This window comes from Streptomyces sp. NPDC059861 (genome assembly GCF_042731435.1).
In the GTDB taxonomy this organism is placed as follows: Bacteria; Actinomycetota; Actinomycetes; order Streptomycetales; family Streptomycetaceae; genus Streptomyces.
The window spans coordinates 3,539-58,047 of sequence record NZ_JBHWJQ010000023.1 but is presented as its reverse complement, the minus strand read 5'-3'; the positions used below and the strand labels follow the sequence as shown (position 1 = coordinate 58,047).

At 72.3% G+C, this 54,509-nt stretch carries 57 protein-coding genes and 5 tRNA genes (1 of these 62 cut by a window edge); 40 read left to right on the top strand and 22 right to left on the bottom strand.

Annotation, left to right across the window (positions count from 1 at the left end):
- The 3 genes from ACFV6X_RS21110 to ACFV6X_RS21100 form a co-directional block, all read left to right on the top strand.
- Positions 1–142, top strand: the end of a protein-coding gene (locus tag ACFV6X_RS21110) for a PP2C family protein-serine/threonine phosphatase (RefSeq protein WP_385385641.1). Its footprint begins 869 nt before the window's first position; 142 of the gene's 1,011 nt are visible here — the last part of the coding sequence; its start codon lies beyond the left edge, outside the window; the stop codon is at positions 140–142.
- Between the two features lie 212 nt (positions 143–354).
- Positions 355–1,695 carry a transcriptional regulator gene (locus ACFV6X_RS21105; protein ID WP_385385640.1) on the top strand — a complete coding sequence of 447 codons (1,341 nt, stop codon included), beginning with the start codon at positions 355–357 and terminating at the stop codon, positions 1,693–1,695.
- Positions 1,696–1,765: 70 nt separating this feature from the next.
- Positions 1,766–2,311 carry an NUDIX hydrolase gene (locus tag ACFV6X_RS21100; RefSeq protein WP_385385639.1) on the top strand — a complete coding sequence of 182 codons (546 nt, stop codon included), beginning with the start codon at positions 1,766–1,768 and terminating at the stop codon, positions 2,309–2,311.
- 1 nt (position 2,312) lies between these two features.
- Here ACFV6X_RS21100 and ACFV6X_RS21095 read toward each other — a convergent pair whose 3' ends face one another.
- Both ACFV6X_RS21095 and ACFV6X_RS21090 read right to left on the bottom strand, forming a co-directional pair.
- On the bottom strand, positions 2,313–2,570 hold the full coding sequence (locus ACFV6X_RS21095; RefSeq protein ID WP_385385637.1) for a hypothetical protein: 258 nt from the start codon (positions 2,568–2,570) through the stop codon (positions 2,313–2,315).
- 193 nt (positions 2,571–2,763) lie between these two features.
- Positions 2,764–3,624 (bottom strand): 3-hydroxybutyryl-CoA dehydrogenase, encoded by an 861-nt coding sequence (locus ACFV6X_RS21090; RefSeq protein ID WP_365451341.1) that lies wholly within the window; start codon positions 3,622–3,624, stop codon positions 2,764–2,766.
- Positions 3,625–3,786: 162 nt separating this feature from the next.
- Here ACFV6X_RS21090 and ACFV6X_RS21085 point away from each other — a divergent pair, with 162 nt between their 5' ends.
- Positions 3,787–5,010 (top strand): glycoside hydrolase family 10 protein, encoded by a 1,224-nt coding sequence (locus tag ACFV6X_RS21085; protein WP_385385635.1) that lies wholly within the window; start codon positions 3,787–3,789, stop codon positions 5,008–5,010.
- A 1-nt stretch (position 5,011) separates the two neighbouring features.
- Here the strand turns inward: ACFV6X_RS21085 and ACFV6X_RS21080 are convergent, their stop codons facing one another.
- The gene (locus ACFV6X_RS21080) at positions 5,012–5,212 is read right to left on the bottom strand and encodes a DUF1918 domain-containing protein (RefSeq protein WP_365451345.1); all 201 of its coding nucleotides are present in this window, start codon (positions 5,210–5,212) and stop codon (positions 5,012–5,014) included.
- A gap of 89 nt (positions 5,213–5,301) precedes the next feature.
- The gene (locus ACFV6X_RS21075; RefSeq protein WP_385385633.1) at positions 5,302–6,216 is read right to left on the bottom strand and encodes a DMT family transporter; all 915 of its coding nucleotides are present in this window, start codon (positions 6,214–6,216) and stop codon (positions 5,302–5,304) included.
- Here ACFV6X_RS21075 and ACFV6X_RS21070 point away from each other — a divergent pair.
- From ACFV6X_RS21070 to ACFV6X_RS21055, 4 genes are all read left to right on the top strand, one after another.
- On the top strand, positions 6,215–7,735 hold the full coding sequence (locus ACFV6X_RS21070; protein ID WP_385385631.1) for a PLP-dependent aminotransferase family protein: 1,521 nt from the start codon (positions 6,215–6,217) through the stop codon (positions 7,733–7,735). The genes ACFV6X_RS21075 and ACFV6X_RS21070 overlap by 2 nt on opposite strands.
- A gap of 31 nt (positions 7,736–7,766) precedes the next feature.
- Entirely contained in the window at positions 7,767–8,156 is a 390-nt protein-coding gene (locus tag ACFV6X_RS21065; RefSeq protein WP_385385629.1) for a DoxX family protein, read from the top strand.
- Positions 8,157–8,213: 57 nt separating this feature from the next.
- Positions 8,214–8,651, top strand: a complete 438-nt coding sequence (locus ACFV6X_RS21060) for a GNAT family N-acetyltransferase (protein WP_385385628.1) — start codon at positions 8,214–8,216, stop codon at positions 8,649–8,651.
- Positions 8,652–8,766: 115 nt separating this feature from the next.
- Entirely contained in the window at positions 8,767–9,360 is a 594-nt protein-coding gene (locus tag ACFV6X_RS21055) for a histidine phosphatase family protein (protein ID WP_385385626.1), read from the top strand.
- On the opposite strand, the gene ACFV6X_RS21050 is transcribed toward ACFV6X_RS21055, so the two are convergent.
- A complete protein-coding gene (locus ACFV6X_RS21050; protein ID WP_385385624.1) occupies positions 9,342–9,785 on the bottom strand; it encodes a DUF6314 family protein in 444 nt (147 codons plus the stop codon). The two genes, ACFV6X_RS21055 and ACFV6X_RS21050, sit on opposite strands and share 19 nt — an antisense overlap.
- Positions 9,786–10,064: 279 nt before the next feature.
- On the opposite strand from ACFV6X_RS21050, the gene argC reads away from it, so the two are divergent.
- The 5 genes from argC to ACFV6X_RS21025 all read left to right on the top strand — a co-directional run bounded on the left by argC (position 10,065) and on the right by ACFV6X_RS21025 (position 14,987).
- Complete coding sequence (argC, locus tag ACFV6X_RS21045) at positions 10,065–11,093, top strand: N-acetyl-gamma-glutamyl-phosphate reductase (protein ID WP_385385622.1); 1,029 nt, start codon at positions 10,065–10,067, stop codon at positions 11,091–11,093.
- A gap of 88 nt (positions 11,094–11,181) precedes the next feature.
- A complete protein-coding gene (gene argJ, locus ACFV6X_RS21040; RefSeq protein WP_385385620.1) occupies positions 11,182–12,333 on the top strand; it encodes a bifunctional glutamate N-acetyltransferase/amino-acid acetyltransferase ArgJ in 1,152 nt (383 codons plus the stop codon).
- Entirely contained in the window at positions 12,330–13,238 is a 909-nt protein-coding gene (gene argB / locus ACFV6X_RS21035) for an acetylglutamate kinase (RefSeq protein ID WP_365451361.1), read from the top strand. The genes argJ and argB overlap by 4 nt, the downstream gene beginning before the upstream one ends.
- Positions 13,235–14,434, top strand: a complete 1,200-nt coding sequence (locus ACFV6X_RS21030) for an acetylornithine transaminase (protein ID WP_385385618.1) — start codon at positions 13,235–13,237, stop codon at positions 14,432–14,434. The genes argB and ACFV6X_RS21030 overlap by 4 nt, the downstream gene beginning before the upstream one ends.
- Before the next feature lie 7 nt (positions 14,435–14,441).
- Positions 14,442–14,987, top strand: a complete 546-nt coding sequence (locus ACFV6X_RS21025) for an arginine repressor (RefSeq protein WP_385385616.1) — start codon at positions 14,442–14,444, stop codon at positions 14,985–14,987.
- Here ACFV6X_RS21025 and ACFV6X_RS21020 read toward each other — a convergent pair.
- On the bottom strand, positions 14,917–15,402 hold the full coding sequence (locus ACFV6X_RS21020) for a helix-turn-helix domain-containing protein (RefSeq protein WP_385385614.1): 486 nt from the start codon (positions 15,400–15,402) through the stop codon (positions 14,917–14,919). The genes ACFV6X_RS21025 and ACFV6X_RS21020 overlap by 71 nt on opposite strands.
- A 74-nt stretch (positions 15,403–15,476) precedes the next feature.
- Between ACFV6X_RS21020 and ACFV6X_RS21015 the strand changes: the two genes are divergently transcribed.
- A complete protein-coding gene (locus ACFV6X_RS21015) occupies positions 15,477–16,313 on the top strand; it encodes a class I SAM-dependent methyltransferase (protein WP_385385612.1) in 837 nt (278 codons plus the stop codon).
- A gap of 93 nt (positions 16,314–16,406) precedes the next feature.
- Here the strand turns inward: ACFV6X_RS21015 and ACFV6X_RS21010 are convergent, their stop codons facing one another.
- The 5 genes from ACFV6X_RS21010 to ACFV6X_RS20990 all read right to left on the bottom strand — a co-directional run bounded on the left by ACFV6X_RS21010 (position 16,407) and on the right by ACFV6X_RS20990 (position 20,857).
- Entirely contained in the window at positions 16,407–17,207 is an 801-nt protein-coding gene (locus ACFV6X_RS21010; protein ID WP_385385610.1) for an FAD:protein FMN transferase, read from the bottom strand.
- Positions 17,200–17,964 (bottom strand): FMN-binding protein, encoded by a 765-nt coding sequence (locus ACFV6X_RS21005; RefSeq protein ID WP_385385608.1) that lies wholly within the window; start codon positions 17,962–17,964, stop codon positions 17,200–17,202. The genes ACFV6X_RS21010 and ACFV6X_RS21005 overlap by 8 nt, the downstream gene beginning before the upstream one ends.
- Positions 17,965–17,992: 28 nt before the next feature.
- On the bottom strand, positions 17,993–19,375 hold the full coding sequence (locus ACFV6X_RS21000; RefSeq protein ID WP_385385606.1) for a ferric reductase-like transmembrane domain-containing protein: 1,383 nt from the start codon (positions 19,373–19,375) through the stop codon (positions 17,993–17,995).
- 79 nt (positions 19,376–19,454) lie between these two features.
- Complete coding sequence (locus ACFV6X_RS20995) at positions 19,455–20,156, bottom strand: L,D-transpeptidase (RefSeq protein ID WP_385385604.1); 702 nt, start codon at positions 20,154–20,156, stop codon at positions 19,455–19,457.
- Positions 20,157–20,254: 98 nt separating this feature from the next.
- Positions 20,255–20,857 carry a pyridoxamine 5'-phosphate oxidase family protein gene (locus tag ACFV6X_RS20990; RefSeq protein WP_385385602.1) on the bottom strand — a complete coding sequence of 201 codons (603 nt, stop codon included), beginning with the start codon at positions 20,855–20,857 and terminating at the stop codon, positions 20,255–20,257.
- Between the two features lie 373 nt (positions 20,858–21,230).
- Between ACFV6X_RS20990 and ACFV6X_RS20985 the strand changes: the two genes are divergently transcribed.
- From ACFV6X_RS20985 to ACFV6X_RS20965, 5 genes are all read left to right on the top strand, one after another.
- The gene (locus ACFV6X_RS20985; protein ID WP_385385600.1) at positions 21,231–22,424 is read left to right on the top strand and encodes an argininosuccinate synthase; all 1,194 of its coding nucleotides are present in this window, start codon (positions 21,231–21,233) and stop codon (positions 22,422–22,424) included.
- A gap of 138 nt (positions 22,425–22,562) precedes the next feature.
- Positions 22,563–23,993: an argininosuccinate lyase gene (argH, locus tag ACFV6X_RS20980; RefSeq protein WP_385385598.1), complete on the top strand. Its 1,431-nt coding sequence runs from the start codon at positions 22,563–22,565 to the stop codon at positions 23,991–23,993.
- Positions 23,994–24,080: 87 nt separating this feature from the next.
- Positions 24,081–25,052 (top strand): aldo/keto reductase, encoded by a 972-nt coding sequence (locus ACFV6X_RS20975; protein WP_385385596.1) that lies wholly within the window; start codon positions 24,081–24,083, stop codon positions 25,050–25,052.
- Between the two features lie 96 nt (positions 25,053–25,148).
- A complete protein-coding gene (locus tag ACFV6X_RS20970; protein WP_385385595.1) occupies positions 25,149–25,700 on the top strand; it encodes a TetR/AcrR family transcriptional regulator in 552 nt (183 codons plus the stop codon).
- Positions 25,697–27,220 (top strand): MFS transporter, encoded by a 1,524-nt coding sequence (locus ACFV6X_RS20965; RefSeq protein ID WP_385385593.1) that lies wholly within the window; start codon positions 25,697–25,699, stop codon positions 27,218–27,220. The genes ACFV6X_RS20970 and ACFV6X_RS20965 overlap by 4 nt, the downstream gene beginning before the upstream one ends.
- A 279-nt stretch (positions 27,221–27,499) precedes the next feature.
- Here the strand turns inward: ACFV6X_RS20965 and ACFV6X_RS20960 are convergent, their stop codons facing one another.
- On the bottom strand, positions 27,500–28,174 hold the full coding sequence (locus ACFV6X_RS20960; RefSeq protein ID WP_385385591.1) for a lysophospholipid acyltransferase family protein: 675 nt from the start codon (positions 28,172–28,174) through the stop codon (positions 27,500–27,502).
- A gap of 379 nt (positions 28,175–28,553) precedes the next feature.
- On the opposite strand from ACFV6X_RS20960, the gene ACFV6X_RS20955 reads away from it, so the two are divergent.
- The 3 genes from ACFV6X_RS20955 (at position 28,554) to ACFV6X_RS20945 (ending at position 30,844) form a co-directional block, all read left to right on the top strand.
- Positions 28,554–29,720: a glycerophosphodiester phosphodiesterase gene (locus ACFV6X_RS20955; protein WP_385385589.1), complete on the top strand. Its 1,167-nt coding sequence runs from the start codon at positions 28,554–28,556 to the stop codon at positions 29,718–29,720.
- Positions 29,721–29,795: 75 nt separating this feature from the next.
- Positions 29,796–30,302: a sigma-70 family RNA polymerase sigma factor gene (locus ACFV6X_RS20950; protein WP_385385587.1), complete on the top strand. Its 507-nt coding sequence runs from the start codon at positions 29,796–29,798 to the stop codon at positions 30,300–30,302.
- A 44-nt stretch (positions 30,303–30,346) separates the two neighbouring features.
- Entirely contained in the window at positions 30,347–30,844 is a 498-nt protein-coding gene (locus ACFV6X_RS20945; protein WP_385385585.1) for a GNAT family N-acetyltransferase, read from the top strand.
- A gap of 12 nt (positions 30,845–30,856) precedes the next feature.
- Here ACFV6X_RS20945 and ACFV6X_RS20940 read toward each other — a convergent pair whose 3' ends face one another.
- Together ACFV6X_RS20940 and ACFV6X_RS20935 are read right to left on the bottom strand one after the other, a co-directional pair.
- Positions 30,857–31,285, bottom strand: coding sequence for a hypothetical protein (locus ACFV6X_RS20940; RefSeq protein ID WP_385385583.1), 429 nt, complete (start codon positions 31,283–31,285; stop codon positions 30,857–30,859).
- On the bottom strand, positions 31,266–31,625 hold the full coding sequence (locus ACFV6X_RS20935; RefSeq protein WP_365451399.1) for a hypothetical protein: 360 nt from the start codon (positions 31,623–31,625) through the stop codon (positions 31,266–31,268). Before ACFV6X_RS20935 ends, ACFV6X_RS20940 begins: the two co-directional genes overlap by 20 nt.
- Before the next feature lie 69 nt (positions 31,626–31,694).
- Between ACFV6X_RS20935 and ACFV6X_RS20930 the strand changes: the two genes are divergently transcribed.
- The 9 genes from ACFV6X_RS20930 (at position 31,695) to ACFV6X_RS20890 (ending at position 43,830) form a co-directional block, all read left to right on the top strand.
- Complete coding sequence (locus tag ACFV6X_RS20930) at positions 31,695–32,345, top strand: HAD family hydrolase (protein WP_385385581.1); 651 nt, start codon at positions 31,695–31,697, stop codon at positions 32,343–32,345.
- 320 nt (positions 32,346–32,665) lie between these two features.
- Entirely contained in the window at positions 32,666–33,718 is a 1,053-nt protein-coding gene (locus ACFV6X_RS20925; protein WP_385385579.1) for a methionine ABC transporter ATP-binding protein, read from the top strand.
- A complete protein-coding gene (locus ACFV6X_RS20920) occupies positions 33,715–34,452 on the top strand; it encodes a methionine ABC transporter permease (protein ID WP_385385577.1) in 738 nt (245 codons plus the stop codon). Before ACFV6X_RS20925 ends, ACFV6X_RS20920 begins: the two co-directional genes overlap by 4 nt.
- Positions 34,453–34,515: 63 nt before the next feature.
- Complete coding sequence (locus ACFV6X_RS20915; RefSeq protein ID WP_385385575.1) at positions 34,516–35,343, top strand: MetQ/NlpA family ABC transporter substrate-binding protein; 828 nt, start codon at positions 34,516–34,518, stop codon at positions 35,341–35,343.
- Between the two features lie 137 nt (positions 35,344–35,480).
- Positions 35,481–36,119 carry a GNAT family N-acetyltransferase gene (locus ACFV6X_RS20910; protein WP_385385573.1) on the top strand — a complete coding sequence of 213 codons (639 nt, stop codon included), beginning with the start codon at positions 35,481–35,483 and terminating at the stop codon, positions 36,117–36,119.
- A gap of 115 nt (positions 36,120–36,234) precedes the next feature.
- Positions 36,235–37,446, top strand: coding sequence for a precorrin-6y C5,15-methyltransferase (decarboxylating) subunit CbiE (cbiE, locus tag ACFV6X_RS20905; RefSeq protein WP_385385571.1), 1,212 nt, complete (start codon positions 36,235–36,237; stop codon positions 37,444–37,446).
- Positions 37,447–37,792: 346 nt separating this feature from the next.
- The gene (cobT, locus tag ACFV6X_RS20900; RefSeq protein WP_385385569.1) at positions 37,793–41,569 is read left to right on the top strand and encodes a nicotinate-nucleotide--dimethylbenzimidazole phosphoribosyltransferase; all 3,777 of its coding nucleotides are present in this window, start codon (positions 37,793–37,795) and stop codon (positions 41,567–41,569) included.
- Between the two features lie 146 nt (positions 41,570–41,715).
- Positions 41,716–42,957 (top strand): uroporphyrinogen-III C-methyltransferase, encoded by a 1,242-nt coding sequence (gene cobA / locus ACFV6X_RS20895; protein ID WP_385385567.1) that lies wholly within the window; start codon positions 41,716–41,718, stop codon positions 42,955–42,957.
- A gap of 54 nt (positions 42,958–43,011) precedes the next feature.
- Positions 43,012–43,830: a TrmH family RNA methyltransferase gene (locus ACFV6X_RS20890; protein ID WP_385385566.1), complete on the top strand. Its 819-nt coding sequence runs from the start codon at positions 43,012–43,014 to the stop codon at positions 43,828–43,830.
- 106 nt (positions 43,831–43,936) lie between these two features.
- On the opposite strand, the gene ACFV6X_RS20885 is transcribed toward ACFV6X_RS20890, so the two are convergent.
- Entirely contained in the window at positions 43,937–45,361 is a 1,425-nt protein-coding gene (locus ACFV6X_RS20885; protein ID WP_385385721.1) for a protein kinase, read from the bottom strand.
- 196 nt (positions 45,362–45,557) lie between these two features.
- Here ACFV6X_RS20885 and ACFV6X_RS20880 point away from each other — a divergent pair, with 196 nt between their 5' ends.
- The 4 genes from ACFV6X_RS20880 to ACFV6X_RS20865 all read left to right on the top strand — a co-directional run bounded on the left by ACFV6X_RS20880 (position 45,558) and on the right by ACFV6X_RS20865 (position 48,317).
- Positions 45,558–45,833 carry a hypothetical protein gene (locus tag ACFV6X_RS20880; protein WP_385385564.1) on the top strand — a complete coding sequence of 92 codons (276 nt, stop codon included), beginning with the start codon at positions 45,558–45,560 and terminating at the stop codon, positions 45,831–45,833.
- Positions 45,834–46,029: 196 nt separating this feature from the next.
- Positions 46,030–46,236, top strand: a complete 207-nt coding sequence (locus ACFV6X_RS20875; protein ID WP_189699657.1) for a hypothetical protein — start codon at positions 46,030–46,032, stop codon at positions 46,234–46,236.
- A 777-nt stretch (positions 46,237–47,013) separates the two neighbouring features.
- A complete protein-coding gene (locus ACFV6X_RS20870; protein ID WP_385385562.1) occupies positions 47,014–47,949 on the top strand; it encodes a phosphotransferase family protein in 936 nt (311 codons plus the stop codon).
- Between the two features lie 80 nt (positions 47,950–48,029).
- The gene (locus ACFV6X_RS20865; protein WP_385385560.1) at positions 48,030–48,317 is read left to right on the top strand and encodes a zf-TFIIB domain-containing protein; all 288 of its coding nucleotides are present in this window, start codon (positions 48,030–48,032) and stop codon (positions 48,315–48,317) included.
- Between the two features lie 58 nt (positions 48,318–48,375).
- Here ACFV6X_RS20865 and ACFV6X_RS20860 read toward each other — a convergent pair.
- The 5 genes from ACFV6X_RS20860 to ACFV6X_RS20840 all read right to left on the bottom strand — a co-directional run bounded on the left by ACFV6X_RS20860 (position 48,376) and on the right by ACFV6X_RS20840 (position 48,849).
- Positions 48,376–48,447, bottom strand: a tRNA-Val gene (locus ACFV6X_RS20860).
- 46 nt (positions 48,448–48,493) lie between these two features.
- A tRNA-Val gene (locus ACFV6X_RS20855) sits at positions 48,494–48,565 on the bottom strand.
- 26 nt (positions 48,566–48,591) lie between these two features.
- Positions 48,592–48,663: transfer RNA gene (locus ACFV6X_RS20850), tRNA-Val, on the bottom strand.
- A gap of 1 nt (position 48,664) precedes the next feature.
- Positions 48,665–48,738: transfer RNA gene (locus ACFV6X_RS20845), tRNA-Cys, on the bottom strand.
- A gap of 38 nt (positions 48,739–48,776) precedes the next feature.
- Positions 48,777–48,849 (bottom strand) — tRNA-Gly (locus tag ACFV6X_RS20840).
- A 178-nt stretch (positions 48,850–49,027) separates the two neighbouring features.
- Here ACFV6X_RS20840 and ACFV6X_RS20835 point away from each other — a divergent pair.
- From ACFV6X_RS20835 to ACFV6X_RS20825, 3 genes are all read left to right on the top strand, one after another.
- Complete coding sequence (locus ACFV6X_RS20835) at positions 49,028–50,068, top strand: chorismate-binding protein (protein WP_365448964.1); 1,041 nt, start codon at positions 49,028–49,030, stop codon at positions 50,066–50,068.
- An 82-nt stretch (positions 50,069–50,150) separates the two neighbouring features.
- Positions 50,151–50,972: an aminotransferase class IV gene (locus tag ACFV6X_RS20830; RefSeq protein WP_385385558.1), complete on the top strand. Its 822-nt coding sequence runs from the start codon at positions 50,151–50,153 to the stop codon at positions 50,970–50,972.
- Positions 50,973–51,025: 53 nt separating this feature from the next.
- Positions 51,026–51,850 (top strand): GNAT family N-acetyltransferase, encoded by an 825-nt coding sequence (locus ACFV6X_RS20825; RefSeq protein WP_385385556.1) that lies wholly within the window; start codon positions 51,026–51,028, stop codon positions 51,848–51,850.
- Positions 51,851–51,862: 12 nt separating this feature from the next.
- On the opposite strand, the gene ACFV6X_RS20820 is transcribed toward ACFV6X_RS20825, so the two are convergent.
- Entirely contained in the window at positions 51,863–52,381 is a 519-nt protein-coding gene (locus ACFV6X_RS20820; protein WP_385385554.1) for a DsbA family protein, read from the bottom strand.
- Between the two features lie 273 nt (positions 52,382–52,654).
- On the opposite strand from ACFV6X_RS20820, the gene ACFV6X_RS20815 reads away from it, so the two are divergent.
- Together ACFV6X_RS20815 and ACFV6X_RS20810 are read left to right on the top strand one after the other, a co-directional pair.
- A complete protein-coding gene (locus ACFV6X_RS20815) occupies positions 52,655–53,101 on the top strand; it encodes a hypothetical protein (RefSeq protein WP_385385552.1) in 447 nt (148 codons plus the stop codon).
- Positions 53,102–53,262: 161 nt separating this feature from the next.
- The gene (locus ACFV6X_RS20810) at positions 53,263–53,415 is read left to right on the top strand and encodes a hypothetical protein (RefSeq protein ID WP_189699665.1); all 153 of its coding nucleotides are present in this window, start codon (positions 53,263–53,265) and stop codon (positions 53,413–53,415) included.
- A gap of 96 nt (positions 53,416–53,511) precedes the next feature.
- Here the strand turns inward: ACFV6X_RS20810 and ACFV6X_RS20805 are convergent, their stop codons facing one another.
- Positions 53,512–54,072 carry a CGNR zinc finger domain-containing protein gene (locus ACFV6X_RS20805; RefSeq protein ID WP_385385550.1) on the bottom strand — a complete coding sequence of 187 codons (561 nt, stop codon included), beginning with the start codon at positions 54,070–54,072 and terminating at the stop codon, positions 53,512–53,514.
- Positions 54,073–54,509: the final 437 nt, after the last annotated feature.

Below are 54,509 nucleotides of genomic sequence, written 5' to 3'. Positions count from 1 at the left end.
GTTACGGCATACGAGCGGCAACCTTCCCGACGATGTGGCCCTCCTGATACTCCGCAACGAACGCGAACTCCCACGCCCTTCAGGAGCGCGGGGAACCGCGCGACCGGCCACGACGCACGCCCAGCCGACAACGCACCGCTAGCCCACGGGCACCTGCGCAGCCCCCGGCAGGGCCGCCGCACTGTACGAGGGGGAGCCGGCGGCCCGGCCGGCCTCTTTCGAGGCAATTCAGTCAACCGGTTGGAAACTCTCCGCGACAGTGCGCGCACGCTGCGGATGCGCGCACTCCGTTCACACCCCGTGTGAAGCCGGATTCACTACGCTGTCGGCACCGAGCCACCCGGGGGGCCTCCCATGCAGCCCAACACTCTGCTCGACGCGATCCTGGACGAGGCGGGGGTCTCGCACGCCGGTCTCGCGGCCCATGTGAACCAGGCCGGCCGCGCCCGCGGGCTCGCGCTCCGCTACGAACACACCGCCGTGGCCCGCTGGTTGAAGGGCCAGCGGCCGCGCGGTCAGGTGCCCGACCTGATCTGCGAGGTGCTCGCCGCCCGGCTGCACCGCCCGGTCACCCTCGACGACATCGGCCTCGGTGTCCCGGGCCAGGAGGCGATCCCGCACGCCACCTCGCTGTCCGGGTTCGTCGAGCGGGCCACCGCCCTGTGGCGCTCGGACGAACAGCAGCGGCCGCACGTCCTCGGCGCACCGGCGGTGACCGGGACGCCCGCGGTGATGCCGGTGTGGGAGTGGGAGAACCCTCCCGAGGACGTGGACGTCTCCCGCGGCGGCCGGCACCGGGTCACCCCAGCCGACCTCGACATGCTGCGCGCCGCCCGCGCCCACTACGAGCAGCTCTACCGCAAGGCCGGTGGCATAGCGACCCGCGCCCGGATCGTCGGCTTCCTCAACGCCGAGGCGGCGCCGCTGCTGCGGGGCGGCTACACCGACGCCACCGGCCGCCAACTCCACCGGGCCACGGGCGGGTTGGTGGCGATCGCCGGGATCTGCGCGTACGACTCCGACGCGCACGGGCTCGCCCAGCGCTACTTCCACCAGGCGCTGCGGCTCGCCAAGGCCAGTGGTGACCGAGGGCTCGGCGCGTATGTGATCGCGCTGCTGGTCAACCAGTCGCTGTTCATGCGGGAGCACCGCCAGGCCGTCGCGTTCGCCGAGGCCGCGCTGCGCGCCGCCGGCAAGCAGATCACCCCCGCCCTCGCCTCCGATCTGTACGCGATGCAGGCGAAGGCGTACGCGCACCTCGGCGACGGCACGAGCGCCCTGTCCTGCATCCGGCGGGCCGAGCAGGCCGCCGAACGTATCCGGCGCGGCCACGAACCCGACGAGACGGGCTATGTCCAGCCGGGCCTGGTCAACGTCCAGGTGGCGGAGGCGCTGCTCAGCCTCGGTGAGCTGGCCGCCGCCGGGGAGCACGCCGCTGCCGCCGTGGACACCCCGGCGCACGACCGGGGCCGCGTGCACCGGCTCGCCATGCTCAGCACGGTCGAGCTGCGTCAGGGCAACGCCGAGAAGGCGGTGGCCACCGCGGTGCAGATGGCGGAGCAGGCCCGCGGCATGGAGTCCCAGCGGCTGCGCGACAGACTCCGGGCGGTGCGCGAGCATCTGGCGCGCAGCGGTGGCGCGGGCACGGCCGAGGCCGCCGAACTCATCGACGGGGCCTTGCGTGTACCGCTGTAGGCGTTGCTGATACCTGCTGCGGACTCCCTGCTGCGATATTGCCACTTACTCGATGGAAGGTGGCAGAACCGTGCAGTGGACGAAACAGAACGAACAAACTGTCTATGAAAACCGCTGGTTCAGCGTCAACCTCGCGGATGTGGAGCTGCCGGACGGCCGGCACCTCGACCACTTCCTGATACGGATGCGGCCGGTCGCCGTGGCCACGGTGGTGAACGCGGCGAACGAGGTCCTGCTCCTGTGGCGCCACCGCTTCATCACCGACAGCTGGGGGTGGGAACTCGCCGCCGGCGTCGTCGAGGACGGCGAGGACATCGCGCGGGCGGCCGCCCGGGAGCTGGAGGAGGAGACCGGCTGGCGGCCGGGACCTCTGCGGCACCTGATGAGCGTGGAGCCGTCCAACGGACTCACCGACGCCCGGCACCACATCTACTGGGCGGACGAAAGTGAGTACGTCGGGCACCCGGTGGACGACTTCGAGTCGGACCGCAGGGAGTGGGTCCCCCTCAAGGTCGTCCCCGACCTGGTCGCCCGCGGCGAGGTCCCGGCCGCCAACATGGCGGCCGCGCTGCTGTTGCTGCACCATCTCCGGCTGGGCCAGGACACCTTGCCCTGATCTACCGTCCCAGCGCCTGCCAGAGGGACACGACCAGGGCGCCCACGGCCGTGACGGCCGCGACCGACGGCAGCGGCCAGCGGGCGTGTTCCAGGGTGACGAGCCGGGTGTTCACCTCGTCCAGTTCCTTGGTCGTCTCCTCGGTGCGGTGACTGAGCAACGCCAGCCCGCCCTCGACCCGTGCGTACGCCACGTCTAGTCGGCGCCGTAACTCTGCGAGTTCACCGTGGACGACGGAATGCTCCGGATCGGCGGTCACGAACCGCTCCTTTCCGTAGTCGAATCACATCCTTTGCATGCGCACCACGAGTCAACTCGCCTGGTGGGCGCGTGGGGAGCGTGTGCGCGGGGCATATGCGTGCCCGGCGTGCACACGGTGTGTGAATGCCGCGGGCCCGGCACCGGAAGACCGGAGCCGGGCCCGCGCTTGGCCGAAAACCTACCGACTGTAATCAGCCGTACGTGTAGAAGCCGGAACCGCTCTTGCGGCCCAGCCGGCCCGCGTCGACCATCCGCTGGAGCAGCGGGGGAGCGGCGTACAGCGGTTCCTTGTACTCCTCGTACATGCTCTGCGCCACCGAGGCCACCGTGTCCAGGCCGATGAGGTCGGACAGCTTCAGCGGGCCCATCGGGTGGGCGCAGCCCATCTCCATGCCGTTGTCGATGTCCTCGCGGCTGGCGATGCCCGACTCGAACATCCGGATCGCGGAGAGCAGGTAGGGGATCAGCAGCGCGTTGACCACGAAGCCGGATCGGTCCTGGGCGCGGATGCTGTGCTTGCCGAGGGTCTTCTCGGTGAACAGCTGGGCGCGGCCGAGCGTGCCCTCGGAGGTGGTCAGCGCCGGGATCAGCTCGACCAGCTGCTGCACCGGGGCCGGGTTGAAGAAGTGGATGCCGATGACCTGGTCGGGGCGCGAGGTGGCGACCGCCAGCTTCACCAGCGGGATGGAGGAGGTGTTCGACGCGAGGATGGCGTCCGGACGGGTCACCACCTGGTCGAGCACCTGGAAGATCTCGGTCTTGACCTGCTCGTTCTCGACGACGGCCTCGATCACCAGGTCGCGGTCGGCGAACTCGCCGAGGTCGGTGGTGAAGCTCAGGCGCGCCTGCGTGGCGTCCCGCTCCTCCTCGCTGATCTTGCCGCGCTCGGCCGCCTTGGACAGGGAGTTGAACAGCCGGGTACGGCCGATCTCCAGGGCCTCGCCGGTGGTCTCGGCGACCTTCACGTCCAGTCCGGCGCGGGCGCACACCTCGGCGATGCCCGCTCCCATCTGGCCGCAGCCCACCACTCCGACGCGCTCGATGTCGGTCACATCGTCCCCTTCGCTGACTCGGCAGGTCCGCCCGGTTCGGTGCCTGCTCCGTTCGTGCACGTTACCCGTAAGTATCGATGATCGATCGCACGGGTGGGGGCATGCTGTGCCGCGGAGACGATCCGTGACCGAGTTCATGCGCAGAGTACAGGGGTGTTTTCCATGGGACGGCTGTCACGCCGGGCGTTCGCGCTGGCCGCACTGTCGACGCTGGCCACGGCGGGCGACGCGGGGGCGGCCTCCGCGCGGCGGCCCCGCGCCACCACCGAGATGCGGGGCGTGTGGCTGGCCACCGTGGGCAACCGCGACTGGCCCTCGCGCACCGGCCTGTCCGCCGCCGTGCAGCGCGCCGAGCTGCTCGCCCACCTGGACGCGGCGGCGCGGCGGCGGCTGAACACCGTGATCCTCCAGGTGCGGCCGACGGCCGACGCGCTGTGGCCGTCGCCGCACGAGCCGTGGTCGCAATACCTCACCGGTACCCAGGGCCGCGACCCCGGCTGGGACCCGCTCGGCACCGCCGTCGCCGAGGCGCACGCCCGGGGGCTGGAGCTGCACGCCTGGTTCAACCCGCTGCGGATCGCGACGCACACCGACCCCAGCCGCCTCGTCGCCTCCCACCCGGCCCGGCGGCACCCCGACTGGGTGGTGCGCTACGGGGGGAAGCTCTACTACAACCCGGGACTGCCGCAGGTCCGGACGTTCGTGCGGGACGCGATGCTGGACGCGGTGGCGCGCTACCCGGTCGACGCCGTCCACTTCGACGATTACTTCTACCCGTACCCGGTCGCCGGCCAGACCTTCGACGACGACGACGCCTACGACGCCCACGGCGGTGCCTTCCCGAGCCGCGCCGCCTGGCGGCGCGACAACATCGACCGGCTGGTGCGCGACACCGCCACCCGCATCGAGCAGATCCGCCCCGGCACCCGGTTCGGGATCAGCCCGTTCGGGGTGTGGCGCAACGCCTCCACAGACCCGCGCGGCTCGGACACGCGGGCGCTGCAGTCCTACGACGACGTGTATGCGGACACCCGCAAGTGGGTCCGGGAGAACTGGATCGACTACATCTGCCCGCAGCTGTACTGGCACATGGGCAACGCCGCCGCCGACTACGCCAAGCTCGTCCCCTGGTGGGCGCAGGTGGCGCGGGGCACCAAGACGCAGCTGTACGTGGGGGAGGCGCTGTACAAGGCGGGTGACCAGGCCCAGCCGGCGGGCTGGCAGGACCCGGCGGAGCTGTCCCGGCACCTGACGTACGCCCGCGACCATCCGGAGGTGCGCGGGCACGTCTACTTCGCGGCCCGGGAGGTGGCACAGGACACCCACGGGGCCATGGCGCGGGTGGTCGCCGACCACTACCGGCAGCAGGCGGCGCCCCCGCGCTGAATCACCGCCCGGTGGTGGTTTCCCTGTGCCGGATCTCGGTGTCGGGTCCCGGTGAGCACAGCCCCTCGTGCCCGTCCTGGAAGCGGACGCGGTACGGGGGTTCGCCCTTCTGGCCCAGCACTTCGACGATCTCGCCGACCTTGTCGTGCTGTCCGACCACCCTGCCGTGCTGGACAAGCTGGTCGCCCACGATTGCGCGCATCTGGGGCCTCCTCACGATGTGCGGGAGCAGCGGTCCTCGACGTTGAGTCTACGGCGGACAGCCCCGGCCGGTACCGGTGCGAACGCCGCTCAGCCTCGCGCCCGTTGCGTGACGGCGATGCAGACGAGCACGGCCGCGGCCGTCAAGGGGGCGGCCACGGTCAGCTGCTCGCCCAGCAGCAGCACCGACCACACCAGTGTGAGCAGCGGCTGGGCCAACTGCAACTGGCTGGCCTTGGGGATGCCGATGGCCGCCATGCCCCGGTACCAGACGACCAGACCCAGGAACTGCGAGCCCGCCGCGACCCACAGCACGCCGGCCACGCTGTGGAAGGTGAGCTGTACGGGCTCGAACGACAGGGCCGCCACGGCGGCCGGCACGGTGAGCGGCAGGCACAGTGCCAGCGCCCAGCCGATCACCTGCCAGCCCGGCATGACCCGCGCCAGCCGCCCGCCCTCGGTGTAGCCGGCCGCGCACACCAGCAGGGCCGCGAAGAGATAGATGTCGGCGGTAGACAGGGCGCCGCCGCTCTGCTGGACCGTGAACGCGAGCACCGCGGCCGCGCCCGCGAGCGCCGCCACCCAGAAGGTGCGGGACGGGCGGGTGCCCACGCGCAGGGCGGACATCAGCGCGGTCGTCAGCGGCAGCAGGCCCACGACGACGGCGGCGTGCGCGGTGGTCGACGTCTGCAGGGCGAGCGTGGTGAGCAGCGGGAAGCCGACGACCACCCCGCCGGCGACGACCGCGAGGCCCGCCCAGTGCCGCCGGGCGGGCAGCGGAACACGCAGGCTCAGCAGACACACCCCCGCGATCAGCGCCGCGAGCACGCTCCGCACGGCGACCAGCGACCAGGGGCCGAAGCCTTCCAGGCCCCACGCGGTGGCCGGGAAGGTGAGGGAGAAGGCGGTGACGCCGAGGGCGGCCTGGAGGGTGCCGAGAGAGGCCTTCGGCCGGCCGTTCACCGCTATCCGGCTCGGTGCGATAGCGCTACTCTGTGTCTTCATGCAACAGAGTAGCAGCGTCGGTGACCTGGCCAACCAGCTGCGACGGGAACTCAACCACTACTCTCCCGGTGGAAAGCTCCCGTCCAGCCGGGCACTCGTGGAGCGGTTCCGGGTGAGCCCGGTGACCGTCTCCCGGGCCCTCGCTCAGCTCGCCGCCGAGGGGCTGGTCGTCACCCGGCCGGGCGCCGGTGCCTTCCGGGCCCGGCCACGCTCCGGGGACGCTCCCTTGGGCGACACCTCGTGGCAGGAGGTCGCGCTCAGCGCGGACGCCGCCGCGGAACTCGTACCGCGCACCGTGGACGCCTCCGGGGTCACCGTCTCGCTCGCCGTGCCGCCGCCGGGGGTGATCGAGTTCAACGGCGGCTATCTGCATCCCTCGCTCCAGCCGGAGAAGGCCATGGCGGCGGCGCTGTCCCGTGCGGGCCGGCGGCCGGGCGTGTGGGGGCGGCCGCCGCTGGACGGGCTGCCGGAGCTGCGCGAGTGGTTCGCGCGGAGCATCGGCGACACGGTCACCGCCGCCGAGGTGCTGATCACGTCGGGCGGTCAGTCGGCGCTCACGACGGCCCTGCGTGCCCTGGCCCCGCCCGGCGCCCCGGTCCTCGTGGAGTCGCCGACGTACCCGGGCATGCTGGCGATCGCCCGGGCGGCGGGCCTGCGCCCCGTGCCCGTGCCGGTGGACGCGGACGGCGTGAAGCCGGCGCTGCTCGCCGACGCGTTCCGGGCCACCGGGGCCCGGGTCTTCATCTGCCAGCCGCTCTTCCAGAACCCCACCGGCGCGGTGCTCGCCCCGCAACGGCGCGGGGAGGTGCTGCGCATCGCGCGGGACGCCGGGGCGTTCGTGGTCGAGGACGACTTCGTGCGGCGGCTGGTGCACGCGGACGCCGGGCCGCTGCCGCGTCCGCTGGCCGCCGACGACCCCGACGGTGTGGTCGTGCACGTCTACTCGCTCACGAAGGTGACCTCGCCGAGCTTCCGGGTCGGCGCCCTGGTGGCACGCGGGCCCGTGCTGGAGCGGCTGCGGGCCATCCAGGTGGTCGACACGTTCTTCGTGCCCAGGCCCCTGCAGGAGGCGGCTCTGGAGCTCGTCGGCTCGCCCGCCTGGCCCCGCCATCTGCGCACGGTCTCGACGGAGCTGAAGGCCCGCCGGGACGCGATGACGGCGGCGCTCGCCCTGCACGTGCCCGAGCTGGTGCTCCCGCACATCCCCTCGGGCGGCTACCAGCTCTGGCTCCGCCTTCCCGACGGCACCGACGAGTCCGCGTTCACGGCGGCCGCTCTCCGCGCCGGGGTGGCCCTCGCCCCCGGCCGCCCCTACTTCAGCGCCGAACCCCCGGCGAGCCACGTCCGCCTCAGCTTCGCGGCGGTGGCGGGGGTGGGGGAGGTCACGGAAGGGGTGCGGCGGTTGCGGGCGGCCTGCGAAGAGATCCTCCAGCTCTGCCCGGAGGGATCCGCCAGGCATCTCCGGCGTGTCCCCCGGGTCATGGGGAAGGGTGGACACACGGAGCCTACCGTCCAGTAACATCGCCGCCACGTCATCCCTAGGAGGCACCGTGGCCCGGTCAAAGCGTTCGCCCCTGTTGCTCGCCGGCGTGCTGGCGACCGCCGGAGTGGCGCATTTCGTCGCCCCGCGACAGTTCGACGCGATCGTGCCCCGGGTGATCCCGGGCTCGCCGCGGGCGTGGACGTACGCGAGCGGCGCCGTGGAACTCGCCCTGGCGGCCGGGCTGGCCCTGCCCCGGACCCGGCGGGCCACCGCGCGGGCCGCGACGGCGTTCTTCGTCGGAGTCTTCCCCGCGAACGTCCAGATGGCGGTGGACTGGCGCCACCGGCCCGCACCGCTGCGGAACGCGGCCTACGCGCGACTGCCGCTCCAGGTCCCGCTGGTGCTGTGGGCGCGGAGCGTCGCCCGCGACGGGCGCTCCGGCACGTCCGGCTCCTGAGGGGCGGCCGCCGAAAACCCCTCGACCTCCGCTCCCGCCACCTGCGAGCCTCCCGGCATGAATGCTGTGCCGAACCTCGCAGAGGGATACGAGTTGTCCGCCGACACCGCGCGCATCGACGCCGAGCGGGTGCACCGCTGGCTGTCGGGTGACGCCTACTGGGCGATCGGGCGAGCGCGCGAGACGCAGGACGGGGCCATCGCCGGGTCGCTCAACTTCGGCGTGTACGAGACCGTTTGCAGGGATCAGGTCGCCTATGCGCGAGTCATCACCGATCGGGCCACCTTCGCCTGGCTCTGTGACGTGTACGTCGATCCGTCGGTGCGCGGCAAGGGCATCGGTACGGCGCTCGTCGCAGCCGTGCGGGAGCACCTGCGGGAGTACGGCGTGCGCCGCGTGCTGCTGGCGACGCAGGACGCGCACGGCGTGTACGAGAAGGTCGGTTTCGCGCCATTGGAGCGGCCACAGGAGTGGATGGCGCTGTATTTCGATTGAGTTGTCCGACTGATCCCGCGCTTCCGGCGCCGCGGGGGGAGCTGTTTCGCGGCGCCTCCATAACCCCCGGGTAACGCCTCTTGACCTGCCCACTCTCCGGGCGCACGATCCCCGCATGGCACTTCGGGTCACGTTCGTCGCCGCAGCGCGCAGCGCCCCGCTGCTCGCGGAACGTTTCGAGGACGACCGGCCGCTGGACCAGGCGGGCTGGGACGAGGTGCAGCGCGTCGCCCGCGATCTGATGCCGCTCGCGGCGGCCGAGCTGCGCTACTGCTCGCCCACACCCCGCAGCCGGTCCACCGGTGACGCCCTCGGGTACGCCCCGCTGGCGCAGCTCGCCCTGCGCGACTGCGACATGGGGCGGTGGCGCGGGCTCACGCTGGGGGAGGCGATGGCCCGGGAGCCGGAGGCGGTGGACGCCTGGCTCGCCGACCCCCGCTCCACACCGCATGGCGGTGAGGCACTGCTGACGTTCATCGGGCGCGTCGGCCACTGGCTGGACACCCGGCCCCTGGAGGACGGCGGCCGGATCGTCGCCGTGGCCGAGCCCTCGGTGATCCGCGCGGCCCTGGTGTACGCGTTGAAGGTGCCGCCCTCGACGTACTGGAGCATCGACGTCTGCTCCCTGTCCACGACCACGGTCACGGGCCGCGCGGGGCGCTGGAACCTGCGACTGGAGAGCAGCCCGGCTCAGCCCACGCGCGTGTAGTCCGTCGTCAGCACCAGGTCCTTCGCCGGGCCACGCACCCGCCACACCGACCGCCAGCGGTCCCCGTCCCGGACGGTGAATTCGCCCCGGTACAGATCGGCCGAGCACGGGTGGTCGGCGACGTACGAGCCGGTGGTCAGGTCGAGGTCGTGGAAGGGACGGCCGTCGGCGAAGCGGACGTCCGCCGTCCCGTGCCTCGCTCCGGGCAGGTAGCGCAGCGTCCGCTCGGCCGGCCGGGCCACGCCCCGCCAGACGAAGGTGCCGGCCTCCTCGTGCAGCAGACCGCCGCCCTCCAGGGGCCCGAAAGCCGTCGTGCCGTCGAAGTGCCCCTCGTCCCCGCTCGCGAGATCCCGCACCGACCGTCGGACCTGCCAGTGCCCGGCCAGATACGCCAGCACCTCCGGCACCGGCCAGAACTCGCCCATCCCACCCCTCTTCCGTCCCGTCCGTCCTCGCGCGGGCCTTTGAGGCGCCTGCGCACCCTTCCCATCCTGCCGTTCGAAGGGGGTACGCGGCGCGGCGGGGGAGGGCGGGGCCGGGTGGCGGTGATCCCGCGCTTTTCCAAAGGTTCGGCCGGGCGCCCCCTGGCCGTCACCGGTAGCGGGGGAGGTGGCTGGATCGTGCGGTCCGATGGCGTGGCCCGGGACTGGGATTGCATAAACGTGCAGCGAAACGTATAGTCATGCCATTGAGGAGGAGGGTCCATGACGGTACGTGCGGCAGTGGCCGGAGCGAGCGGATACGCGGGCGGAGAGCTGTTGCGTCTGCTCCTGGCGCACCCCGAGATCGAGATCGGCGCCCTGACCGGCCACACGAACGCCGGCCAGCGGCTGGGCGCGCTCCAGCCGCATCTGCCGCCGTTGGCCGACCGGGTGCTGAGCGAGACGTCGGCCGAGGCGCTCGCGGGCCACGACGTGGTGTTCCTCGCGCTGCCGCACGGGCAGTCCGCCGCTGTCGCCGAGCAACTCGGCCCGGCGGTGCTCGTCGTCGACATGGGCGCCGACTTCCGGCTCAAGGACGCCGGTGACTGGGAGAGGTTCTACGGCTCCCCGCACGCCGGCACCTGGCCCTACGGCCTCCCCGAACTGCCGGGTGCCCGCGCCGCGCTGGAGGGGTCCAAGCGCATCGCGGTGCCCGGTTGCTACCCGACGGCCGTCTCCCTCGCGCTGTTCCCGGCGTACGGCGCGGGTCTCGCCGAGCCCGAGGCCGTGATCGTCGCCGCGTCCGGCACCTCCGGCGCGGGCAAGGCGCCCAAGCCGCATCTGCTCGGCTCCGAGGTCATGGGCTCCATGTCCCCGTACGGCGTCGGGGGCGGCCACCGGCACACCCCAGAGATGATCCAGAACCTCAGCGCGGCGGCCGGCGAGCGGGTCTCCGTCTCCTTCACGCCGACCCTGGCCCCGATGCCGCGCGGGATCCTCGCCACGTGCACCGCCGCCGCGAAGGCGGGCGTCACCGCCGAGTCGGTCCGCGCCGCCTACGAGAAGGCCTTCGCCGACGAGTCCTTCGTCCGTCTGCTGCCCGAGGGCCAGTGGCCCGCCACGGCGTCCGTCCACGCTTCCAACGCCGTTCAGGTGCAGGTCGCGTACGACGAGGCCGCCGGCCGGATCATCGCGATCAGCGCCATCGACAACCTTACCAAGGGCACCGCGGGCGGTGCCGTCCAGAGCATGAACCTCGCCCTCGGACTCCCCGAGGCGCTGGGCCTTTCCACGATCGGAGTCGCACCGTGAGCGACGCACGCGCAGCCGCGGGGCTGCAGACGACGACCATGGCCGCACCGGTGCGCCGCACGGGCGGAGTAGCGAACGAGGAGTCGCAGTGAGTGTCACGGCAGCCAAGGGATTCACGGCGGCCGGTGTCGCCGCCGGGATCAAGGAGAACGGCAACCCGGACCTGGCCCTCGTGGTCAACGACGGGCCCCGCCGCGCCGCCGCGGGCGTCTTCACCTCCAACCGCGTCAAGGCCGCGCCCGTGCTCTGGTCCGAGCAGGTCCTCAAGAGCGGCCAGGTGTCCGCCGTCGTCCTCAACTCCGGTGGCGCCAACGCCTGTACCGGCCCGAAGGGCTTCCAGGACACGCACGCCACCGCCGAGAAGGCCGCCGAGGTGCTCGGCAGGGGCGCGATCGAGGTGGCCGTCTGCTCCACCGGCCTCATCGGTGTACTGCTCCCGATGGACAAGCTGCTCCCCGGCGTCGAGACGGCCGCCGCCCAGCTCTCCGAGCACGGTGGTGAGAAGGCCGCCATCGCCATCAAGACCACCGACACGGTCCACAAGACCTCCGTCGTCACCAAGGACCGCTGGACCGTCGGCGGCATGGCCAAGGGCGCGGGCATGCTCGCCCCGGGCCTCGCCACCATGCTCGTCGTCCTCACGACGGACGCCGACCTGGACAGCGCGACCCTCGACAAGGCGCTGCGCGCCGCCACCCGGGTCACCTTCGACCGCGTCGACTCTGACGGCTGCATGTCGACCAACGACACCGTCCTGCTGCTCGCCTCGGGCGCGTCCGGGGTCACCCCGGACCACGAGGAGTTCGCCGATGCCGTACGGCAGGTCTGCGACGACCTCGGGCAGCAGCTGATCCGCGACGCCGAGGGCGCCAGCAAGGACATCAAGGTCGAGGTGATCAACGCGGCGGCGGAGGACGACGCCGTCGAGGTGGGCCGCTCGATCGCCCGCAACAACCTCCTCAAGTGCGCGATCCACGGCGAGGACCCCAACTGGGGCCGCGTCCTGTCCGCGATCGGCACCACGTCCGCCGCGTTCGAGCCCGACCGGCTGAACGTCGCCATCAACGGCGTCTGGGTCTGCAAGAACGGCGGTGTCGGCGAGGACCGCGAGAAGGTGGACATGCGCTACCGCGAGGTGCACATCGTCGCCGACCTCGCCGCCGGATCCGAGACCGCCACGATCTGGACCAACGACCTCACCGCCGACTACGTCCACGAGAACAGCGCCTACTCCTCATGACCACGACGCGTAAACACACCGCGCTGCCCAAGGCGCAGATCCTCATCGAGGCACTGCCCTGGCTGACCCGGCACCACGGCAGGACGGTCGTCATCAAGTTCGGCGGCAACGCCATGGTGAACGAGGACCTGAAGGCCGCCTTCGCCCAGGACGTAGTCTTCCTGCGGCACGCAGGCCTGAAGCCGGTCGTCGTGCACGGCGGTGGCCCGCAGATCAGCGCCGCCCTCGACCGGCACGGCATCGTCAGCGAGTTCAAGGCGGGCCTGCGGGTCACCACCGAGGACGCCATGGACGTCGTGCGCATGGTGCTGGCCGGTCAGGTGCAGCGCGAGCTGGTCGGCCTGCTCAACCAGCACGGGCCGCTCGCCGTCGGCATCACCGGCGAGGACGCCCACACCATGACCGCCACCAAGCACCAGCCCCGGATCGACGGCGAGCTCGTCGACATCGGGCGGGTCGGCGAGATCACCGAGATCGACACGGGCGCGATCGAGGCACTGCTCGCCGACGGCCGGATCCCGGTCGTGTCGTCGATCGCCCGCTCCCAGGACGACGGACATGTCTACAACGTCAATGCTGATACGGCGGCTGCGGCACTCGCTGCTGCGCTGGGCGCCGAGACCCTCATGGTCCTCACCGACGTCGAGGGCCTCTACGAGGACTGGCCCCACAGCGACGAGGTGATCAGCCGCCTCACCGCCTCCCAGCTGGAGAAACTCCTGCCGGAGCTGTCGTCCGGCATGGTGCCGAAGATGGAGGGCTGTCTGCACGCCGTGCGCAACGGCGTCACGACCGCCCGCGTCATCGACGGCCGGGTCCAGCACTCGATCCTGCTGGAGATCTTCACCGACGAGGGCATCGGCACGATGGTCGTGCCGGACGCGCAAGAGGGGGATGCCGTATGAGTGCCAACCAGGAACTGACCGCGCGGTGGCAGGACGCGCTCATGAACAACTACGGCACCCCGCGACTGCCGCTGGTACGCGGCGCGGGCGCGCGGCTGTGGGACGCCGACGGCAAGGAGTACGTCGACTTCGTCGGCGGCATCGCGGTCAACGCGCTCGGGCACGCGCACCCCGCGGTCGTCGAGGCGGTCAGCAAGCAGATCGCGTCCCTCGGGCACGTCTCCAACCTCTTCGTCGCCGAGCCGCCCGTCGCGCTCGCCGAGCGGCTCCTCCAGCTGTTCGGCCGGGACGGCAAGGTCTACTTCTGCAACTCCGGCGCCGAGGCCAACGAGGGCGCCTTCAAGATCGGCAGGCTGACCGGCCGGACCCACATGGTCGCCACCGAGGGTGGCTTCCACGGCCGCACCATGGGCGCCCTCGCGCTCACCGGCCAGCCCGCCAAGCAGACGCCGTTCCTGCCGCTGCCCGGTGACGTCACGCACGTCCCGTACGGCGACGCGCAGGCGCTGGCCGCCGCGGTCACCGAGGAGACGGCGCTGGTCGTCATCGAGCCGGTGCAGGGCGAGAACGGCGTCGTGGTCCCGCCCGCCGGCTATCTGAAGGCGGCCCGCGCGATCACGGCCGCGACCGGCTCGCTGCTGGTGCTCGACGAGGTGCAGACCGGCGTCGGGCGGACCGGACACTGGTTCGAGTACCAGGCCCACGAGGGCGTCCTGCCGGACGTCGTCACGCTCGCGAAGGGTCTCGGCGGCGGCCTGCCGCTGGGCGCCACGGTGGCGTTCGGGCGGGCTGCCGAGCTGCTCCAGCCCGGTCACCACGGCACGACCTTCGGCGGCAACCCCGTCGCCTGCGCGGCCGGACTCGCCGTGCTCGACACCATCGAGAACGAGTCACTGCTGGAGAACGTCAAGCGGCAGAGCGAGAGGTTGCGGGAAGGAATCGAGTCCCTGAACCATGGATTGATCGACCATGTCCGGGGTGCGGGCCTCCTCCTGGGTATCGTGCTCACCAAGCCGCTCGCGCCGCAGGTCCAGCAGGCGGCCCAGGACGCCGGTCTCCTGGTGAACGCGCCCGCCCCCGATGTCGTACGGCTCATGCCGCCGCTGAACCTCGGCGACGACGAGGTGGAGGCGCTGCTCCGGGCGCTGTCCGGTGTCCTCGACGCAAGTCACGGGGACGGACGAGCCGGAGAATGAGACGACGATGAGCCAGGCGCAGGAAAACGGGCACGCGGGAGTCAACGGGCCTGCGGTGCCGCAGACCCGCACCGCACGCCATCGCCGGATCGTGGACATCCTCAACCGGCAACCGGTCCGCTCGCAGAGCCAGCTGGCGAAGCTGCTGGCCGACGACGGGCTGACCGTCACTCAGGCGACGCTCTCCCGCGACCTGGACGAGCTGAACGCGGTGAAGATCCGCAACACCGACGGCGACCTGATCTACGCGGTGCCCAGCGAGGGCGGCTTCCGCACGCCCCGCGCGCCGTTGGGAGGGTCGGCGAAGGAGGAGCGGATGCGGCGGCTCTCCCAGGAACTGCTCATCTCCGCGGAGGCCTCCGCCAACCTCGTGGTCCTGCGCACCCCGCCGGGCGCGGCCCAGTTCCTCGCCTCGGCGATCGACCAGGCAGAGCTGCACGACATCCTGGGCACGATCGCCGGTGACGACACGCTGCTGCTGATCAGCCGTCAGCCGGACGGCGGGCAGGCGCTCGCCGACCATCTGCTGCGGCTGGCCCAGAACGGCCACTGAGCCCGCCCTCCGGCGCGCTCATGGCACCCGACTCCGCCGCCCGCAGCAGGCGGCGGAAGGTCGGGCACTCCATATGGCTCGGCGCGGGGCAGTCCGCCGCGTGCCGCAGTCCGTCGCGCATGGCCGTGAGCCGGCGGATCGTCCCGTCCAGCTCGTCCGCCTTCGCCGTCAGCGTCGCCCGGTCGGGCCGGGGCCGCCCGTCCGGGGCGAATATCAGCGCGATCTCGTCCAGCGAGAAACCGGCGGCGCGCCCCATCGCGATCAGCGCCAGCCGCCGCAGGACCCCGGGATCGAAGACCCGCCTGCCGGCCCGTCTGCCGGTCGAGGCGATCAGGCCCTTCTCCTCGTAGAAACGCAGGGTCGAGGCGGGCACGCCGGAGCGCCGCGCCACCTCCGCGATGTCCGGATCCGCCATGACCTTGACCTCAAGCCGACTTGAACTGGCACCGTACGGGCAGGGCATGTCGACAGCAAGCGATGGGAGACGCCATGACCGCCGAACGCCGGGACGCGGAGGCACTGAAGGCGCTGTGGAGCGGGGTCGCGGGGCGCAACTGGGTCGCGGCGCAGGACCTGCTGGACGGGCTCTTCAAGCCGTTCGAGCCGCTCCTCGCCGAGCCGGTCGGCACCGGTGCGCGAGTCCTCGACGTCGGCTGCGGCACGGGCGGCACGACCGTCGCCGCGGCACGACGAGCCGGCCCGGAGGGCGACTGCGTGGGCATTGACGTCGCCGAGCCGATGATCGAGGCCGCCCGGGCACGCGCCGAGCGGGAGGGCGTGCCGGTCCGCTTCGTCTGCGCCGACGCCGCGACCCACGCCTTCGAGCCGGGCGGCTTCGACCTGGTCGTCTCGCGGTTCGGTGTGATGTTCTTCGAGGACTTCGCCGGCGCCTTCGCGAATCTGCGGCGCGCCGCCCGGCCCGGCGCGCAGCTGCGGCTCATCGTCTGGCGGGGTCCCGAGGACAACCCCTTCATGACGACGGCCGAGCGGGCGGCGGCGCCGCTGCTGCCGGACCTCCCGCCCCGTGACCGGGACGGGCCGGGCCAGTTCGCCTTCGCGCGGGCGGAGCGGGTGCGAAGCGTCCTCGCCGAGAGCGGCTGGACGGGGGTCGCCGTCGAGCCGCTCGACGTCACGTGCGCGATGCCGGAGAAGGAACTGGAGCGCTACTTCACGCTGCTCGGCCCCGTGGGCCGGGTCCTCCAGGAGACGGACGAGCCGACCAGGTCCCGGGTGATCGAAACGCTCCGGACGGCCTTCGCCCCGTACGTAGACGGAGGGGAGGCAAGCTTCACAGCAGCCTGCTGGCTGATCAGCGCCTCGGCGTAGCAGCGGTCGGGGTCAGCCCTGTGGTCGTGTGGGTGCCCAGCCCGGCCACCGGTTCTCATCCCGGCCACCGGTTCTCATCCCGGCCACCGGTTCTCATCCCAGCCACCCGCCCAGCCCTCCCGTGCACCACACCTCGTCACCCGCCGTGATCAGCAGTGCCTCCACGTCCGGCAGGGACTCCAGCCAGGTCAGGCCGTCGCGGGCGCCCCTCGCGAAGGCGGCCGTCGCCCAGCAGTCCGCCCAGGTCAGGCGGGGGGCGACGACCGTCACCGCGAGCAGGTCCGTCACCGCCGACTTCCCGGTGCGCGGGTCCACGATGTGGGCGCCGCGCTCGGCCGTGCCGGACGTCGCGACGGCCAGTTCGCGGGCGCCGGCCGCGGAGATGACCGCCGCCAGCCCGCCGGGCCGCAGCGGATCCGACACGCCGACCCGCCAGGGCCGCTCCGCGCCGGGCACGCCGAGCAGCTGCACGTCCCCGCCGCCGTTGACGCTGACCCCGCTCGCCCCGGCCGCCGCCAGCAGCCGCGCCGCCCGTTCCACGGCCCAGCCCTTCACGATCCCGGTCGGGTCGAGCCGGCCCTCGTACGTCGTGCTGAACCACCCCTCACTGACCCGTTCCGCCTCGGCGGCCAGCTCCAGCACCTCGGCGACCTCGGGATCGCACTCCCCGACGGTCATCTCCCCGCGGCCCAGCCGGGTCAGCTGGCTGTCCTCGCGGTAGGTGCTGAACACCGCGTCCACCTGGTGCAGTCCGGCGACGGCCGCGTCGAGGGCCGATCGCACGGTACGGGGATCCCCGCCGCGGACGTCGAAGGAGAAGACGGTCCCCATCACCTCCTCCGCCCGGCGTACCGCGGCGGGAGCCTGTGCGGGCTCCGTCACCGGCTCAGCCACCGGCCTGGTCCAGCGCCGACTGCAGCGACTGCCGGTAGCCGCCGCTGGTGTACGTGGCCCCGGAGACGGCGTCGATGTCGGCGCTGCCCGCCGCGACGGCGGCCTGGTTGAGCTCGGGCACGGCGTCGGCGGTGACCTGGGTGCTCTGGCCGCCGCTGGGCGCCTGCACCGCCTCGGCCTGCGTGATCTTCCCGCCGCTGACGGTGATCCGGACCTGTACGGGCCCGTACTGCGTCTGGGCCACGGCCCCGGTGACCGTACGCGCGGGCTGCGCCTGGCCCGACCCCTGCTCGCCCTCGCCCGAGCCGCCGCCCGCCGGCACCTTGTCCAGCGCCGACTGGAGGGACTCCTTGTAGCCCGCGCTGGTGTACGTCGCCCCGGACACCGCGTCGATCTGCGCGCTCTGCGCGGCCACGGCGGCCTGGTTGAGCTTGGGCACGGCGTCGGCGGTGACCTGGGTGCTCTGCCCACCGCTGGGCGCCTGCACCGCCTCGGCCTGCGTGACCTTCCCGTTGTTCACGGTGAGCCGCACCTGCACGGGACCGTACTGCGTCTGGGCCACCGCGCCGGTGACCGTGGCGGTGCCCGCGGCCTGCGCGCCGCCCTGGGGAGCCGCCGCGCCCGGCGGTTGCCGGGGCACCGCGGCCGCGGCGGAGCCGGGGTCGCTCGCCGGCTTCAGCGACAGCAGCAGCACGATGCCGGACACGGTGGCGGCGGTGGCGAGCACGGCACGCCGGATGGGATGGCTCTTCTTCATGGTTGCCGGTCTCCTGATGACCCGTCGCTCACATCTCGAACGACTCGTGATGGATACGGCGGGCGGGGACCCCCGCGCCGCGCAGTGCCTCGTACACGGACTGTGCGAAGCCGGGCGGCCCGCACAGGAAGACGTCGTGGCGGTCGATGTCGGGGATCTTCCGCTCCAGCGACTCCGCCGAGATGTCCGGGCGCTCCCCGTCCGGACTGTTGACCGCGTACATCAGCCGGGCACCCCGCTCGTTGGCGATCTTCGCCAGCTCGTCCCAGAGGGCCAGGTCCTGGGTGCTGTTGGCCCGGTACAGCAGCGTGATGTCACCGGCCGCGCCCGGCAGTGTCTCGAACAGCGCCCGCATCGGCGTGATGCCGACGCCGCCCGCGACCAGCAGCACCTTGCCGCGGCTGCGGCGCTGGGCGGTCAGCGCGCCGTAGGGCCCCTCGGCCCACACCCGGGTGCCGGGCTCCAGCTCGCGCAGCCGGGTGCTGTGGTCGCCGATCGCCTTCACCGTGATCCGGAGCATGTCGGGGCGGGGCGCCGCCGACAGCGAGTACGGATGGGAGCTGTACCGCATGCCCGGTGCCAGGAACCGCCACCGGAAGAACTGCCCCGCCTCCGCGCCCATCCGGTGCAGCTTCCGCCCGCTGATCAGCACCGACACGATGCCGGGCGTCTCCTCGATGACCGCGTCGACGCGCATCCGGTGCCGCAGGTTCAGCCGGATCGGGGTGATGATCCGGAACCACACCACCAACGCGGTGACCACGCCGTACAGCCCGTACCAGAAGGTCTTCGCGGCGGGTTCGACGGCGAAGTCGTTGCCGGTGCTGATCTGGTGCCAGAACGTCAGGTACACCGCGGCGTACGTCATCAGATGGACGTGGTACCAAGTGTCGTACGGCATCAGGCGGCGGACCGGGCCGATCGAGACGAGGCCGATGAGCAGCAGCAGTCCCGTGCCGATGGCGGCCTTGCCCATGTCCGGCAGCTGGTTGACGGAGTCGACGGTCTGCTGGACGACGTCACCGAGGGTCTTGCCGGCCTGCAGGGCGTATCCCCACATCGTGAGGAACACGTGCGCGATGACCAGGCTCAGGGTGTACCGGCCGGTCATCGCGTGCCAGCGCGCCACCCGGTCGGAGCCCACCCGCCGCTCCAGCGCGGGCACCCGGGCCATCTGGAGCACCACCAGGGCCATCAGGTAGCCGGCGAGCAGCCCGGTGATCCGGCCGGCGTTGAGGATCCGCCCGGTGGTGTCGGCGACGGCCGGGGTGTTCTGCCACCACAGCCACAGCACCGCGGCGGCACCGGCCCACACGGCGAGGAGCAGCGGGACGGCGGGGGAGCGGCGCGGGCGGATGCGGCGCATGGTCTGACGCCGGGCGGCGCGGCCGCCTGACAGCGTGGTGGTCACGGTTCCTCCGGGGACGGGGGCAACGGTTCGTCGTGGTCCCTTGGCCCAGAGATACGTGCGGTTGCGGTCGTGTGTTCAGTCAGTACCTGGTGATCGCGGTGGGACCGCTCTCCGTCCCCACCGCGATGTACGGCCTGCCCCGGGCCTTCGCCCACAGCAGGATCCGCCGCATGGCGTCCTCGGGCACCGACACACAACCCGCCGTCGGCCCCTCGCCTCTGACGTGCAGAAAGATGCCGGCCCCACGCCCGCGCACCGGCGGGTCGTAATTGAAGCCGATGACCAGCGCGTGCGCGTACAGCGGCCCGTACGACACCAGGTGCTCCGCCTCCTGCGCCCGGCAGTCGGCGGGCCGGGGCTCGGTCCAGCGGTTGTAGGCGGTGGAGTCGTTGTCCTGACACCACCAGGAGTCCGGGAGCACCCGCCGGTACCTGTACGTGGTGCCGGCCGGCGCCTCCTTGACGCCGAAGGCGTACGGCAGGGTGAAGAGACCTGTCGGCGTGGTGTTCGTGCCCTGCTTGCGGGCCGCCCCCTCGACCAGCCCGTTCGCCCCGAACCGGGCCGGCGCCGAACCGGCCGCGACCCAGCGCCCGTCCAGCCGGTCCCACCAGGTGACGGTCCCCTTCGTCGCGCCGGCCTCCGGCGCGACGGCGGTGATCAGCTGACTGCCGCCGCCGGTGTCGGCCATGCGGTCGGGCAGCGCGTCCCCCTCGGCGGGGGCGGCACCGAGGAGGCAGACGCAGACGAGGACGGACACGGCGGCGGCGGCGACGGGGCGCATGCCCCGACGCTAACGGGGGCTTCCCGCACCGGCAGTTCGGATGGGCCGTTCGGGCCCGAAGGTCACCCCGCGCGCCGGTGCGGCGCCCGAGCGGCGGTTCACATCGGACGGCCCTCGTGGCTCACGGGAGTCAGCGGCAGCGGCACCCCCGGCAGCCCGTCGAGGCTCGTGGCGATGTGGTCCTTGCTCGCGAAGTAGGCGCTCAGCGACGCGGTGTCCTCACGCGCGAAACGCCGGCCGTGCAGCTCGCGATCGCCGTCGTATGTCATCAGCGGCACCGCGAAGCCACAGCTGTCGCGGACCAGTTCGGCCGTCACGACGACGATCGCGCGCAGCCCGTGCGCGCTCGGGTCGATGTCCGGGAAGTGGGCGAGCAGTTCCCCGAAGCGCGGGTCGTCGCGGAAGACCGGCTCGCCGCGCCCGTGCACCCGGACGATGTTCGGCGGGCCCTGGAAGGCGCACCACATGAGGGTGATCCGCCCGTTCTCCCGCAGGTGCGCGACCGTCTCCGCGTTGGAGCCCGCGAAGTCGAGGTAGGCGACCGTGAGTTCGTCGAGCACCACGAACGAGCCCTTGAGGCCCTTGGGGGAGAGGTTGACCGTGCCCTCGCCGGAGAGCGGGGCGGTCGCGGTGAAGAAGAGGGGCTGCTCCTCGATGAACGAACGGAGCCTGCCGTCTATGCGCTCATATGTCTTTCCCATGGCAAGTGATTATCCGCGAAGTTAGTTCGTCTGCCTAAAGGATTAGGGCCGTGGCCGCCCCGGCCGGCGCTCAAGCGGGGCGGCCACAGCGCCTGTCGCGTCACTGGGTGAACGCGCAGGCGGCACGGGGTCAGGCCCTGGGGCCCAAGGGTCATGGGTGGCGGCGGTGCCTCGGATGGGGCCTGGGCATGCGGAAGCCTCGCCAGGGGTGGTGTGGCCGGTGGGGTGCCGGTCTTCGGTGAGGAGTACGGGAAAGCGATTTCGGATGTTCAGCCGAGTGGCGATTTACCTCACCGGCAGTGACCGGATTGACGAACCATGCAGACTGCTGCATACTCATGCATGTCAGCGAATGCAGTGTGAGGAGAAACCCGTGACCGAGCGCGTCGTACTCGCCTACTCAGGCGGTCTGGACACCTCCGTCGCCATCGGCTGGATCGCCGAGGAGACCGGCGCCGAGGTCATCGCCGTTGCCGTGGACGTCGGCCAGGGCGGCGAGGACCTGGATGTCATCCGCAAGCGCGCCCTCGCCTGCGGTGCCGTCGAGGCCGAGGTCGCGGACGCCAAGGACGAGTTCGCCGAGGAGTACTGCCTCCCGGCGATCAAGGCCAACGCCCTCTACATGGACCGCTACCCGCTGGTCTCCGCCCTCTCCCGGCCCACGATCGTCAAGCACCTCGTCGCCGCCGCCCAGAAGCACGGCGCCACCACGGTCGCCCACGGCTGCACCGGCAAGGGTAACGACCAGGTCCGCTTCGAGGCCGGCATCGTCGCCCTCGCCCCCGACCTGAAGTGCATCGCCCCGGTCCGTGACTACGCGATGACCCGCGACAAGGCCATCGCGTTCTGCGAGGAGAAGAACCTTCCGATCGCGACGACCAAGAAGTCGCCGTACTCGATCGACCAGAACGTCTTCGGCCGTGCCGTCGAGACGGGCTTCCTGGAGGACATCTGGAACGCCCCGATCGAGGACATCTACGAGTACACCCAGAACCCGGCGACCCAGCGTGACGCCGACGAGGTGGTCGTCACCTTCAAGGAGGGCGTCCCGGTCGCCGTCGACGGCAAGCCCGTCACCGTGCTCCAGGCGATCCAGCAGCTCAACGAGCGCGCCGGCGCCCAGGGCATCGGCCGGATCGACATGGTCGAGGACCGCCTCGTCGGCATCAAGTCCCGCGAGGTGTACGAGGCCCCCGGAGCGATCGCGCTGATCACCGCCCACCAGGAACTGGAGAACGTCACCGTCGAGCGCGAGCTGGCCCGCTACAAGCGCCAGGTCGAGCAGCGCTGGGGCGAGCTGGTCTACGACGGCCTGTGGTTCTCCCCGCTCAAGCGCGCCCTGGACGGCTTCATCGACGAGGCCAACCAGCACGTCTCCGGCGACGTCCGGATGACCCTGCACGGCGGCCGCGCCGTCGTCACCGGCCGGCGCTCCGAGAGCTCGCTGTACGACTTCAACCTCGCGACCTACGACACGGGCGACACGTTCGACCAGGCCGCGGCCAAGGGCTTCATCGACATCTACAGCCTGTCGTCGAAGATCGCCGCCAAGCGCGACCTCGCCTGACCGGGTCAGGCCTTCGGGTCACCTCACGCGTATCGGACTGACAGCCGCCTCCTCGCCTGCAGGGGTGAGGAGGCGGTCGCACAGCGGCGGCCGCACGGGCGGCCGAGGCCCACAGACAATCTCCGAGGAGCAACGCAAGTGAGCAGCAACAGCGGTGACGTACGGCTCTGGGGCGGCCGTTTCGCCGACGGTCCCGCCGAGGCCCTGGCGAAGCTGTCCGCGTCCGTCCACTTCGACTGGCGGCTCGCGCCCTACGACATCGCCGGCTCGCGTGCCCACGCGCGCGTGCTGCACAAGGCGGGCCTGCTCACCGACGACGAGCTGAGCCGGATGCTCGACGGGCTCGACCGGCTCGAGGCGGACGTGGCCGCGGGCGACTTCGTCGGCACCATCGCCGACGAGGACGTCCACACCGCCCTGGAGCGCGGCCTGCTGGAGCGCCTCGGCCCGGACCTCGGCGGCAAGCTGCGCGCCGGCCGCTCGAGGAACGACCAGGTGGCGACGCTCTTCCGGATGTACCTGCGGGATCACGCCCGCACCGTCGGCGGCCTGATCGCCGACCTCCAGGACGCTCTGATCGGCCTCGCCGAGGCCCACCCGGACGTCGCCATGCCCGGCCGCACCCACCTCCAGCACGCCCAGCCGGTGCTCTTCGCCCACCACGTCCTCGCACATGTGCAGTCCCTGTCCCGGGACGCCGAGCGCCTGCGCCAGTGGGACGAGCGGACGGCCGTGTCTCCGTACGGCTCGGGCGCCCTCGCGGGCAGCAGCCTCGGCCTGGACCCGGAGGCGGTCGCGAAGGACCTCGGCTTCGAGCACGGCAGCGCCGCCAACTCCATCGACGGCACGGCATCCCGGGACTTCGCCGCCGAGTTCGCCTTCATCACCGCGATGATCGGGGTGAACCTCTCCCGGATCGCCGAGGAGGTCATCATCTGGAACACGAAGGAGTTCTCCTTCGTGACCCTGCACGACGCCTTCTCCACCGGCTCGTCGATCATGCCGCAGAAGAAGAACCCGGACATCGCGGAGCTGGCACGCGGCAAGTCCGGCCGGCTGATCGGCAACCTGACCGGCCTGATGGCCACCCTCAAGGCGCTCCCGCTCGCGTACAACCGCGACCTCCAGGAGGACAAGGAGCCGGTCTTCGACTCCATCGACCAGCTGGAGATCCTGCTCCCCGCGTTCACCGGCATGATGGCCACCCTCACCGTGCACCGTGAGCGCATGGCGGAGCTGGCGCCGGCCGGCTTCTCGCTGGCCACGGACATCGCGGAGTGGCTGGTCAAGCAGGGCGTGCCCTTCCGGGTCGCGCACGAGGTGGCCGGTGAGTGCGTGAAGGCCGCCGAGGCCGAGGGCAAGGAACTGGACGAGCTGACCGACGAGCAGTTCGCGAAGATCTCCGCCCACCTCACCCCCGAGGTCCGCACCGTCCTCGACGTCCCGGGCGCCCTCGCTTCCCGCGACGGCCGCGGCGGTACGGCCCCCAGCGCCGTCGCGATCCAGCTGGCCGAGGTGAAGACGGACGTGGCGGCCCAGCACGAGTGGGCGACGGCCGGCAAGCGGTAGGGCAACGCCCCGCAGTCCCCGGGGTGAAGGTCATCGCGGGTTAGGTTGGTCGCAAGCCGTACCGGAGCCGACCGAACGGAGCCCGCGATGCCCTTCGCCCGACTGGCCACAGCGACAACCCCCACCTGCCACATCGGACTGGGTCTCGCCGCCGTCGGCCGCCCCGGCTACATCAACCTCGCCCGGGAACGGGACCTCGGGGAGGACCGCGGCGTCGAGACGTTGCGCGCCCGCACCCATGAGCTCCTCGACGCCGCCTACGCCCAGGGTGTGCGCTACTTCGACGCCGCCCGCTCCTACGGCCGCTCCGAGGAGTTCCTCGCCGACTGGCTGAACGCGCACCCCGAGGCCGACGACGTCGTCGTCGGCAGCAAGTGGGGCTACACCTACACCGCCGACTGGTCCACGGACGCCGAGCAGCACGAGGTGAAGGACCACGGCTTCGCCACCTACGTGCGGCAGCGCGCCGAGAGCGCCGAACTGCTGGGCGACCGGCTCGACCTCTACCAGATCCACTCGGTGACCCCGGACAGCCCCGCCCTCACCGACAGGCAACTGCACGCCGCACTCGCCGAGGTCGCCGCCCAGGGCCTGACCATCGGCTTCTCCACCAGCGGCCCCGCGCAGGCGGAGGCGATCCGGGCGGCCCTGAAGGTGACGGTCGACGGCGAGCCCCTCTTCCGCACCGTCCAGTCCACGTTCAACGCCCTGGAGACCTCGGCCGCCCACGCCCTCGCCGAGGCCCATGACGCCGGACTGACGGTGATCGTCAAGGAAGGCATGGCCAACGGCCGGCTCGCGGAGCCCTACGCGCCGGGCGGGCTGAAGGCCGTCGCCGCGGAGACGGGCCTGGGCTGCGACGCCGTCGCCCTCGCACTGATCCTGAGCAGGCCGTGGGCGGGCGTGGTCCTCTCCGGCGCCGCGACCACCGGCCAGCTCGCCTCGAACCTGCACGCCGCCGTCGTGGACCTCGACGAAGACCAGCTGGCACGGCTCGCCGTCCTCGCCGAGGATCCGCGGGTCTACTGGGAGCGGCGCGGGGAGCTGCCCTGGCACTGAGACCGGCCGTCCACCGACACCGGGATCGACCGCTGGCTGTGAGTCACACATGCCCAGAATGAGACATTCATGTCTCACATGGGTTATGGTTGTCTCATGGCCGTCGATCGAGAGCACGTACTGCGCACCGCCGCAGCCCTGCTGACCCGGAAATCCACCGCGACCATGGACGAGGTCGCGAAGGCCGCCGGAATCAGTCGGGCCACACTGCACCGCCAGTTCGCCGGGCGCGACGCGCTGGTCCGGGCGCTGGAGGCGCTCGGCCTCGCCGAGTGCGAGGCCGCCCTGGCGGCGGCCCGGCTGGACGAGGGCAGCGCGAGCGACGCCGTACGGCGCCTGGTCCGGGAGATCGAGCCCGCGGCCGGACTCGTCGCCTTCCTCTACACCGAGAACCAGCTGTTCGAGGGCGACGAGCAGAACGAGGGCTGGGACCGGCTCGACGCCCGGATCTCGGCGCTGTTCCGGCGCGGCCAGGACGCCGGCGAATTCCGCATCGACCTGACCCCCGCCTGGCTCACCGAGGCCCTCTACGGCCTGATCGCGGCCGGCGCCTGGTCCGTCCACGACGGCCGGGTCGCCGCGAACGACTTCCAGAACATGATCGTCGAGCTCCTGCTCGGCGGCGCCACACGGAGAGAGGAATCATGACCAGCACCCTGCGGCCGGCGAACGCGAACGAGGCGGTGAAGCGCCCCGGCCGCTGGCTCGCGCTGTCCGTACTCGTGCTCGCCGTGCTGCTGGTGGCCGTCGACGCCACCGTGCTGGGCCTCGCGACCCCCTACATATCCGAGGACCTGAGCCCGTCCGGCACCCAGCTGCTGTGGATCGGTGACGTCTACTCCTTCGTCATCGCCGGTCTGCTCGTCTCCATGGGAAGCCTCGGCGACCGCGTCGGGCGCAAGCGCATCCTGCTGATCGGCGCCACGGCGTTCGGCGCCGTGTCCGTGCTCAACGCCTACGCGACCACCCCCGAGATGCTGATCCTGGCCCGGGCGCTGCTCGGTGTCGCGGGCGCGACCCTGATGCCGGCCACGCTCGCCCTGATCCGCAACCTCTTCCACGACCCGCGCGAGCGCAGCCTTGCCATCGGTATCTGGGGCGCCACCGCGTCGGCCGGTACGGCGGTCGGCCCGATCGTCGGCGGTTTCCTGCTGGAGCACTTCTGGTGGGGCTCCGTCTTCCTGATCAACCTGCCCGTGATGGCGGTCCTCGTCCTTGTCGGCGTCAAGCTGCTGCCCGAGTCCAAGAACGCCAGTCCCGGCCCCTGGGACCTGCTCAGCGTCCTGCTGTCGCTGGTCGGCATGATCGCCGTGGTGTACGCGGTCAAGGAGGCCGCGACGCACGGGTTCGGCTGGGAGACCGTCGCCGCGGGCCTGCTGGGCGCCGCCGCGCTCCACGGCTTCGTCCGGCGGCAGTTCACCCTGCCGGCCCCGCTGCTGGACATGCGCCTGTTCCGCAACCGCGGCTTCAGTGGCGCGGTGCTCGCCGACCTGCTGACCGTCCTCGGCATGTCCGGCCTGGTCTTCTTCCTCTCGCAGTACCTGCAACTGGTGCAGGGCAGGCGCCCGTTCGAGGCGGGTCTGGCCGAACTGCCCGCCGCGATCGGCGCGGTGGCGGCCGGTCTGGTCGCCGGGCGGGCGGCCCGGCAGTACTCGGTGCGGGCGGTGGTCGCGGGTGGACTCGCCGCCGTCGGCCTGGCGCTGGGCGCGCTGACCCTGCTCGGCCAGCACACCGGGTACCCGCTGCTCGGCACCGCGCTGCTGGTCGTCGGTGTCGGCGCCGGATTCTCGTTCACGGTGACCGCCGACGTGATCCTCGCGTCCGTGCCCAAGGAGCAGGCGGGTGCCGCGTCGGCCGTCTCCGAGACGGCGTACGAACTCGGCGCGGCCCTCGGTATCGCCCTGCTCGGTTCGGTCGTGACCGGCGTGTACAAGGGCTTCACCGCGCCGGCGGGCACCCCGGAGGCCGCCCACGAGTCACTGGGCGGAGCCGTCGAGGTGGCCGCGGGCCTCCCGGCCCACACCTCCGAGGCCCTGCTGGAAGCGGCTCGTCAGTCCTTCGTGGACGGCCTGACCCTCGCCTCGGGCGTGGGCGCGACGGTACTGCTGGCGGCGGCGGCAGCGGCATGGATCCTGCTCCGAGGCCAGAGGCTGGAAGACACGACGTGACCCACCGCCGCAGAACGCCCGGCGAACCCCGCTGCCCGCGCCGCCGCAGGACGCCCGGCAAATCCCGCTGACAGCGCCGACGCAGGGGCGGGGGGGAAGTGCGCGACAAGCCACATCGAACGGCCGGCACAGGAACTGCCTCCGCAACCCCAACCCCCACGGTGACGGCCACCGCTGACCGGGCCGACGAAGAGGGGCGCGGGGAACTGCGCGACAAGCCCCCACCCGCGGCCGAAAACCCACCGCGCGCCCCACGCCCTCCCGCCCCACCCGGCGGAGCTACGCCGCTGTCTTGGCCTTCGTGGCGTACATGTCCACATACTCCTGCCCCGACAGCCGCATGACCTCCGTCATCACGGAGTCCGTCACGGCCCGCAGTACGTACCGGTCCCGGTCCATCCCGTCGTACCGGGAGAACTCCAGCGCCTCACCGAAGCGCACCGCCACGCGGGCGGGGCGGGGAAACCCGGCCCCGCCGGGCTGGATCCGGTCCGTCCCGATCATGGCGAACGGGACGACCGGAGCCCCGGTCATCAGGGTGAGCCGGGCGATGCCGGTACGGCCCCGGTACAGACGGCCGTCGGGCGAGCGGGTGCCCTCGGGGTAGATGCCGAAGACCCGGCCCTCCTCCAGGATCCGGCGGCCGGTCATCAGCGCCGCGACCCCACCCTTGCCGCCGTCGCGGTCGACGGGGATCATGCCGACGCCGGTGAAGAACCACGCCATCAGCCGGCCCTTGAGGCCCTTGCCGGTGACGTACTCGTCCTTGCCGATGAAGAAGACCTGACGGTCGCAGACCAGCGGCAGGATCATCGAGTCGATGAACGTGAGGTGATTGCCGGCCAGGATCACCGGACCGTCGCCCGGGATGTGCTCCACACCCTCCACCCGAGGGCGGAACATCAGGCGCATGATCGGACCGAGCACTGCCTTGATGAGCGCGAAGCGGGACAACGGGCCCTCCGGGGTCAACGGATTCGGTATGAGTCTGTGCAGGTGAGGACGATACTCGCGGCCCCTGGGCAAGCGCACATCGGGGACATCGGGTTCACCGAGGTCTTACGCACTGTTGACGTACGTTCACCTGCGGTGGCGTGTCGCAGCCTACGCGTAACCCGGCGGCGACGATGTGACCGACATCGCGTGGAGCCGGTACCGACCGGCTACCCCGCGCCGCGCCGCCGAAGCCGACGGCTCGTCACCTCGGCCGAACGTACGGTCCTCATACGACATCCGTCGTCATCCACGCGTTCGAAATGAAGCCTCCCGGCTGACACGTCGACACCCCTACGATCTGCCAGCACCACCGACATTCACGGCAAGGAGGCCGCTGATGGCAACGCAGGAGTCCAACGAGCAGGAGCAGGCGCGCACCGGGCGGCGCGCGCTGCTCGGAGCTGCGGTGCTCGGCGCGGGCGGAGCGGTCCTCGGTCTGTCCGGCACGGCGAGAGCCGATGCGCGACATGGAGGCCGAGGAATGAAGAGCCTGCCCGTGCCGACGATCGTCGGCCACCGCGGTGCCAGCGGTTACCGTCCCGAGCACACCCTGGGCTCGTACCAGCTGGCCCTCGACATGGGTGCCGACATCGTCGAGGCCGGCGACCTGGTGCCCTCCAAGGACGGTCACCTCGTCTGCCGGCACGAGCCCGAGATCGGCGGCACCACGGACGTCGCCGACCACCCCGAGTTCGCCGACCGCAGGACCACGAAGGTGCTGGACGGCGTCCCCACCACCGGCTGGTTCACCGAGGACTTCACCCTCGCCGAGCTGAAGACCCTGCGCGCCACCGAGCGCATCCCGGCCAACCGCCCGCACAACACCCTCTACGACGGCCGCTGGGAGATCCCCACCTTCGAGGAGGTGCTCCGGTGGCAGGACGAGCAGGCCCGCAAGCGCGGCAAGGAGGTGTGGATCTACCCCGAGCTCAAGCACCCCACCTACTTCCGCAAGCTGGGCCTCTCCCTGGAGGAGCGGGTCGCCAAGGTGCTGCGCAAGTACCGCAGGGACCGCTGGAACTCGCCGGTCATCCTCCAGTCCTTCGAGCCGACCAGCGTCCAGCGCCTGCACAAGCTGGTCGACAACCCGCTCGTCGTGCTGCTGTCCGGTGCCACCACCCGTCCCTGGGACTTCGTGGAGACCGGTGACCCGCGTACCGTCGCCGACCTGATCAAGCCGGCCGGCCTGCGCGAGATTGCCTCCTACGCCCAGGGCATCGGCCCCACCCTCGACCTGGTCATCCCGAGGGACGCCGCCGGCAACCTCACCCGGCCGACCACCCTCGTCGCCGACGCCCACAAGGTCGGCCTCAGGCTGCACCCCTACACGATGCGCAACGAGAACCCGTTCCTGCCCGCGAACTTCCGCGAGGGCACCGACGCGGACGCCTACGGCGACGTCTTCGGCGCCTACAAGGCGTACTTCGCCACCGGCATCGACGGCATCTTCACCGACCAGCCCGACACCGGCCTGCTGGCCCGCGAGGACTTCGTCAACAACTGAACCGCCCCACCCCGCTCGGGGTGACAGCCGGCCGCCCGGGCAACCCACCGCCCGGGCGGCCGCGTCGTGCCGCATATGACGCACGATCTGCTCACCGCACTGCGCCCCCTGCTCGCCGCCGAGGCCTCGGCCGAGGCGCACGCCGCCGGCACCGAGCCCGGCGACCTGGAACAGGCGGTCTGGCTCCGCCTTCTGGAACTCCTCGACTCCGGCGGCCCGCCCCGCGACCCCGAGCGCTGGCTGCGCCGCGCCGTCCGCTCCGAGGCCCGCCGCTCCCGCCGTACGACCCGGCACGAACGCCCGTACGGCACCGAGCCCGCCGACGAGACCGACCGCACCCCCGAACAGCTCGTCCTCACCGCTTCCCGCACCCGTGCCCTGCGCGCCGCGGTGCGCGGGCTGCCCGGGCGTTGCCCCGCCCTTCTGGAGGCGTTGATGTCCCCCAAGGACCTCACATACCGGGAGATCGCGGGGGAGTTGGGTATCTCACAGGGAAGTCTCGGGCCGGAACGTTCCAGATGTCTGGGATGTCTGCGGCGATTGCTTGCCGCGGAGGTTGCGGCCCGCGGAGCACGGGGATAGGAGTGAGGGACAACAGGCAACAGGTGAGCGGGAGGCGTGCACACATGGGCATGAGCGTGATCATCTCCGAGGCGACCGACCAGGACGTCGAGCAGATCTTCAAGCTGCAGTACCTGTGCTTCCAGAGCGAAGCGGCGCTGTACGGCAACTACCGCATCGACCCGCTCGTCCAGACGCTCGATTCGGTCCGTCAGGAGGTCGCCGAGGACTGCGTCTTCGTGGCCCGGCTCGGCGACGAGGTGATCGGCTCGGTGCGCGGCGCGATCACCGACGACGGCGCGGCGGCCATCGGCCGCCTCTGCGTCCACCCCCGCCTCCAGGGCCACGGCATCGGCGCCCGCCTCCTGAACGCGGCCGAGTCGGCCCTCGCGGAGCAGCGCGGCGCCAAGAAGTTCCGCCTCCACACCGGCCACCGCAGCGAGGTCAACCTTCGCCTCTACCGCAAGGTCGGTTACGAGACGGTGGGCACGTCGCAGGGCACGGACGGCGTCCCCATGATCGTCCTGGAGAAGCAGGCGGGCGCCTACGTGACGACGGCCTGAGCCGCGAGGCCCTCAGGCGCTCCGCGCCGCCTTCCGCAGCCACCACAGCGCCGAGACCGGCAACAGCACCGGGATGAACAAGTAGCCCATGCCGAAGTCGGACCACACGGTCGCGTCCGGGAACGCCGACGGCTCGACCAGCGTCCACGTGCCGACGACCAGCACACCCACCAGCTCGGCGGCGCAGCAGACCTGCGCCGCCCTGCGGGCCGTCTCCCCACCGCGCACCAGCGTGTACGTGATGAACCCGTACACGATCCCCGCCAGCGCCGACAGGGAATAGGCGAGCGGCGCGTGGTCGAACTCCGTGGCGATCTGGTACGCGGACCGGGACACGGCTCCCACGACCATCACGCCGTACAGCCACACCAGCAGCACCCCGGGGCCGCTGATCAGCCGCGTCCTGGCCGTCGTGGCCACCTCAGCCTCCCCAGATGTCATAGAGCCGCACCTCCAGCACGGCGAGCACCACGCCACCCGCGGCGACCGTCACCGAACCCCACTTCGACCGTTCGGCCAGCGACATGAACCCGGCGGCCGGGACGCAGGCGAACGCGCCCAGCAGATACGCCACGAAGATCGTCGTCCCCTGGGCCGGCTCCTCGCCGCGCGCCAGCTGCACGATGCCGATCACCAGCTGCGCCAGCGCCAGCACCGACACCACGGCCATCCCGATGAAGTGCCAGTCCTTCGTCGGCTGATCGCGGTACGCGGCCCAGCCGCACCACGCGCCGAGCAACAGCGCGGCGACCGCGGTCGCCACCGTCAGGGCATCAAGCATGGAGCGACCCTATTACGGGCCAAAAGGCCTGATGCGGCCGCCCCCGGGGTCCCCCGTAGGGTCGAGGACATGAAGATCCGCGCACAGGCCCTGCTGTTCGACAACGACGGCACCCTCGTCTCCTCCCTGGAATCCGTCCACCGCTGCTGGACCCGCTGGGCGGGGGAGTACGGCATCACGGCCGAGCGCTTCGCGCGGGTCGAACTGCACGGCCGGACCGCGGCCGAGATAGCCGCCGATCTGCTGCCGTCCGAGATCGTGCCGGAGGCGGTCGCGCGGATCGAGGCGCTGGAGGTGGAGGACGTGCCCAACGGCGGTGTGCGCCTGCTCCCCGGCACGTACGACTTCCTCACCGCCCTGCCCGCCGACCGCTGGGCCGTCGTCACCTCCGCCACCCGCCGCCTGGCCGAGGCCCGCCTCGACGCCGTCGGCATCCTGCCCAAGACGCTGGTCGCCGCCGACGACGTCACCCGGGGCAAGCCCGACCCGCAGCCCTACCTGCTCGGCGCCCGCGCGCTGGGCGTGGACCCGGCCGCCTGTGTCGTCTTCGAGGACGCCCCCGCCGGACTGCGGGCCGGGCGCGCCGCCGGGATGACCACCGTGGCCTTGGCCACAACCCACCCCGCCCACGAACTGACCGCCGACCTGGTGGTCGAGGACCTGTCGGCCCTGTCCGTGCTGGTCACCGCCGACGGCGTGGAGATCTCCGTCCGGGACTGAGGAGCGTCCACCGCTGTCCGCAATGCGGACAGCGGTTCCTGATTGCCTCCGTACGTCTGCTTTACTGATCGCATGACCACGACGAACAGCCGCATCCCTGCGACCGAGGCGACCCTCACGCCCGGCGCCGGCTGTATGTGTCGTCGAATGTGCGCCTTCTAGAGGGCCCCCGCACCCCCTGAGCCTCGCGCCCCGAAGCGAGCCGCCGGTGGCATGTCCGTACCTCCTCCGCCGTACGTGACCCGCTTGCCCCGCGCACCTCTTCCCTCCCGTACCAGGGCACACCCACGCCCGCGTACTCGACAGTGACGGAAACCCACGTGATCACCACATCGGGCCTGACGAAGATCTACCGGCCGCACCGCCCCGGTGGCCGCGAGGTCACCGCGTTGGACGGCGTCGATCTGCACGTCCGCGAAGGTGAGGTCTACGGCGTCATCGGCCAGTCCGGCGCCGGCAAGTCCTCGCTGATCCGCTGCGTCAACCTCCTGGAGCGCCCCACCTCCGGCACGGTCACCGTCGCCGGCCAGGACCTCACCGCCCTCGCCGGGCGCGGTCCGCGCGCGGGACGGGAACTCCGCCGGGCGCGCAGCCACATCGGGATGGTCTTCCAGCACTTCAACCTGCTGTCCTCCCGGACCGTCCAGGACAACGTCGAGCTGCCGCTGGAGATCCTCGGCAAGGCCGGGAAGGAACGTTCCCGCAAGGCCCTCGAACTCCTCGACCTGGTCGGCCTCGCCGACAAGGCGAAGGCCTACCCCGCCCAGCTCTCCGGCGGCCAGAAGCAGCGCGTCGGCATCGCCCGCGCCCTGGCCGGCGACCCCGAGGTGTTGCTCTCCGACGAGGCCACCAGCGCCCTCGACCCCGAGACCACCCGCTCGATCCTGAAGCTGCTGCGCGACCTGAACCAGCAGCTCGGCCTGACCGTCCTGCTCATCACGCACGAGATGGACGTCGTCAAGAGCGTCTGCGACTCGGCCGCCCTGATGGAGAACGGCCGCATCGTCGAGTCCGGCACGGTCAGCGAGCTGCTCGCCACCCCGGGCTCGGAGCTGGCCGCCGCGCTCTTCCCGGTGGGCGGCGAGGCCTCCGCCGACGACCGCACGGTCCTCGACGTCACCTTCCACGGTGAGTCCGCCACGCAGCCGGTCATCTCCCAGCTGGCCCGCACGTACAACATCGACATCTCCATCCTGGGCGCCGCGATCGACACCGTCGGCGGCCTCCAGGTCGGCCGGATGCGCATCGAACTGCCCGGCCGCTACGAGGACAACGTCGTGCCGATCGGCTTCCTGCGCGAACAGGGCCTGCAGATCGATGTGCCGGGTGCCACGGACGACGCGCCCCTGCTGGTCAAGGAAGGTGCCAAGTGACCTGGTCCGAGATGCGGCCCCTGCTGGAGCAGGCATGTACCGAAACGCTGATCATGGTCGGCTGGTCCACCCTGATCGCCGTCGTCGTCGGCCTGCCGATCGGCGTCCTGCTCGTCCTCACGGACAAGGGCGGCCTGCTGCAGAGCACCGTGCTGAACAAGGTCATCGGGCAGATCGTGAACGTCGGCCGCTCGCTGCCGTTCATCATCCTGATGGTGGCGCTGATGAGCTTCACCCGCTGGGTCACCGGCACCACCATCGGCAGCGGGGCCGCCATCGTGCCGCTCGCCATCGGCGGCATCCCGTTCTTCGCCCGCCTCGTCGAGACGGCCGTCCGCGAGGTGGACCACGGACTGGTCGAGGCTGTCCAGTCGATGGGCGGCGACAACTGGACCATCGTCCGCAAGGTCCTCGTCCCCGAGGCCCTGCCGTCCCTGATCGCCTCCACCACGACCACGGTCATCGCCCTCATCGGCTACTCGGCGATGGCCGGCACCGTCGGCGGCGGCGGACTCGGCGACCTCGCCGTCCGCTACGGCTACCAGCGCTTCGAGACCGGACTGATGTGGATCACGGTGGCGGTCCTCGCCGTCGTCATCTCCCTCATCCAGTTCGCCGGCGACTGCACGGCCCGCTCCCTGCACCACCGCGGCGCCCGCTCCGGCCCCGGCCCCAAGCTCCGCCTGCTGAAGGCGAAGGAGCCGGCCGTGGCCGACGTGGACAAGGTCGCGTAACCCCCCAAGAACCCCCCGCACACCACCGCGGGGTCGCACCACCCTTAAGGAAAGGCACTTTTCGTGCGTAACACCGCCAAGATCACCGCCGCCGCCCTCGCCGCCGGAGCCCTCACCTTCGGGCTCACCGCCTGCGGCTCGGGCCAGGACGCCGCCTCCGACACCTCAGGACCGCTGGTCGTCGCCGCGACGCCCGTCCCGCACGCGCAGGTCCTCGACTACGTCAAGGACAACCTGGCCGAGAAGGCGGGCCTGGACCTCGACGTCAAGGAGTTCACCGACTACGTCACGCCGAACACGGCGACGGAGGACGGCTCGGTGGGCGCCAACTACTTCCAGACCGAGCCCTACCTCGAGGACTTCAACAAGAAGAACGGCACCCACCTGGTGTCCGTCGCCTCCGTGCACCTCGAGCCGCTCGGCCTGTACTCCGAGAAGACCGACAAGGTCGGCGGCCTGAAGAACGGCGCGACCGTCGCCGTCCCCAACGACACCGTCACCGAGGCGCGCGCCCTCCAGCTGCTCGCCGCCAACGGACTGCTCACCCTCAAGGACGGCGTCGGCACCTCGGCCACCACCGCCGACATCACCGAGAACCCGAAGAACCTCAAGTTCAAGGAGCTGGAGGCGGCCCTGACGCCCCGCGCCCTGAAGGACGTCGACGCGGCCGTGATCAACGGCAACTACGCCTTGGAGGCGGACCTCGAGCCGGCCAAGGACGCGCTCGTCCTGGAGTCCCCCGACAACAACCCGAACGTCAACCTCCTCGTCGTCAAGGAGGGCAACGAGGACGACCCGCGCGTGAAGAAGCTCGCGAAGCTCCTCACCTCCCCCGAGGTCAAGAAGTTCATCGAGAAGGAGTACGCCGGCTCGGTCATCGCCTCCTTCTGAGCCACGTCGCCCTTCGTGCGCACCCGGGGTTCACTCCCTCACACGGAGTGGACCCCGGGTGTGTGGTTGAGTGCTTTCATGCTGCATGCTGGGCAGTTCAGCAGTCCCTGACGGTTCGAAGGTTACGGAGCGACGTCATGACGAGCACCTTCCCCAGCATCTCCATCAGCACGGAGCGGTTGGTGCTGCGTCCGCTCGACGAGGACGACGTGCCCGCCCTCGCCGAGATGATGAACGACGAGCAGGTCGTCGCCTGGACCGACGTGCGGCTGCCCTTCACGGAGGACAGCGCGCACGCCTGGATCACCGAACAGGCACCCACCGAGCGCGCCCGGGGACGCGGCGTCGCCCTCGCCGTCACCGAGTTCCTCACCCAGCGCCTGGTCGGCGTGATCCAGCTGACGCGCACCAACTGGCACGTACGCTCCACCGAGCTGTCGTACGTCGTCGCGCCCTGGGCCCGCGGCGAGGGCTACGCCTGCGAGGCCGCGCTCGCCACCGCCCAGTGGCTGTTCCACGACCAGAAGTTCGAACGCATCGAGCTGCGCACCGCGGCCGACAACACCGCCTCCCAGCAGGTCGCCCAGAAGATCGGCTGCATCAGCGAGGGCGTCCTGCGCGGCGCCTGCATAGCGCGCACCCGCACCGACGACGGCCATTGGACCGAGGTGCGCACCGACTACATCGTGTGGAGCCTGCTGCCCGAGGACCTGGAGGGCGCGGGCGAGCAGCTGGCGGACACCGGCGGATTCACGTCGTACTCGGACTGGAACTGAGCGCAGCGGGGAAGGCGCCCGAGCGCGCCCGCACGGCACCAGGTACTCTCACGGAGCCCGCCCGCCCGCGGGCTGCCTCCGACGACCTGCGCAAACCCCCAGGAGACTGACGACGATGGCCGACCGGGTCACGGTGATCGGCTGGGACGGCTCTCCACTGACCGCCGCGGCACGCGGCGCCCTGGGCGCCGCCACCCTCGTGGCCGGTGCCGGACACCACCTGGTACTGCCCGAGGTACCGCCCGGCGCCGAACGCATCCGGCTCGGCAGCGTCGCCCTCGCCGCCCGCCGGATCGCCGCCCATCGCGGCACCGCCGTGGTGTTCGCCGACGGCGACCCCGGCTTCTTCGGAGTCGTCCGCACCCTGCGCGCCCCCGAGTTCGGCCTGGAGGTCGAGGTCGTCCCCGCCGTCTCCTCCGTGGCCGCCGCCTTCGCGCGCGCGGGCATGCCCTGGGACGACGCCCAGGTGGTCGTCGCACACCCCCGCACCCTGCGGCGCGCGGTGAACGTATGCCGCGCCCACACCAAGGTCGCGGTCCTCACCTCACCCGGCGCCGGCCCCGCCGAACTCGGTCTGCTCCTCGACGGCATCCACCGCACGTTCGTCATCTGTGAGGAACTGGGCACCGCCCGCGAGCAGGTCACCGTCGTCACCTCCGACAAGGCCGCCGACCACACCTGGCGCGACCCGAACGTCGTCATCGTCATCGGCGGTCCCGCCGCGGCGCAGGAGGGCGGCGGCTGGATCGCCGGCCGCGACACCGGCGCGGGTGCCCGCGGCTGGACCCTGCCGCCCGAGGCGTACGACGGTGCTCTGGGCGAGGGCGAGACCGAACCGCTGCGCGCGGCCCAACTCGCCCGGCTCGGACCCCGTGTCGGCGACCTCGTGTGGGACATCGGATGCGGCAGCGGCGCCTTCGCCACCGAGGCCGCCCGGGCCGGCGCCGCCGTCATCGCCGTCGACCGGGACCACGGCGCCTGCGCCCGCACCGACGCCGCCGCGCGCCGCTTCGCGGTCCAGCTCCAGATCGTCCACGGCACCGCCCCGCACGTCCTCGAGAACCTGCCCGAACCCGACGTCGTGCGGGTGGGCGGCGGGGGAGCGGCCGTGGTGTCCGCGGTCGCCGACCGGCGCCCGCAGCGCATCGTCACCCACGCCGCCACCCGCGACGCGGCCGAACTCGTCGGCCGTGCCCTCTCCGAGCACGGCTACGAGGTCGAGTGCGCCCTGCTGCAGTCCGTGGAACTCGACACGCGGTCCTGGACGGAGAAGGAGCGGAGCGTCGCGTTCCTGCTCGCCGGGGTACTGCCCGATCGCGCCCCGTGATCCGCTTGTCGTACCGCGCGCGGTAGGCTGGCCGATCGTTGTACCGCACTCGGACGCCCGGCGCTTCGTCGGTCAATGTCCGGAAAACATGCTCGTTTTGGGGTGGGTGTGGTACGGCAAGACCCGAGGACGCGCAACGTGGCGCAGTCCACAGCGGGCCGTCGCGAATGAAGCTGACGCGACGGCGGAACGGCCGCGACAATGCCACTGAATGGCTTTGTCGCCTTTTCCGGCGGGTCGTTCGTGCCGCTGGGCACGCGCGCTCGTTCTTCACGGCGGGGCGGTCGGTGCGCCGTTCCGGGTGAGCTGGACGTAGGAGCATCAACCGATGGGCGAGGGGTTACGCATGACCGACACCGGCCAGGTCCCGGGCGAGGGGCTGCCGGAGAACGCAGGCCTGGCGGAACAGCCGGGCGTCTCCGTTCCCGGCGCGTACACCTACGTCTCCGAGGCGTCCGCCGAGGAGGAGGACCTGCTGCTCCCCGGCGCGCAGGGGGCTTGGGGCAACGAGGTCGCCCCGCCGCCGCCCGAGCCGGTCGTCGAGGCCCTCCACGAACCCGGCGCGCACGAGATGTCCGGCCGTGACAGCGGCTCGGTCGACCTGACCGGAGTCCGCCTGCCGGGCCCGACGCCGGCCTCGCCGTCGCCCGCGCCCGCCGCCGCGCCGCGCCGCCCGCTGCACCTGGGCCCGCCGATTCCCGACGCCTCCGCGAGCCCGGTCCGCTCCCTCGCCGACCGCGGCCCCGCGGGCGCGCCCGTACGGCAGGTGGGGCCGCCCACCACCGGGCCCGAGTACCTCGACGTCCCGCAGGTGCGGGAGATGCCGCAGCAGGGTGCGGTGCCGCAGGCTTCCGCGCCGTGGGGCGGCCCCCGGACTGCCGCGCCGCAGCCGACCGGGGCGCAGACGCCGGTGGGCGCGGAGGTGACGCCTGCGGAAACGGTTGTTCCGGTTGCTGTCCCGGCGGGGCAGGTGTACGAGCGCGCACACGCCCAGGTCCAGGGTGAGGCGGCCGCGCAGGCTCAGGACCAGGCCGAGGTGTACGCGCAGTCCATGGCGCAGGGTGAGGCGCACGCGCAGTCGATGGAGCAGGGCCCCGCGCAGGGCGACGCGCACGCGCAGCCGGCGGCGCAGGCTCACGAGCACGCCGAGGCGCACTCGCAGTCGATGGCGCAGGTCCATGCGCAGGGTGAGGCCCACGCGCAGGCCGAGGTGCCCGTACCTGTCCAGGCGGCGTCGGAGCCGGTGGGTGCGGCGCAGGCCGCGATGGCGCGGATCGCTGCGGAGGCCGGAGCCTCCGGGACATCCGGGTACGGCGACGCCCACGCCGCCGAGGCGGAGGCCGCAGTCGATCCGGCGTTCGGCCCCGAGGCGGACGCCGAAGCGTCGGTTCCCGCGGGGCAGGGCGCCGCGGACGCGCAGCCGTTCGTCCCCGACGCCGGTGAGGCTCCGAGCGCCCCGGTCGTCGCGGAGGAGGCGACGCCGATCGCCGAGCCCGGGTCCGCCCCAGAGCCGGAGCAACTTCCCGCAGCCCCGGAGGGAGCGCCCGCCGACGGCGCCGAGGAAGCCCAGGCCGCCACGCCCGCACTCGCCCCCGAATCCGTGTTGCCGCCGGACCACGACATGGCGCAGGCCCAGGACGCGGGCGCGGCCGAGCCCGCGCTCGCCCCCGAGGCGGCCCCCCTCGCGCCCGAACCCGCCCAGGCCCCGGAGCCCCAGGACGTCGCCGAGCCGCTCACACCGGCCGCCGCCGCCGAATCCGCGCCGCAGCCCGAGCAGTCCGTCGCCGCGGGCGGGGCGGCCGAGGCACAGGCCGTGGCTCCGGTCGTGGCCCCGGTCATGGACGAACTCCCCCTGCGGCCCGTCCCGCACGCCGAGGACGCGACAGCCGAGGCGGACCCCGGCGCGCCCGTCGAGCAGCCGCAGGACAGCGCGCCCGACGCCGTCCCGGCGCCGCAGCCCGACCAGTCGCTCGGCCGGTTCGTGCCGGTGGAGGGCACCGTGCCGACCACCCCGCATCTCGCGCCCACCCCTCCGCACCCCATCGTCCTCCCCGCCCAGGAGCAGGCGCCCGAGTTCTCGGCGCAGCCGGAAGCCGTGGCCATGGTCCCCGGCCCCCGCGAGGCCGACCCCGCGTCGGCCCCCGAACCCGTGCAACTGGTGCAGAACGCGGACGACCTGGACACCCGGGCCGCCGACCAGGAGGACCAGCGGGATCTGCTCGACCAGCAGGACCTGCTGAACCGGCAAGAGCTGCTGAATCAGCAGAACCAGCAGAACCAGCTCGACCAGCAGCACCCGCAGGGCCCCCAAGCCCCGCAGGACCAGCAAGCCCCGCACGACCCGCAAGAAATGAGCACGGCCCCCGTGGCAGAAGCACAGCAGTCCACCGGCCCCGCCGCGCCCGCCTACGACGACGCCGAGCGCGAGGCCGTACTGAAGGTCATGCGCGAACGGCGTGACATCCGCAACGGCTTCCGCAGCGACCCCATCCCGCACGAGGTGCTGTTGCGCGTCCTGGAGGCCGCCCACACCGCGCCCTCGGTCGGGCACTCGCAGCCCTGGGACTTCGTCGTCATCAGGTCCGCCGACACCCGGCGCACGATGCACGAACTGGCCATGCGCCAGCGCGAGGCCTACGCCAAGTCCCTCCCGAAGGGCCGGGCGAAGCAGTTCAAGGAACTGAAGATCGAGGCCATCCTCGACACCCCGGTGAACATCGTCGTCACCGCGGACCCGACCCGCGGCGGCCGGCACACCCTCGGCCGGCACACCCAGCCGCAGATGGCCCCGTACTCCTCGGCGCTCGCGGTCGAGAACCTCTGGCTCGCGGCCCGCGCGGAGGGCCTCGGTGTCGGCTGGGTCAGCTTCTTCGACGAGCGCGAGATGGTCCGCACGCTGGGCCTGCCCGAGCATCTGGAGGTCGTGGCCTACCTGTGCGTCGGGTACGTCGACGAGTTCCCGGAGGAGCCCGAGCTGATGCAGGCGGGCTGGTCCAAGCGCCGCCCGCTGTCCTGGGTCGTCCACGAGGAGACGTACGGCCGCCGCGCCCTGCCCGGCGAGGAGCCGCACGACCTGCTGGCCGAGACCGTCGCCCAGATCCGGCCGCTGGACGCGAAGGCGCTCGGCGAGGCGTGGGAGCGGCAGAAGCGGATGACCAAGCCGGCCGGCGCACTCGGCATGCTGGAGATCATCTCCGCCCAGCTGTCCGGCCTGTCCCGGCAGTGCCCGCCGCCCATCCCGGAGCCCGCGGCCGTCGCGATCTTCGCGGGCGACCACGGCGTGCACGCCCAGGGCGTCACCCCCTGGCCGCAGGAGGTCACCGCCCAGATGGTGGCCAACTTCCTCGGCGGGGGAGCGGTCTGCAACGCCTTCGCGAGCCAGGTCGGCGCCGAGGTCTGCATCGTCGACGTGGGTGTCGCCGCGGAGCTACCGTCCACCCCGGGCCTGCTGCCGCGCAAGATCCGCCCAGGCACCGGCGACCTGACCACCGGCCCCGCGATGACCCGCGAGGAGGCCAGGCAGGCCATCGAGGTCGGCATCGAGACGGCCCGCGACCTGGTGGCGGCGGGCAACAAGGCGCTGCTCACCGGTGAGATGGGCATCGCCAACACCACCGCGTCCGCCGCCCTGATCTCGGTCTTCACGGGTGCGGACCCGGCGGAGGTCACCGGCCGGGGCACCGGCATCAACGACGAGACCCTCGCCCGCAAGACCGAGGTCGTGCGCCGTGCCCTCGAGCTCCACCAGCCCGACCCGGCCGACCCCATCGGCGTCCTCGCCGCGATCGGCGGCCTCGAACACGCCGCCATCGTCGGCCTCCTCCTCGGCGGGGCGTCCCTGCGGACGCCGGTGATCCTGGACGGCGTCAGCGCCGGGGCGGCCGCCCTGGTCGCCCGCGCCATCGCCCCCGAGGTCCTCGCGGCCTGCATCGCGGGACACCGCAGCGCGGAGCCCGGACACGTGGCCGCCCTGAACAAGCTGGGCCTGCGCCCCCTGGTCGACCTCGACCTCCGGCTCGGCGAGGGCACGGGCGCGCTGCTGGCGCTGCCGCTGGTCCAGAGCACGGCCAGGGCGATGCACGAGGTGGCGACGTTCGACTCGGCGGGAGTGACCGAGAAGTAGGCACCCCGGGCCGGGCGAGCCGGGTGGGCGCTCCGTAGCACCCACCCGGCCCCGGCCGTACGCTGAACGCATTCTAAAATCCGCACGTCAGGGCTGCTCCGGAGCCGTAGCGCCCATCGCACGCCCGCACGAGGAGCCGCACCCTCATGGCCGAACACCCCGCCTACCCCGTAGGCCTCCGCCTCACCGGCCGCCGTGTGGTCGTCCTCGGCGGCGGCCAGGTCGCCCAGCGCCGCCTGCCCGCCCTGATCGCGGCCGGCGCGGACGTCCTCCTCGTCTCCCCGCAGGCCACGCCCTCGGTGGAGGCCATGGCGGACGCGGGCGAGATCACCTGGGAGCGGCGGCCCTACGCCGAGGGGGACCTCGTCGGCGCCTGGTACGCCCTGATCGCCACCAGTGACCCCGAGGCGAACACCCGCGCCTCGGCGGAGGCCGAGCACCACCGCGTCTGGTGCGTCCGCTCCGACGACGCCGAAGCGGCCACCGCCTGGACCCCGGCCACCGGCCACAGCGAGGGCGTCACCGTCGCGATCCTCACCACGGACACCAAGTCCCGCGACCCCCGCCACACCGCCGCCGTCCGCGACGCGGTCGTGGAGGGCCTGCGCGACGGCACCCTGGTCGCCCCGCACCACCGCACCCGCACCGCCGGCGTCGCCCTGGTCGGCGGCGGTCCCGGCGACCCGGACCTGATCACCGTGCGCGGCCGCCGCCTGCTCGCCGAGGCCGACGTCGTCATCGCCGACCGCCTCGGCCCCCGCGACCTCCTCGCCGAACTGCCCCCGCACGTCGAGGTGATCGACGCGGCGAAGATCCCGTACGGCCGTTACATGGCCCAGGAGGCCATCAACAACGCCCTGATCGAGCACGCCAAGCAGGGCAAGTCCGTCGTACGCCTCAAGGGCGGCGACCCCTTCGTCTTCGGCCGTGGCATGGAGGAGGCCCAGGCCCTCGCCCAGGCCGGCATCCCGTGCACGGTCGTCCCCGGCATCTCCAGCTCCATCTCGGTCCCGGGCGCGGCCGGCATCCCGGTCACCCACCGGGGGGTCGCGCACGAGTTCACCGTGGTCAGCGGTCATGTCGCCCCCGACGACGAGCGCTCCCTCGTCGACTGGCCGTCCCTCGCCAAGCTCACCGGCACGCTGGTGGTCCTCATGGGCGTCGACAAGATCGGCAGGATCGCGGAGACCCTCGTCGCGCACGGCAAGCCGGCCGAGACGCCCGTCGCCCTCGTCCAGGAAGGCACGACCGCCGCCCAGCGCCGCGTCGACGCGACGTTGGCGACCGTCGCCGAGACCGTGCGCGAGCAGGAGGTCAGGCCGCCGGCCGTGATCGTCGTCGGCGAGGTCGTCGGCGTCGGCCCCCAGACCCCGCGTAACCCCGGGTAACACAACCCGTCCCGAGCCGTTGGCACCGTACGTACGACAAGGCAGTATCACCCTGTGGCCGATCTCATCACCGTCGAGGACCCCGACGACCCGCGCCTGCGCGACTACACGGGCCTGACCGACGTCGAACTGCGCCGCAAGCGCGAACCCGCGGAAGGCCTCTTCATCGCCGAGGGCGAGAAGGTCATCCGCCGCGCCAAGGACGCGGGCTACGAGATGCGGTCGATGCTGCTGTCCGCCAAGTGGGTCGACGTCATGCGCGACGTCATCGACGAACTCCCCGCCCCTGTCTACGCGGTCAGCCCGGAACTCGCCGAACGCGTCACCGGCTACCACGTGCACCGCGGCGCCCTCGCCTCCATGCAGCGCAAGCCCCTGCCCACGGCCGCCGAACTCCTCCGGTCCGCCCGCCGGGTCGTCATCATGGAGTCGGTCAACGACCACACCAACATCGGCGCCATCTTCCGCTCGGCCGCCGCGCTCGGCATGGACGCGGTCCTGCTGTCACCGGACTGCGCCGACCCCCTGTACCGCCGCAGCGTCAAGGTCTCCATGGGCGCCGTCTTCTCCGTGCCGTACGCCCGGCTGGACAGCTGGCCCAAAGGCCTGGAGTCGGTCCGCGAGGCCGGCTTCGCGCTGCTCGCGCTGACCCCCGACGAGAAGGCCAGGGCGCTCGACGAGGCCGCCCCGCACCGGATGGACCGCGTCGCCCTCATGCTGGGCGCGGAGGGCGACGGCCTGTCGACCCAGGCCCTGGTCGCGGCCGACGAGTGGGTCCGCATCCCCATGTCCCACGGCGTCGACTCCCTCAACGTGGGCGCGGCGGCCGCGGTCGCGTTCTACGCGGTCGCCACGGGCCGCCCCTCGCCGTAGCGGGGCCCTCCGGGGCGGCAGGCTTACGGGACTCGCGGCGGGCCTGCAGGATTCGCGGCGGGCCCACGTGCGATTCGCGGCAGGCCTACGGTGACTCGCAGCAGGCTTACGGGGACTGCTCGAACGTCGATGCGTGGTGCTCGGCGAGCAACGTCCCGTTGTCCAGCGGCCGGTGGCCGGACTGTACCTGCTCCTGCCGCTCGCCCGTGCCGCCCCGCTCGTCGCCGAGCCCACGCGTCGATGCCTGACAGCCCTGCACGACACCGATGCCGAGCGCCACGAGCAGCGTGACGACCACGAAGACGAACAGCCGCTGCCGCAGCAGCCGCGGATTGGCCGGCCGCCGCCCGGTCCCGGTGGGCCGCGACGCCGGACGACCGCCGCCGCGCGGTGCCGTACGACTGCCGCTGCCGGAGCGGGTGGTGTTGCGCGCCGGCGTGTTCCGCGAGGCGGGCGTGGGCCGCGCCCCGGACCGGGAGGCGGAACCGCCGCTCCGGGAGGAAGCACCGCCGCCCCGGGACGGCTGCGCGCCCCGCGCCGGAGCGGGACCCCGCGAGCTGCCCGCGCTCCGGGGTGCCGGAGTCACCGGCCCGCCCTGCTGCTGCCGGCGCGGCGCGCGGTCGGGGTAGGTGTCGGCGAGCCGCCCGGTGGGCCGGTCCGCCTCGCCACTGCGCGGCGCGGGCGGCCGCCCCTCGATAAGGCCCTGCGCCTCACGTGCGGCGATCTCCTTCAGCCGCAGCGACAGCTCCAGCGTGCTCGGCCGCTCCTCGGGGTCCTTCGCCAGACAGGCCCGCACCAGGGGAGCCAGCGCGTCCGGCACGCCGTGCAGCTGGGGCTCCTCGTGGACGACGCGGTAGAGCATCACCTCGGAACTGCCGTGCCCGAAGGGGGAGTCGCCGGTGGAGGCGTACGCCAGGGTGGCGCCCAGCGAGAACACGTCCGTGGCGGGCGTGACCGTGGCGCCGCGCACCTGCTCGGGCGCGAGGAAGCCGGGGGAGCCGACGGCCGTGCCGACATGGGTGAGCGTGGAGGCCCCGGTCGCCCAGGCGATGCCGAAGTCGATGATCCGGGGGCCCTTGGGGGAGAGCAGGATGTTGGACGGCTTCAGGTCCCGGTGGACGACCCCGGCCTCGTGCACCGCGACCAGCCCCTCGGACAGGGCGGCCCCGACCGCGGCGACGTCGGCGGCGCCGAGCGCCCCCTCGTCGGCGACCTTGTCGTGCAGGGAGGGACCCGGCACGTACTGCGTGGCGAACCACGGCCGCTCCGCCTCCAGGTCCGCCGCGACGAGCCGCGCGGTGCATCCGCCGCGGATCCGCCGCGCCGCGGAGACCTCACGGGCGAAGCGGGAGCGGAACTCCTGATCCTCCGCCAGATCGGGCCGGATCACCTTCAGGGCGACCCGCTGGCCCTTCTTGTCGGAGCCCAGATAGACCACGCCCATCCCGCCCGCGCCGAGGCGTCGGTGCAGCCTGAACGAGCCGACGACGCGCGGGTCCTCGCGCCTCAGGCGCATCATCGCCATGTTCATCCCCGCTGCCCGGTCCGTGTGACGTGGCACAGCTTACGTTTCCGTGGCCGCCTGCGCGCAGAGGCCGCGCCCTCCGGTCCGGACGGATTGTCAGTGCCGGGTGCGAGACTTGAGGGGTGGTCAGGGAGCGCGCCGTCGACGCGCCTTTGAGGCGTCCGCGCTTCGAACCACCCGTCGTAGAAGGGGGATTGGATGCATGAAGGGTGACCGAGTGGAGATAGTCGTGGACGCCGGGGACACGACACGTACGTACGAGGTGGTGGCGAGCAGGGCGGGCCGCCGGGTGGAGACGGCCGTACGCCGAGGTGTCGTGGAAGTGAGCGAAGTCACGCGAACCGGCGTTGTGGTCCGTACGGCGCGGTTCATGGCGAACCGGGTGCTGGCCCTGGTCGAGCAGCCGGTGCCCCGTGAGGACAGCTCGGAAAACACCGGACACACCGGGCGCCCCCTCCGGGAAGACCCCGAGACCTAGGACCTCTTCTCCACCCAGGGGAGTACGCCCCGTCCCATGGCTCATCCTCCGGGAGGCCCGCCAATCGGTACGAGGGCATGACGCCCGGCATCCGCCGCGCACCTAGATTTGAGGTCAAGCGGCGGGTGCAGCACTCGTCCCCCGAGGTCAGGCACTCGCCGCTGTCAACGACAACTGAACGGTCAGGAGAGGGACCATGGCCTACACGGCACCGCGGACACTGATCCGCGAGCAGGGACGCAGGGCGCACGCCGCGTTCCGCCCGCGCCGCACGGGCCGTCGCCACCCACTGGTGGCAACGGCCATGGCCCTTCCTCTGGCGGTCCTGCTCCTCGTCGTCTTCGACGGCTGGGAGACAGTGGCCACACAGGCGTCGTCCGTGGGCGTGATGCTGGGGCGCTGAGCGGCGACCCCAGGCCCGGAAGAGCGGTCCGGGCGGGGACATCCACCCATAACCCCGTGGGGACGGGGGTGCGGCGGACGGCAAAATGCCGGCGCAGCTGGGGAGCTGCGCCGGCATTGCTTTTGCCTCCGGCGGCATTCACGGAGTGAGGTCACCTCGCCCGGCACAAGCCCGGCCCCCACTCCACGCGCAGCCCTGCCGCCCACCACAGGGCCGTTGCGGCGATGGCCACTTCGTCTGCCGAGCCGGCGTCCATCCGTCACCGTCCCGGCGGTGCTCAGGCGTCGCACGGCCGGCGGCCCCCACACCTCACTGCCGGCCCGCTTCACGCGTCACCACCCCGCCCACCTCACACGCCGCCAGGCCGGCCTCCCCAACATCTCGCCGAACCGACCCCCTCCGGGAACGCCCGACAGCAACCTCGGGCAGCAATCTCTGCCAACCCCACCGGCAACCTCGGGCGCCTCACCGGCAACCTCGGGCGCCTCACCGGCAACCCCCGGCAACCTGCGGCGCCCCACCCGCAACCCTGACGTCCCAGCGGCAACTCCCGGCAGCCTGAGCCCCACCGGTACCTCCTGGCAACCTTCGGGGCCCCACCGGCAGCCCCCGGCAGCCTGCGGCGCCCCACCGGCAACCTGCGGCGCCCCCCGGCAGCCCCCGGCAACCTCCGGCGCCCCACCAGCAACCTCCCGCACTCCCGGGCACCCCCGGCACAACCCCCTACCCCCGCCGACGTACCCTCCCAGCACCCGCCCCGCTCCGAGGAAAGTTTCTGTGACCCCACCCCTCGCCTCCGACCTGGCCGCCCGCGCCAGGGCAGCGGCCCACCCGCACGCCGACGCCTGCGCCTGCGGAGCGGTGGTCACCCTCGCCGACCGTGCCGACGCCACGGTCGTCCGGCACGCCGGCACCGTCGCCAAGGCGCACGCCCCGGACACCGACCCCGCCGAACTCACCGCCCGCCTCACAACGGCCGCCCGGACACCCGGCGTACTGCTCGCCCCCCTCGCCCCGACGCCGGTCGCCCTGCACGGCAGGCCGGTGACCTTCTGGCCCTACGGCAGCCCGGTCGACCCCGACGCCCCGGACGCCGCCCCGTGGGAGGCCGCCGCCGCCCTCCTCGCCCGTCTCCACCGCACCCCGCCTCCCGTCCCGCTCCCTCCCATGCGCGGCCCCGTGAAGGCCGCCCGGGCGATCGCCGGGCTCCGGGCCGCGGCACGGAACTCCGCCTCCCACGCCGTACTCCGGGCCTGGGCCACCCTCCCCGCCTGGGCGCGCGGCGAGAGCCCCCTCCCTGACACCGGCACCCTCTGCCACGGCGACCTCCACCTCGGCCAGCTCGTCCGGCATCCCGCGCCCGAGGGTCCCTGGCTGCTGATAGACGTCGACGACCTCGGGGTGGGCCCCGCGGCCTGGGACCTGGCCCGCCCTGCCGCCTGGTACGCCTGCGGACTGCTCCCGCCGGACGAGTGGACCCGCTTCCTGACCGCTTACCGGGCGTCCGGCGGCCCGGCCGTCCCCCCGGGCACAGACCCCTGGCCCGCCCTGGACGTCCCGGCCCGCGCCCTCACCGTCCAGACCGCCGCACGGGCCGTGACGAAGGCCGTCGAGGCGGAGCGGCCCCTGGACGACGTGGAGCAGTCCCTCGTCGACGCCTGTGCCCGAATGGCATCCGTCCCCGCCCAGCTGTCCCGGAACCTCGCGAAGTAGGGTGCAACCGACCGCAGCCGGACAGAGTCTGTCCTGGCGAAACACGAAGCAGGACCAACCGGCGAGGAGTTGAACCGACGATGCAGTGTCCGAAGTGCCATGCGCCCATGCACACGTACAACCGCAACGGCGTCCAGATCGAGCAGTGCTCGGGCTGCCGCGGAATCTTCCTGGACTACGGCGAGCTGGAGGCCCTGACCCGTCTGGAATCCCAGTGGTCCCAGCCGGCTCCGCCGCCCCCGCCCGCCGGACAGGCCTACCCGGCCCCGCCCGCCCCCGCCTGGGGCGCCCCGCACGGTGGGCACCACGGCGGCCACCACGGCCACCACGGCAACAAGGGCTTCGGCCGCATGCTCTTCTCCAGCTGAGCGGAGCGCACCACGACGAAGCCCCCGGCCGTGCGAGACGGCCGGGGGCTTCGGTATGTGGACGATACTGGGATTGAACCAGTGACCTCTTCCGTGTCAGGGAAGCGCTCTCCCGCTGAGCTAATCGTCCTCGGGACCATGGTCGTGACTCCGGGGAGCCGATCATGGGCACTGCGTGCGCGATACTGGGATTGAACCAGTGACCTCTTCCGTGTCAGGGAAGCGCTCTCCCGCTGAGCTAATCGCGCGGGTAGGGACCTTCGAGAAGATCCAGTGGACGATACTGGGATTGAACCAGTGACCTCTTCCGTGTCAGGGAAGCGCTCTCCCGCTGAGCTAATCGTCCTTGGAGGTGGAGACGGGATTTGAACCCGTGTAGACGGCTTTGCAGGCCGTTGCCTCGCCTCTCGGCCACTCCACCAGGAGTGTAGGGGACCGGGAAAATCCCCTCTTCCTGCGAGCGGACGACGAGGTTCGAACTCGCGACCTCAACCTTGGCAAGGTTGCGCTCTACCAACTGAGCTACGTCCGCCTGTCGTTTCGGTCGGCTCACGCGTCCCGGCGACGTGTTGAACTCTAGCGGATTCCGGGGCCAGTACAAAAACGCGTTTGTGCAGCGTGCTGCGCTGTGCCTGGTCACACGCGAGGCCGGACCGTCCGGAAGGACACGGCCGGGCCACTCGCGAGACACCCGCCATAGACTCGACAACGTGCTCGACCTCCCACCTCTCGCCCGCTTCGGCGACCGCGTCGCCGGCGGACTCCTCGACGTCACCAGCGACCCCACGGCCCTCGACTCCACCGGTTTCTGGGCCGTCGCCGCCGACTTCGAGGGCCGTCTGACCTGCGCGCGCTTCGCGGACGTGAGGGAGGAGCCGGTGCCCTCACCTGCCCCGGACGCGTGGCGCGGCCCGGCCGTCGGCGACTGGACCTCGTCCCTCGACCGCGCCTCGTACACGGCGGGAGTGCGCCGGATACGGCGGCACATCGCGGCCGGCGAGGTCTACCAGGCGAACCTCTGCCGCGTCCTGTCGGCGCCCATCGCCCGGGACGCCGACCCCGACGCCCTCACCGCGCTGCTGGCCCGCGGCAACCCGGCCCCCTATGCCGGAACGATCCGCCTGCCCGCGCACGGAGTGGAGATAGCGACCGCGTCCCCCGAACTCTTCCTGCGCCGCGCGGGGCGAGTCGTCGAGTCGGGTCCGATCAAGGGCACCGGCCGCACCGAGGCGGACCTGCTGGAGAAGGACTACGCCGAGAACGTGATGATCGTGGACCTGGTCCGCAACGACCTCGGCCGCGTCTGCGCGTCCGGCACGGTGACCGTCCCCGATCTGTGCGCGCTGGAGAAGCATCCCGGGCTGGTCCACCTCGTGTCCACCGTGCGGGGTGAACTTCGCGACGGCGCGGGCTGGCCGGAGCTGCTCGCCGCCGCCTTCCCGCCCGGCTCGGTCACCGGCGCGCCCAAGTCGAGCGCCCTGCGGATCATCGACGCGCTGGAGACCGCTCCCCGGGGACCGTACTGCGGGGGCATCGGCTGGGTCGACGCCGACCGGGGGACCGGTGAGCTGGCCGTCGGCATCCGCACCTTCTGGTTCGACCGTGCCGAGGGCCTGCTGCGTTTCGGGACCGGCGCGGGGATCACCTGGGGATCGGACCCCGAGGGTGAGTGGCGGGAGACCGAACTGAAGGCATCCCGGCTGCTCGCGGTAGCGTCGGGGGCGTACGAGGTGAGTGGAGAGGGACTGTGATCGTGCTGTGTCCGTCCGGGGGCGCCCCCCGGACGCCCGGCCGCAGCCAGGTCCCCGGCACGGAAATGTGAGGTGGGGACCAGTGAAGATCTGGCTCGACGGCGGGCTCCAGGAAGCCGAATCCGCCCGTGTCTCCGTCTTCGACCACGGGCTGACCGTGGGCGACGGCGTCTTCGAGACCATCAAGGCGGTCGACGGCGCGCCGTTCGCCCTCACCCGCCACCTCGACCGGCTGACCCGCTCGGCCCGCGGCCTGGGCCTGCCGGACCCCGATCTCGACGAGGTCCGCCGCGCCTGCGCCGCCGTGCTGGACGCCAACCCCATGCCGCTGGGCCGGCTGCGCCTCACCTACACCGGCGGCCACGGCCCGCTCGGCTCCGACCGCGGTGAGCACGGCCCGACCCTGGTCGTCGCCCTCGGCGAGACCCGGCGCCGCCCGGACTCCACCGCCGTGATCACGGTCCCCTTCACCCGCAACGAGCGTGGCGCCCTCACCGGACTGAAGACCACCTCGTACGCCGAGAACGTCGTCGCCCTGGCCCGCGCGCACGAACAGGGCGCATCCGAGGCGCTGTTCGCCAACACCGTCGGTCGGCTCTGCGAGGGCACCGGCTCGAACGTATTCGTCGTCCTCGACGGCGAGATCCACACCCCGCCGATCGCCTCCGGCTGCCTCGCGGGCATCACCCGCGCGCTCTGCGCCGAGTGGACCGGCGCGACGGAGACCGACCTGCCGCTGGACGTGCTGGAGCGGGCCGACGAGGTCTTCCTGACGTCCACCCTGCGCGACGTCCAGGCCGTCCATCGTGTCGACGGCCGCGAACTGCCGGGCGCAGCGGGCCCGGTGACGGCGAAGGCCATGCGGATCTTCGACGAGCGGGCGGGCAACGACCTCGATCCGTAGAACGCTGGGATATTCGGCGGACTCGGGGGTCAGGACCGGGTAGAACAGCCCTGATGACCACCACCCTGCGGCCGACCGAGCCGCTTCAGCGCGCGGCCGACGGGACGCGCTCCCGCCACTACCAGGTGTGCGTGAACAGCCGTCCCGTCGGCGCGGTACATCTCGGCACGTCACCCGCCTTCGGCGACTCGGTGGCGCGGATCCTCGACCTGCGCATCGAAGAACCGGACCGCCGCCGCGGACGTGGCACGGTCGCCGCCCTCGCCGCGGAGGAGGTGGCGCGCGGCTGGGGCTGCCGCCAGATCGAGGCGTCCGCCCCCGGCGGCGCCGAGGCGGCGCTGCGGCTCCTGACGGCACTCGGTTACGTCCCGCGCAACCGCGGCATGGAGAAGCATCTCGGCGACACCCCGCCCGATCTGCCCGCCGGCAGCCACGCCCGGTCCATGACGGAGGCCGACTTCGCCATCTGGCTGGAGCACGAGTCGCAACGGTACGCGCGTACCTGGATCGAGCGGGGGGTGCCGAAGGCCGAGGCGTACGCCAAGGCGCAGGGCGACCACGAGCGGCTCCTGCCGGACGGGGTGGCCACGGCGGACATGCAGTTCAGCGTCCTGGAACAGGACGGCACGCGGGTGGGCACCCTGTGGGTGGCGCTCCAGGACGACAAGGCCTACGTCTACGACGTCGAGGCCGACGCGGCACATCGAGGACGAGGGCACGGCCGTACGCTCATGCTGCTCGCCGAGCGGCAGACGATCGCGGCCGGCCGGCGCCTCCTCGGCCTCAACGTCTTCGCCGGGAACACCCCCGCCGAGCGGCTCTACGAGTCCCTCGGCTACACGACGACGCGCCACACCCTCTACAAGAACCTGCTCTGAGTGACCCGGCCGTCAGTCCTGCCCGGCGAGCAGCCGGTCCGCGATCTCCTCGACGCGCTCGCGCAGCCCCTCCTGGCTCTTGCCGCCGTCGAGCCGCCGGCCGTCGATGACGTACGTCGGCGTGCCGGTCACGCCGATCGCCTTGCCCTCGGCCTGGTCGGCGTCCACGATCAGGATGTGCCGACCGTCGATCAGCGCGGTGTCGAACTCCTCGGCGTCCAGGCCGAGTTGCCGCGCCACCTCGACCAGGAAGGTCTCCCCCTTGCGGTCCAGCTCCTCGACCCGCGCCAGCACCGCTTCGACGTAGGGCCACCCCTGCCCCTGCTCGGCGGCCTCCTCGGCGGCCTGCGCGGCGGCGAAGGAGTGCTTGTGCTTCTCCAGCGGGAAGTGCCGCAGCCGCAGTTCGAGCCGGTCGCCGTAACGGGCGCGCAGGGCGCGGAGATCGTCCAGCGCGCTGCGGCAGTCCGGGCACTGAAGTTCGCACCAGACGTCGAGGACGGGCGCCGGGCGGTCGGGGGAGGAGTCGTTCATGCCGCCAGTCTCCCAGCACCGGCGCGCCGTTCCCAATCGGCTCCCGGGCTCCCGGCCGGGCGGCTGACCTGGAACGGGCCGGTCCCGCCTCCGACGCTGCCCCGCGCCGCGCGCCCGTCCCGCCCCCGAGTCGTACGCCCCACCTGCACCTGCGGAGGAACCGACCCGGAGATGTCCCTGATGTCCGGGCGAAGCATGGCCTGGCGGGGTTCGGCGGGTGCAGGATGGAGGAGGCGACGCGCACCGCCCGCCCGAGGCTGCCTGGAGGACCGGATGATTGCCGAGACCGTGTGTTCCGCCGTCGCCGCGGCCGGCCTGGGCATCGCGGCGGTGTCGGCGTTCCGCAGGCGTTTCCTCACGGCCGCCCGTATCGCCGCCTATGCGCTGGTCCCGCTCGGCCTGGTCATGACCGGTGTCGTGGAGTGGGCCGCGGACACCGCGTTCAGCCCGGTGGCCTGGGCGGGCTTCGGTGTGCTCGGCGGTGCCTGGCTGCTGTTCCTCTCCATGCGGGCGGTGGAGCGGCGACGCGGCCGCAAGGGGCGCGCGGTGGCCGGGGCGGCCCAGCACGGCCCGGTGGCCCCGCAGGCCTCGGCGCCCTCCCTCGGCCCGGCGGCCCGCCCGGCCGCCAAGCCTCGCACCGAGCCGCAGGCCGCGCCCCGTGCGGGCGCCACGGACGACTTCAGCGACATCGAGGCCATCCTCAAGAAGCACGGCATCTGAATCCTGCCGCGACCGTCTGAAACGACCCAACGCTCCGGATGATCGGAAGCTGTCCGGCTCGCACCACAGACGTGCAGGTCATCACGGATTTCGGCGAACTCCCGCATGTTCGTGCGTCTTGATCGCGTTCTGGCCGCCACCTGCGTCATCATCGCCGCGAGATGCTGGACACGACACAGAGCGATGCCGCGCCGCCGAAGGACGAGCCGCGCGGGTGCCTCTTCGCCCTTTCCCAGCCACCGCTGATGATCTTCCTTGCGGTGATCGGGTGTCTGCTGCTCATGGCTGCGTTGCACGATCTGTTCCTGCTGTGAGCCGTACGCGCGGTCCCCGGCGCCACCCGCCGGGAACCGCGTCGGCATCGACGTCCCACCGATCGGCTCGGCGGCAGCCGTGATCCCGGGCGGGCGTCAGCCCGTCGCCTCCTTGCGGCGCGCCCGGTAGGCGGCCACATGCAGACGGTTGCCGCAGGTGCGGCTGTCGCAGTAACGCCGCGAGCGGTTGCGGGAGAGGTCGACGAAGGCGCGTCGGCAGTCGGGCGCCTCGCAGCGCCGCAGCCGCTCCTGCTCGCCCGCGACCACGAAGAAGGCCAGCGCCATCCCGCAGTCGGCGGCCAGGTGGTCGGCGACGGAGGCGCCGGGCGCGAAGTAGTGCACATGCCAGTCGTAGCCGTCGTGGTCCGTGAGACGGGGCGTGGTACCGGCGGCGGCGATCAACTCGTTGATCATCCCGGCCGCGGCCCGGCCGTCCGGGGCCGCGAAGATCCCGGCGAACCGGCCACGGATCTTGCGCACCGCCGTGAGGTCGAACTCCGAGAGCACCCCGACATCGCTGATCTCGTGGTTCTGCACGAAATCCGTGAGAGCCGCGAGGTCCGGCAGCCCGTCCGGCGTGGACTCGTCCTCCGGTGCGGTGTTCACCAGATCGACCACGGTGTCGAGCGCGCACCGGGTGTCGTGGGTGATCAGCACGTTTCGCTCCCTGGCCTGATGGTCGGGCGGGCGCCCGCCGATGCTGGCCGATGGTAGTGGCTCCTCGCCACCGCCCCACCGCCTCCGGTGACACCCGGCCCGCCCTTGCCCCTAGAACGCCGCCGGACGCGCCCCGGTTCCCCGAGAGCCCTGGAGCCCCGAATCGCGTCCCCCGCTGCCGCGCAGGCCGCGCAAAAGTCCTGACGGCTCTGGATTCCCCCCGCCCCAGCGGCTCTTCCTGCCCCACCTGCCCCAGGGGTTCCCTGCCCCACCTGCCCCAGCGGCTCTTCCTGCCTCACCTGCCCCACCGGCCTGCGGCCGTGCACCCCCATGCTCCGCAGGCCCCACCGGCCTGCGGCCGTGCACCCCCATGCTCCGCAGGCCCCACCGGCCTGCGGCCGTGCACCCCCATGCTCCGCAGGCCCCACCGGCCTGCG

What these genes read in the sequence shown, in the direction of transcription:
- ACFV6X_RS21060 (WP_385385628.1), top strand. Translation starts at nt 8,214, where the DNA reads ATGAATGCTGTGCCGAACCTCGCAGAGGGATACGAGTTGTCCGCCGAC.
- ACFV6X_RS20865 (WP_385385560.1), top strand. Translation starts at nt 48,030, where the DNA reads ATGCAGTGTCCGAAGTGCCATGCGCCCATGCACACGTACAACCGCAAC.
- cobA (WP_385385567.1), top strand. Translation starts at nt 41,716, where the DNA reads ATGGCCGAACACCCCGCCTACCCCGTAGGCCTCCGCCTCACCGGCCGC.
- ACFV6X_RS21080 (WP_365451345.1), bottom strand. Translation starts at nt 5,212, where the DNA reads ATGCGCGCAATCGTGGGCGACCAGCTTGTCCAGCACGGCAGGGTGGTC.
- ACFV6X_RS20910 (WP_385385573.1), top strand. Translation starts at nt 35,481, where the DNA reads ATGACGAGCACCTTCCCCAGCATCTCCATCAGCACGGAGCGGTTGGTG.
- ACFV6X_RS21075 (WP_385385633.1), bottom strand. Translation starts at nt 6,216, where the DNA reads ATGAAGACACAGAGTAGCGCTATCGCACCGAGCCGGATAGCGGTGAAC.
- argB (WP_365451361.1), top strand. Translation starts at nt 12,330, where the DNA reads ATGACCACGACGCGTAAACACACCGCGCTGCCCAAGGCGCAGATCCTC.
- ACFV6X_RS20880 (WP_385385564.1), top strand. Translation starts at nt 45,558, where the DNA reads ATGAAGGGTGACCGAGTGGAGATAGTCGTGGACGCCGGGGACACGACA.
- ACFV6X_RS20815 (WP_385385552.1), top strand. Translation starts at nt 52,655, where the DNA reads ATGATTGCCGAGACCGTGTGTTCCGCCGTCGCCGCGGCCGGCCTGGGC.
- ACFV6X_RS20820 (WP_385385554.1), bottom strand. Translation starts at nt 52,381, where the DNA reads ATGAACGACTCCTCCCCCGACCGCCCGGCGCCCGTCCTCGACGTCTGG.
- ACFV6X_RS20810 (WP_189699665.1), top strand. Translation starts at nt 53,263, where the DNA reads ATGCTGGACACGACACAGAGCGATGCCGCGCCGCCGAAGGACGAGCCG.
- ACFV6X_RS20930 (WP_385385581.1), top strand. Translation starts at nt 31,695, where the DNA reads ATGAAGATCCGCGCACAGGCCCTGCTGTTCGACAACGACGGCACCCTC.
- ACFV6X_RS21050 (WP_385385624.1), bottom strand. Translation starts at nt 9,785, where the DNA reads ATGGGCGAGTTCTGGCCGGTGCCGGAGGTGCTGGCGTATCTGGCCGGG.
- ACFV6X_RS21085 (WP_385385635.1), top strand. Translation starts at nt 3,787, where the DNA reads ATGGGACGGCTGTCACGCCGGGCGTTCGCGCTGGCCGCACTGTCGACG.
- ACFV6X_RS20970 (WP_385385595.1), top strand. Translation starts at nt 25,149, where the DNA reads ATGGCCGTCGATCGAGAGCACGTACTGCGCACCGCCGCAGCCCTGCTG.
- ACFV6X_RS21070 (WP_385385631.1), top strand. Translation starts at nt 6,215, where the DNA reads ATGCAACAGAGTAGCAGCGTCGGTGACCTGGCCAACCAGCTGCGACGG.
- ACFV6X_RS20935 (WP_365451399.1), bottom strand. Translation starts at nt 31,625, where the DNA reads ATGCTTGATGCCCTGACGGTGGCGACCGCGGTCGCCGCGCTGTTGCTC.
- ACFV6X_RS21015 (WP_385385612.1), top strand. Translation starts at nt 15,477, where the DNA reads ATGACCGCCGAACGCCGGGACGCGGAGGCACTGAAGGCGCTGTGGAGC.
- ACFV6X_RS20940 (WP_385385583.1), bottom strand. Translation starts at nt 31,285, where the DNA reads ATGACATCTGGGGAGGCTGAGGTGGCCACGACGGCCAGGACGCGGCTG.
- argC (WP_385385622.1), top strand. Translation starts at nt 10,065, where the DNA reads ATGACGGTACGTGCGGCAGTGGCCGGAGCGAGCGGATACGCGGGCGGA.
- ACFV6X_RS21005 (WP_385385608.1), bottom strand. Translation starts at nt 17,964, where the DNA reads ATGAAGAAGAGCCATCCCATCCGGCGTGCCGTGCTCGCCACCGCCGCC.
- ACFV6X_RS20965 (WP_385385593.1), top strand. Translation starts at nt 25,697, where the DNA reads ATGACCAGCACCCTGCGGCCGGCGAACGCGAACGAGGCGGTGAAGCGC.
- ACFV6X_RS20945 (WP_385385585.1), top strand. Translation starts at nt 30,347, where the DNA reads ATGGGCATGAGCGTGATCATCTCCGAGGCGACCGACCAGGACGTCGAG.
- ACFV6X_RS20875 (WP_189699657.1), top strand. Translation starts at nt 46,030, where the DNA reads ATGGCCTACACGGCACCGCGGACACTGATCCGCGAGCAGGGACGCAGG.
- ACFV6X_RS21105 (WP_385385640.1), top strand. Translation starts at nt 355, where the DNA reads ATGCAGCCCAACACTCTGCTCGACGCGATCCTGGACGAGGCGGGGGTC.
- ACFV6X_RS20990 (WP_385385602.1), bottom strand. Translation starts at nt 20,857, where the DNA reads ATGGGAAAGACATATGAGCGCATAGACGGCAGGCTCCGTTCGTTCATC.
- ACFV6X_RS21030 (WP_385385618.1), top strand. Translation starts at nt 13,235, where the DNA reads ATGAGTGCCAACCAGGAACTGACCGCGCGGTGGCAGGACGCGCTCATG.
- ACFV6X_RS21055 (WP_385385626.1), top strand. Translation starts at nt 8,767, where the DNA reads ATGGCACTTCGGGTCACGTTCGTCGCCGCAGCGCGCAGCGCCCCGCTG.
- ACFV6X_RS20995 (WP_385385604.1), bottom strand. Translation starts at nt 20,156, where the DNA reads ATGCGCCCCGTCGCCGCCGCCGCCGTGTCCGTCCTCGTCTGCGTCTGC.
- ACFV6X_RS21020 (WP_385385614.1), bottom strand. Translation starts at nt 15,402, where the DNA reads ATGGCGGATCCGGACATCGCGGAGGTGGCGCGGCGCTCCGGCGTGCCC.
- ACFV6X_RS20825 (WP_385385556.1), top strand. Translation starts at nt 51,026, where the DNA reads ATGACCACCACCCTGCGGCCGACCGAGCCGCTTCAGCGCGCGGCCGAC.
- cobT (WP_385385569.1), top strand. Translation starts at nt 37,793, where the DNA reads ATGACCGACACCGGCCAGGTCCCGGGCGAGGGGCTGCCGGAGAACGCA.
- ACFV6X_RS20955 (WP_385385589.1), top strand. Translation starts at nt 28,554, where the DNA reads ATGGCAACGCAGGAGTCCAACGAGCAGGAGCAGGCGCGCACCGGGCGG.
- cbiE (WP_385385571.1), top strand. Translation starts at nt 36,235, where the DNA reads ATGGCCGACCGGGTCACGGTGATCGGCTGGGACGGCTCTCCACTGACC.
- ACFV6X_RS20975 (WP_385385596.1), top strand. Translation starts at nt 24,081, where the DNA reads ATGCCCTTCGCCCGACTGGCCACAGCGACAACCCCCACCTGCCACATC.
- ACFV6X_RS20950 (WP_385385587.1), top strand. Translation starts at nt 29,796, where the DNA reads ATGACGCACGATCTGCTCACCGCACTGCGCCCCCTGCTCGCCGCCGAG.
- ACFV6X_RS20885 (WP_385385721.1), bottom strand. Translation starts at nt 45,361, where the DNA reads ATGAACATGGCGATGATGCGCCTGAGGCGCGAGGACCCGCGCGTCGTC.
- ACFV6X_RS21025 (WP_385385616.1), top strand. Translation starts at nt 14,442, where the DNA reads ATGAGCCAGGCGCAGGAAAACGGGCACGCGGGAGTCAACGGGCCTGCG.